At 71.8% G+C, this 47,299-nt stretch carries 48 protein-coding genes and 3 pseudogenes; 24 read left to right on the top strand and 27 right to left on the bottom strand.

The genetic code is table 11. The features are described 5' to 3' along the window. The 3 genes and pseudogenes from cysD to HTV45_RS30875 all read right to left on the bottom strand — a co-directional run. Positions 1-815 (bottom strand): annotated as a pseudogene (cysD, locus tag HTV45_RS30885) (sulfate adenylyltransferase subunit CysD); the annotation flags it as partial. After that, entirely contained in the window at positions 812-1,399 is a 588-nt protein-coding gene (cysC, locus tag HTV45_RS30880) for an adenylyl-sulfate kinase (RefSeq protein WP_215209212.1), read from the bottom strand. The gene cysC and the pseudogene cysD, both read right to left, overlap by 4 nt. A 46-nt stretch (positions 1,400-1,445) precedes the next feature. After that, positions 1,446-2,222: an alpha/beta fold hydrolase gene (locus HTV45_RS30875; RefSeq protein ID WP_215209211.1), complete on the bottom strand. Its 777-nt coding sequence runs from the start codon at positions 2,220-2,222 to the stop codon at positions 1,446-1,448. Positions 2,223-2,591: 369 nt separating this feature from the next. Between HTV45_RS30875 and HTV45_RS30870 the strand changes: the two genes are divergently transcribed. The 6 genes from HTV45_RS30870 (at position 2,592) to HTV45_RS30845 (ending at position 11,723) form a co-directional block, all read left to right on the top strand. Then, the gene (locus tag HTV45_RS30870) at positions 2,592-4,331 is read left to right on the top strand and encodes a condensation domain-containing protein (RefSeq protein WP_215209210.1); all 1,740 of its coding nucleotides are present in this window, start codon (positions 2,592-2,594) and stop codon (positions 4,329-4,331) included. A gap of 448 nt (positions 4,332-4,779) precedes the next feature. Next, positions 4,780-6,753: an FAD/NAD(P)-binding domain-containing protein gene (locus HTV45_RS30865; protein WP_215209209.1), complete on the top strand. Its 1,974-nt coding sequence runs from the start codon at positions 4,780-4,782 to the stop codon at positions 6,751-6,753. Continuing rightward, positions 6,750-8,240, top strand: coding sequence for a 3-carboxy-cis,cis-muconate cycloisomerase (gene pcaB, locus HTV45_RS30860; protein ID WP_215209208.1), 1,491 nt, complete (start codon positions 6,750-6,752; stop codon positions 8,238-8,240). The genes HTV45_RS30865 and pcaB overlap by 4 nt, the downstream gene beginning before the upstream one ends. A gap of 156 nt (positions 8,241-8,396) precedes the next feature. Further along, the gene (locus HTV45_RS30855) at positions 8,397-9,203 is read left to right on the top strand and encodes a thioesterase II family protein (protein ID WP_215209207.1); all 807 of its coding nucleotides are present in this window, start codon (positions 8,397-8,399) and stop codon (positions 9,201-9,203) included. A 10-nt stretch (positions 9,204-9,213) separates the two neighbouring features. After that, positions 9,214-10,479, top strand: coding sequence for a beta-ketoacyl synthase (locus HTV45_RS30850; RefSeq protein WP_215209206.1), 1,266 nt, complete (start codon positions 9,214-9,216; stop codon positions 10,477-10,479). Then, positions 10,476-11,723 (top strand): ketosynthase chain-length factor, encoded by a 1,248-nt coding sequence (locus HTV45_RS30845; protein WP_215209205.1) that lies wholly within the window; start codon positions 10,476-10,478, stop codon positions 11,721-11,723. Before HTV45_RS30850 ends, HTV45_RS30845 begins: the two co-directional genes overlap by 4 nt. A gap of 55 nt (positions 11,724-11,778) precedes the next feature. On the opposite strand, the gene HTV45_RS30840 is transcribed toward HTV45_RS30845, so the two are convergent. After that, complete coding sequence (locus HTV45_RS30840) at positions 11,779-12,213, bottom strand: hypothetical protein (RefSeq protein ID WP_215209204.1); 435 nt, start codon at positions 12,211-12,213, stop codon at positions 11,779-11,781. A 167-nt stretch (positions 12,214-12,380) separates the two neighbouring features. Between HTV45_RS30840 and HTV45_RS30835 the strand changes: the two genes are divergently transcribed. Next, a complete protein-coding gene (locus HTV45_RS30835; RefSeq protein WP_308309794.1) occupies positions 12,381-13,721 on the top strand; it encodes a tyrosine-type recombinase/integrase in 1,341 nt (446 codons plus the stop codon). Between the two features lie 28 nt (positions 13,722-13,749). Here HTV45_RS30835 and HTV45_RS30830 read toward each other — a convergent pair whose 3' ends face one another. Both HTV45_RS30830 and HTV45_RS30825 read right to left on the bottom strand, forming a co-directional pair. Next, complete coding sequence (locus HTV45_RS30830; RefSeq protein ID WP_215209203.1) at positions 13,750-14,730, bottom strand: zinc-binding dehydrogenase; 981 nt, start codon at positions 14,728-14,730, stop codon at positions 13,750-13,752. Positions 14,731-14,852: 122 nt separating this feature from the next. Then, complete coding sequence (locus tag HTV45_RS30825) at positions 14,853-15,725, bottom strand: SDR family oxidoreductase (RefSeq protein ID WP_308309793.1); 873 nt, start codon at positions 15,723-15,725, stop codon at positions 14,853-14,855. A gap of 51 nt (positions 15,726-15,776) precedes the next feature. On the opposite strand from HTV45_RS30825, the gene HTV45_RS30820 reads away from it, so the two are divergent. The 3 genes from HTV45_RS30820 (at position 15,777) to HTV45_RS30810 (ending at position 17,694) form a co-directional block, all read left to right on the top strand. Beyond that, positions 15,777-16,418: a TetR/AcrR family transcriptional regulator gene (locus HTV45_RS30820; protein ID WP_215209202.1), complete on the top strand. Its 642-nt coding sequence runs from the start codon at positions 15,777-15,779 to the stop codon at positions 16,416-16,418. Between the two features lie 242 nt (positions 16,419-16,660). After that, positions 16,661-17,026, top strand: coding sequence for a hypothetical protein (locus HTV45_RS30815; RefSeq protein ID WP_215209201.1), 366 nt, complete (start codon positions 16,661-16,663; stop codon positions 17,024-17,026). Beyond that, entirely contained in the window at positions 17,023-17,694 is a 672-nt protein-coding gene (locus HTV45_RS30810; protein WP_215209200.1) for a nucleotidyl transferase AbiEii/AbiGii toxin family protein, read from the top strand. The genes HTV45_RS30815 and HTV45_RS30810 overlap by 4 nt, the downstream gene beginning before the upstream one ends. Positions 17,695-17,884: 190 nt before the next feature. On the opposite strand, the gene HTV45_RS30805 is transcribed toward HTV45_RS30810, so the two are convergent. After that, positions 17,885-18,643 carry an SDR family NAD(P)-dependent oxidoreductase gene (locus tag HTV45_RS30805; protein WP_215209199.1) on the bottom strand — a complete coding sequence of 253 codons (759 nt, stop codon included), beginning with the start codon at positions 18,641-18,643 and terminating at the stop codon, positions 17,885-17,887. 147 nt (positions 18,644-18,790) lie between these two features. Between HTV45_RS30805 and HTV45_RS30800 the strand changes: the two genes are divergently transcribed. Continuing rightward, complete coding sequence (locus tag HTV45_RS30800; protein WP_215209198.1) at positions 18,791-19,426, top strand: TetR/AcrR family transcriptional regulator; 636 nt, start codon at positions 18,791-18,793, stop codon at positions 19,424-19,426. 127 nt (positions 19,427-19,553) lie between these two features. Here HTV45_RS30800 and HTV45_RS30795 read toward each other — a convergent pair whose 3' ends face one another. After that, positions 19,554-20,168, bottom strand: coding sequence for a YdeI family protein (locus HTV45_RS30795; RefSeq protein ID WP_215209216.1), 615 nt, complete (start codon positions 20,166-20,168; stop codon positions 19,554-19,556). A gap of 240 nt (positions 20,169-20,408) precedes the next feature. Between HTV45_RS30795 and HTV45_RS30790 the strand changes: the two genes are divergently transcribed. Beyond that, positions 20,409-21,566 carry a hypothetical protein gene (locus HTV45_RS30790; protein WP_215209197.1) on the top strand — a complete coding sequence of 386 codons (1,158 nt, stop codon included), beginning with the start codon at positions 20,409-20,411 and terminating at the stop codon, positions 21,564-21,566. Here the strand turns inward: HTV45_RS30790 and HTV45_RS30785 are convergent. Then, positions 21,563-22,069, bottom strand: a complete 507-nt coding sequence (locus HTV45_RS30785; protein ID WP_215209196.1) for a MarR family winged helix-turn-helix transcriptional regulator — start codon at positions 22,067-22,069, stop codon at positions 21,563-21,565. The two genes, HTV45_RS30790 and HTV45_RS30785, sit on opposite strands and share 4 nt — an antisense overlap. A gap of 80 nt (positions 22,070-22,149) precedes the next feature. On the opposite strand from HTV45_RS30785, the gene HTV45_RS30780 reads away from it, so the two are divergent. Continuing rightward, positions 22,150-22,710, top strand: a complete 561-nt coding sequence (locus HTV45_RS30780) for a hypothetical protein (RefSeq protein WP_251693145.1) — start codon at positions 22,150-22,152, stop codon at positions 22,708-22,710. Here HTV45_RS30780 and HTV45_RS30775 read toward each other — a convergent pair. Continuing rightward, a complete protein-coding gene (locus tag HTV45_RS30775; protein ID WP_308309792.1) occupies positions 22,622-23,164 on the bottom strand; it encodes a transposase in 543 nt (180 codons plus the stop codon). The two genes, HTV45_RS30780 and HTV45_RS30775, sit on opposite strands and share 89 nt — an antisense overlap. Between HTV45_RS30775 and HTV45_RS30770 the strand changes: the two are divergent. Next, positions 23,152-23,325 (top strand): annotated as a pseudogene (locus HTV45_RS30770) (metal-dependent transcriptional regulator); the annotation flags it as partial. The gene HTV45_RS30775 and the pseudogene HTV45_RS30770 overlap by 13 nt on opposite strands. Before the next feature lies 1 nt (position 23,326). Then, positions 23,327-23,608, top strand: coding sequence for a hypothetical protein (locus HTV45_RS30765; RefSeq protein ID WP_215209195.1), 282 nt, complete (start codon positions 23,327-23,329; stop codon positions 23,606-23,608). Between the two features lie 85 nt (positions 23,609-23,693). Here HTV45_RS30765 and HTV45_RS30760 read toward each other — a convergent pair whose 3' ends face one another. Then, positions 23,694-24,395 carry a restriction endonuclease gene (locus tag HTV45_RS30760; RefSeq protein ID WP_215209194.1) on the bottom strand — a complete coding sequence of 234 codons (702 nt, stop codon included), beginning with the start codon at positions 24,393-24,395 and terminating at the stop codon, positions 23,694-23,696. 530 nt (positions 24,396-24,925) lie between these two features. Continuing rightward, positions 24,926-25,561: a TetR/AcrR family transcriptional regulator gene (locus tag HTV45_RS30755; RefSeq protein WP_215209193.1), complete on the bottom strand. Its 636-nt coding sequence runs from the start codon at positions 25,559-25,561 to the stop codon at positions 24,926-24,928. A 62-nt stretch (positions 25,562-25,623) separates the two neighbouring features. On the opposite strand from HTV45_RS30755, the gene HTV45_RS30750 reads away from it, so the two are divergent. Further along, positions 25,624-26,496 carry a ketopantoate reductase family protein gene (locus HTV45_RS30750; protein WP_215209192.1) on the top strand — a complete coding sequence of 291 codons (873 nt, stop codon included), beginning with the start codon at positions 25,624-25,626 and terminating at the stop codon, positions 26,494-26,496. A 246-nt stretch (positions 26,497-26,742) separates the two neighbouring features. Here HTV45_RS30750 and HTV45_RS30745 read toward each other — a convergent pair whose 3' ends face one another. From HTV45_RS30745 to HTV45_RS30735, 3 genes are all read right to left on the bottom strand, one after another. Further along, positions 26,743-27,342 (bottom strand): peptidoglycan-binding protein, encoded by a 600-nt coding sequence (locus HTV45_RS30745; protein ID WP_215209191.1) that lies wholly within the window; start codon positions 27,340-27,342, stop codon positions 26,743-26,745. Between the two features lie 589 nt (positions 27,343-27,931). Further along, on the bottom strand, positions 27,932-28,648 hold the full coding sequence (locus HTV45_RS30740; RefSeq protein ID WP_215209190.1) for a cation transporter: 717 nt from the start codon (positions 28,646-28,648) through the stop codon (positions 27,932-27,934). Position 28,649: 1 nt separating this feature from the next. Continuing rightward, on the bottom strand, positions 28,650-28,985 hold the full coding sequence (locus HTV45_RS30735) for a helix-turn-helix transcriptional regulator (RefSeq protein WP_215209189.1): 336 nt from the start codon (positions 28,983-28,985) through the stop codon (positions 28,650-28,652). A 138-nt stretch (positions 28,986-29,123) separates the two neighbouring features. On the opposite strand from HTV45_RS30735, the gene HTV45_RS30730 reads away from it, so the two are divergent. The 3 genes from HTV45_RS30730 to HTV45_RS35240 all read left to right on the top strand — a co-directional run bounded on the left by HTV45_RS30730 (position 29,124) and on the right by HTV45_RS35240 (position 31,423). Then, entirely contained in the window at positions 29,124-29,615 is a 492-nt protein-coding gene (locus HTV45_RS30730) for a hypothetical protein (RefSeq protein WP_215209188.1), read from the top strand. 434 nt (positions 29,616-30,049) lie between these two features. Then, positions 30,050-31,048 carry an RNA polymerase subunit sigma-70 gene (locus HTV45_RS30725; protein ID WP_215209187.1) on the top strand — a complete coding sequence of 333 codons (999 nt, stop codon included), beginning with the start codon at positions 30,050-30,052 and terminating at the stop codon, positions 31,046-31,048. A gap of 153 nt (positions 31,049-31,201) precedes the next feature. Next, entirely contained in the window at positions 31,202-31,423 is a 222-nt protein-coding gene (locus HTV45_RS35240; protein WP_368860946.1) for a DUF6069 family protein, read from the top strand. A 79-nt stretch (positions 31,424-31,502) separates the two neighbouring features. On the opposite strand, the gene HTV45_RS30715 is transcribed toward HTV45_RS35240, so the two are convergent. From HTV45_RS30715 to HTV45_RS30680, 8 genes and pseudogenes are all read right to left on the bottom strand, one after another. Further along, positions 31,503-32,141 (bottom strand): dihydrofolate reductase family protein, encoded by a 639-nt coding sequence (locus tag HTV45_RS30715; protein ID WP_215209185.1) that lies wholly within the window; start codon positions 32,139-32,141, stop codon positions 31,503-31,505. Between the two features lie 31 nt (positions 32,142-32,172). After that, positions 32,173-33,165: a S9 family peptidase gene (locus HTV45_RS30710; RefSeq protein ID WP_215209184.1), complete on the bottom strand. Its 993-nt coding sequence runs from the start codon at positions 33,163-33,165 to the stop codon at positions 32,173-32,175. Between the two features lie 76 nt (positions 33,166-33,241). Then, complete coding sequence (locus HTV45_RS30705; RefSeq protein WP_215209183.1) at positions 33,242-33,982, bottom strand: TetR/AcrR family transcriptional regulator; 741 nt, start codon at positions 33,980-33,982, stop codon at positions 33,242-33,244. A 181-nt stretch (positions 33,983-34,163) separates the two neighbouring features. Then, positions 34,164-34,889 (bottom strand): bifunctional 2-polyprenyl-6-hydroxyphenol methylase/3-demethylubiquinol 3-O-methyltransferase UbiG, encoded by a 726-nt coding sequence (locus HTV45_RS30700; RefSeq protein ID WP_215209182.1) that lies wholly within the window; start codon positions 34,887-34,889, stop codon positions 34,164-34,166. Positions 34,890-35,511: 622 nt separating this feature from the next. Next, the gene (locus HTV45_RS30695; RefSeq protein WP_215209214.1) at positions 35,512-36,705 is read right to left on the bottom strand and encodes a serine hydrolase; all 1,194 of its coding nucleotides are present in this window, start codon (positions 36,703-36,705) and stop codon (positions 35,512-35,514) included. Between the two features lie 243 nt (positions 36,706-36,948). Continuing rightward, a complete protein-coding gene (locus HTV45_RS30690) occupies positions 36,949-37,794 on the bottom strand; it encodes a hypothetical protein (protein WP_215209181.1) in 846 nt (281 codons plus the stop codon). Between the two features lie 297 nt (positions 37,795-38,091). After that, positions 38,092-38,486: pseudogene (locus tag HTV45_RS30685) on the bottom strand (MFS transporter); the annotation flags it as partial. Beyond that, a complete protein-coding gene (locus HTV45_RS30680) occupies positions 38,449-39,852 on the bottom strand; it encodes an NAD(P)-binding domain-containing protein (RefSeq protein ID WP_215209180.1) in 1,404 nt (467 codons plus the stop codon). The pseudogene HTV45_RS30685 and the gene HTV45_RS30680, both read right to left, overlap by 38 nt. 108 nt (positions 39,853-39,960) lie before the next feature. Here HTV45_RS30680 and HTV45_RS30675 point away from each other — a divergent pair, with 108 nt between their 5' ends. Further along, the gene (locus HTV45_RS30675) at positions 39,961-41,025 is read left to right on the top strand and encodes an NAD(P)/FAD-dependent oxidoreductase (RefSeq protein WP_215209179.1); all 1,065 of its coding nucleotides are present in this window, start codon (positions 39,961-39,963) and stop codon (positions 41,023-41,025) included. Between the two features lie 42 nt (positions 41,026-41,067). Beyond that, positions 41,068-41,442, top strand: coding sequence for a metalloregulator ArsR/SmtB family transcription factor (locus tag HTV45_RS30670; RefSeq protein ID WP_215209178.1), 375 nt, complete (start codon positions 41,068-41,070; stop codon positions 41,440-41,442). 31 nt (positions 41,443-41,473) lie between these two features. Here the strand turns inward: HTV45_RS30670 and HTV45_RS30665 are convergent, their stop codons facing one another. The 3 genes from HTV45_RS30665 to HTV45_RS30655 are packed head-to-tail and all read right to left on the bottom strand — an operon-like array spanning position 41,474 to position 43,952. After that, a complete protein-coding gene (locus HTV45_RS30665; RefSeq protein ID WP_215209177.1) occupies positions 41,474-42,538 on the bottom strand; it encodes an ArsO family NAD(P)H-dependent flavin-containing monooxygenase in 1,065 nt (354 codons plus the stop codon). Beyond that, complete coding sequence (arsB, locus tag HTV45_RS30660; RefSeq protein WP_215209176.1) at positions 42,535-43,647, bottom strand: ACR3 family arsenite efflux transporter; 1,113 nt, start codon at positions 43,645-43,647, stop codon at positions 42,535-42,537. The genes HTV45_RS30665 and arsB overlap by 4 nt, the downstream gene beginning before the upstream one ends. After that, entirely contained in the window at positions 43,644-43,952 is a 309-nt protein-coding gene (locus HTV45_RS30655; protein ID WP_215209175.1) for a helix-turn-helix transcriptional regulator, read from the bottom strand. Before HTV45_RS30655 ends, arsB begins: the two co-directional genes overlap by 4 nt. Positions 43,953-44,047: 95 nt before the next feature. Between HTV45_RS30655 and HTV45_RS30650 the strand changes: the two genes are divergently transcribed. Together HTV45_RS30650 and HTV45_RS34605 are read left to right on the top strand one after the other, a co-directional pair. Further along, positions 44,048-44,470, top strand: a complete 423-nt coding sequence (locus HTV45_RS30650; protein ID WP_215209174.1) for an arsenate reductase ArsC — start codon at positions 44,048-44,050, stop codon at positions 44,468-44,470. A 157-nt stretch (positions 44,471-44,627) separates the two neighbouring features. After that, the gene (locus HTV45_RS34605) at positions 44,628-45,404 is read left to right on the top strand and encodes an ABC transporter permease (RefSeq protein WP_308309791.1); all 777 of its coding nucleotides are present in this window, start codon (positions 44,628-44,630) and stop codon (positions 45,402-45,404) included. A 227-nt stretch (positions 45,405-45,631) separates the two neighbouring features. Here HTV45_RS34605 and HTV45_RS30640 read toward each other — a convergent pair whose 3' ends face one another. Next, the gene (locus HTV45_RS30640; RefSeq protein ID WP_215209173.1) at positions 45,632-46,249 is read right to left on the bottom strand and encodes a TetR/AcrR family transcriptional regulator; all 618 of its coding nucleotides are present in this window, start codon (positions 46,247-46,249) and stop codon (positions 45,632-45,634) included. 79 nt (positions 46,250-46,328) lie between these two features. Between HTV45_RS30640 and HTV45_RS30635 the strand changes: the two genes are divergently transcribed. After that, positions 46,329-47,027: an alpha/beta fold hydrolase gene (locus HTV45_RS30635; RefSeq protein WP_215209172.1), complete on the top strand. Its 699-nt coding sequence runs from the start codon at positions 46,329-46,331 to the stop codon at positions 47,025-47,027. Positions 47,028-47,299 lie beyond the last annotated feature (272 nt).

Below are 47,299 nucleotides of genomic sequence, written 5' to 3'. Positions count from 1 at the left end.
CGACCGCGCCGGTGCAGGACATGTCACCGACGGTGCGGTAGCGCACCCGCCGCTTCTCGACGCTCTCGCCGTCCCTGGGGCCGCCCCACTCACCGGCGGTCAGCCACATGCCACCGCGGGCGAACACCTCACGCTCGTGCGCGTAGTAGATGCGGGGCAGTTCGATGTCCTCGCGGGCGATGTACTGCCACACGTCCAGCTCGGTCCAGTTCGACAGCGGGAACACGCGGACGTGCTCACCGGGGGCGTGCCGGCCGTTGTAGAGGTTCCACAGCTCGGGGCGCTGGCGGCGCGGGTCCCACTGGGAGAACTCGTCCCGCAGCGAGAACACCCGCTCCTTCGCCCGCGCCTTCTCCTCGTCCCGCCGCCCGCCGCCGAACACGGCGTCGAACCCCTCGCNCGAACCCCTCGCTCTGGATCTTCTCGGTGAGCGGCACGGTCTGCAGCGGGTTACGGGTGCCGTCCGGGCGCTCCCGGAGCTCCCCGCGGTCGATGTAGTCCTGCACGGAGGCGACATGCAGCCGCAGCCCGTGCCGGGCGACGGTGCGGTCCCGGTAGGCGAGGACCTCGGGGAAGTTGTGCCCGGTGTCCACGTGCAGCAGCGAGAACGGCACCGGCGCGGGCGTAAACGCCTTCAGCGCCAGGTGCAGCATCAGGATGGAGTCCTTGCCGCCGGAGAACAGGATCACCGGCTTCTCGAACTCCCCCGCCACCTCACGGAAGATGTGCACCGCCTCGGACTCCAGGCCGTCGAGGTGCGGGACGGCCGCGGTGTGTCCGGGGATCCTCGTCGGAGGTTGCGCCACGACCGTCATGCCAGGCCCCTCGCGGTCAGAAAGGTGTGCAGTTCGGCGGCGGTGTCGGCCACCGTCCGGCCCTGTGTCGGGACCCGCAGCTCCGGTTCCTCCGGAACCTCGTAGGGGTCGTCCACACCGGTGAGCCCGGTGAGCTCACCCGCGGCCTGCTTGGCGTACAGGCCCTTCACGTCACGCACGGAGCACACCTCGACCGGGGTCGCCACATGCACCTCGACGTACGCCGTGCCGTTCGCCGCGTGCCGCTCGCGCACCGCGCTGCGGCTGTCGGCGTACGGGGCGATCACCGGGACCAGCGCGGTGACACCGTTGCGGGCGAGCAGTTCGGCGACGAAGCCGATGCGCTGCACGTTGGTGTGCCGGTCCTCGCGGGTGAAGCCGAGGCCCGCCGAGAGGAACTCGCGGATCTCGTCGCCGTCGAGCACCTCGACCCTGCGGCCGGTGACGCGCAGCCGCCGGGCGACGGCGCGGGCGAGGGTGGACTTGCCCGCGCTCGGCAGCCCGGTCAGCCACACGGTGGCGCCGCCCTCGCGGGCGGCGGTTCCGGCGACGACCCCGGTGGCCGGGGCGTGAGCTGTGGTCAAGGTGATGCCCTCCTGTATGGGGGATGGCGTGCCGGAGCGGCGGTTCTCAGGCGGTGGCGAACTCGGCGAGGGTCCGGCCGAGCACGTCCATGTCGATCCGGTGCCAGGAGCCGGGCAGTTCCAGCGACCGTCCGCCCGGCAGGGCCGCCGCGGTCGCCCGCGCCGCCGCCCGCAGCCACTCGCTGGTGCCGGTGCTGTTGAGGACGAGGGTCTGCGTGGTGTACCCGGCGAGCCGCTCGGCGGGGACGGTGCAGTCGCCGCAGATCGCCACGTCGTAGGCGAGGGTGTGGGCGTTCGCCTCGTTGACCGCCCAGATCGGTCCTTGGCGCCACTGCGCGACCGTGTCCGGGGTCAGCCCCAGGAAACTGCCCAGGTAGTACTCGACCGCCTCTTCACGCCGGTCCTCTTCCATGAGGACACGGAGCGTCTTGGCGACGTTCCACGGCGGCTTCGGGAACCCCTCGACACGGTAGAACGGCTCGTGCAGCGCCAGTTTCGAGATCGGGGCGCCGGCGAGCGCCGCCTCGATCGCCAGGTTCGCGCCCGACGATCCGGCGAACACCACCGCCGACCCGCCCGCCTCCTGGATCACCGCCCCGAGATCCTCGATCTCGCGCTCGACGGCGTACTCGGCGGAGTCGCCGCTCTCGCCGCGGCCGCGACGGTCGTAGACGTAGGTGGTGCAGTGCGGCGTCAGCTCGGGGACGAGCGCGTCGAAGATGGTGTGGTCGCGGAAGGATCCGTTGAGGAGCACGATCGGCGGCCCGTCGCCGGCCTTCTCGTAAGCGATCGTCGTGCCGTCCCGGGAAACGACCTTGCGCATCACGCACTCCTCACGCCGAACGGAGGTGCTCTCACCTCCCCGCCTGGCGGCATCCTCGGGCGCTGCGCTGGACCACGGGTCGAGAACGGGTCGTGAGTCCCCCGGGCCGCGGTCGTCCGCCGACGGCGGCGCCCCGGCCCTGCCGCCTGCCCCTTCCCGTCCCACCCCCTGCCGCCTCCTCGTTCCCGCCCGCGCACCAGCCGCCCGCGAGCCTCGCAACAGCGGGAGTCGACCCGCCGGCCGTGTCATGACAGTGGCGAAGTGAGGCGCGGTGACAGCCGGCAGCGGAGCGTCAGACCTCTGGCAGCGCCGACGACGGCGGTCCGGGCCCGTCGCCCGTCCTGCCGCCGAACACCGGGGAGAACCGACATGAGTGACCGGGTCGTACTCGGCCAGGTGCACGCCCTCCTCATGTCACTGCCCGGAGTGCGGAACGCGGCCGTCCACCTGGTCCGGTACGGGCCCGGCGACCGGCGGATCGTCGCGCACCTGGTGACGCGCACCCCGACGGACGAGCTGCGGGCCGCCCTGGAGTCGAGGCTCCCCTCCCACCTGGTCCCCGCCCGCCTCCACCGGGTGCCGCACATCCCCCTGCTCCCCGACGGCAGCACCGACCTGCGAGCCCTGGCGGAACTGACCCCGCCGGATCCGGAGCCGGAGAAGGCGTCGGTGCCGGAGCAGGCGCGGGCACCCGACACCGGCACGCCCCGGGGGCCGACGACCGTGCCGGTCACCCCGAAGCAGCACGCCCTGCTCCTCGACGAGCTCGTCCACCGCGACCCCGGCCGGCACGTGGAACAGCTGCACTGGCGCTGGCGCGGTCCGCTGGACACCGACCGGTTCACCGCCGCCTGGCAGGCGGTGGCCGACCGGGAGACCGTCCTGCGCGCCGCCTTCGACCGGGAGACCGGACCACGCCTGGTGCTGCACACGCACGCCGGCGTCGACGTCGTCCGGCACCCGGCCGGCTCCGTCGGCTTCCGCACCCTGAGGGAACGGGACCGGCGGCGCGGCTTCGACCTGACCCGTCCGGGCCTGCTGCGGCTGAACCTCCTCGACGAGAGAGCCCCCGCGGGCGGCGGCCCTCCGTGCGTCCGGGTGCTGCTCACCTTCCACCACGCCGTGCTGGACGGCTGGAGCGTGTGGGTCCTGCTCCAGGAGTTCTACCGCGCCTATCTCGCGGGCGGCCGGCTGCCGGGCGGCGAACGGCGCCCCGACATCGGCGACTACGCGCGCTGGATCGCCGGCCAGGACACCGCCCCGGCCCGTGACTTCTGGTCCTCGGCCCTGCTGCCCGGCGCCGCCCTGGTACTGCCCGCGGCGCCCGGACCGGCCACCGGACTGAGCGGCACCGGCCGCGCCGGGGTCCGCCTCGGCCCCGTACAGGCCGATCGGCTGCGCACCTGGGCGGCGGCCTGCGCGGCGACGGAGTCCGGCGCGCTCCAGGCGGCGTGGGCGCTGCTGCTGTACCGGGCGGCGGACACCACCGGGCCCGCCGCCGTGGGCTTCGGCGTCACCGTTCCCGGCCGCGGCATCGCCCTCGACTCCGTCGAGCGGCTGCCCGGACCGCTCATGAACACGCTGCCCATGACCGTCACGGTCGATCCCGCCGCGGCCGTCACCCGGCTGCTGGCCGAACTGCGCGACCGGGCCCTGGACATGGGGTCCTACGAGTGGGTCTCGTTCGGGCAGGCCCGCCGGTGGAGCGGGCGCCGCGCGGACGAGAAGCTCGCGGAGAGCCTCATCGTCCTCGAGAACCGGCGACGCGGCTCCGACGAACTGCGCTCCGCCCTCGCCGCCCAGGGCATCAGCGTCGGACGGCCCCGTGCGACCGGCGCCCGGACCCTGTTCCCGGTCACCCTGTCCGCCCACCGGGACGCCGACGACGGCCTCGTCCTGACCGCCGTGCACGACCGCTCCCGGCTCGCCGACGGCGACGCGTCGCGTCTGGTCGCCCAGTGCGCCCGGCTGCTGCGCGAACTGCCCGGCCTGAAGGGCGGCACGGCGACCGTGGCCGACGCGCTCGCCGCCCTCGCCGAGGAGCCGCGGGTGCGGATGGCCGGGGCGCCCGCCACCAGTGAACCGACCCGAGGAGACCCCCGGCCATGACCACCCACCGCCGGCACACCACCCCGGCCGGCACCCTCCACGGGCCCGGCGTCCGCCATCGCCGTGGCGGCCTTCGCGGGCCTGGCGTCCGCCTTCGGCCTGGCACCCTCCACGGGCCTGGCGGCCTTCACCGGCCTGGTGTCCGGACGTCCGTACCCGCGCCTTGCGGCTTCCACGGGCCTGGCGGCCTTCGCCGCTCCGGCGGCTTCCACGGGCCTGGCGGCCTTCACGGGCCCGGCACCCTTCACGAGGCCGGCGGCCTTCACCGCTCCGGCGGCTTCCACGGGCCCGCCACCCTGCACACGCCTGGCGGCCTCCTCCGCTCCGGCGCCGTTCACGGGCCCGCCACCCTCCACCGCCCCGCCGGCCGGACGTCCGTACCCGCGCCCGTTCCCGCGCCCGTTCCTGCGCCCGTACCCGCGCCGGCGCCCGCGACGAAGGACGCCTGATGGACACCGAGCACCTGCGGATCGGCGTCGTCGGAGCCGGACCCCGCGGCCTGTCCGTGCTGGAACGGATCTGCGCCAACGAACGGGTCAGCCCCTCGCCCCGCCGGGTCACGGTCCATCTCGTGGACCCCTGCCGGCCCGGCGCCGGACGGGTCTGGCGCGCGGATCAGTCGCGGCTGCTGCTGATGAACACCGTCGCTTCCCAGGTGACGGTGTTCACCGACGACACGGTGACGATGGAGGGGCCGGTGGACCCCGGCCCCGACCTGTACACCTGGGCCCGCTCCGTGGTCCCGGCCGCTTCCGGCGGCCGGTTCGGGGACGCCACCCTGGCCGAGGCACGGGCCCTGCGGCCGGACGCCTACCCCACGCGCGCCTTCTACGGCAGCTACCTCGAGGACGCCTACCGGCGCGTCAGGGAACGGGCGCCCGCCCACTGCCGGATCGTCGAGCACCGCACCCACGCCGTGGCGCTGCGCGACCAGGGCGACGAACCCGGCGGCCCCCAGGTCCTCACCCTCGCGGACGGGACCCGGCTGCGCGGCCTCGACGCCGTGGTCCTCGCCCAGGGGCACCTGCCGCGCCGCCCCTCCGCCGAGGAGTCCGCCTGGACCCGCGCCGCCGCCCGGCACGGCCTCACCTACGTCACCCCGGCCAACCCCGCCGACCTGGACCTCGGCACCGTCCCACCGGGCCGGACGGTGCTGATGCGCGGGCTGGGGCTCAACTTCTTCGACGGGATGGCGCTGCTCACCCTCGGCCGGGGCGGCCGGTTCGTCCGCCGCTCGGGACGTACCGTCTACCTCCCCTCCGGACGGGAGCCGCACATCTGCGCCGGCTCCCGGCGGGGCGTCCCCCACCACGCGCGCGGCGAGAACGAGAAGGGCCCGTCCGGCCGTCACGAGCCGCGTCTGCTCACCGCCGCCGCCATCGACCGGCTGCGGCGCCGGCGGCTGGACGGGGAACCGGTCCGCTTCGGCACCGACCTGTGGCCGCTGATCTCCGCGGAGGTGGAGAGCGTCTACTACGAGACGCTGCTGCGCACACGCGGCCGTACCCGGGAGGCGTCGGAGTTCGTACCGGCCCACCTCGGGGCCGCCACGGCGGAGGACCGCGCACGCGTCCTGGACTCCTACGGCGTCGAGCGCGCCGTACGGTGGGACTGGGACCTGATCCAGCGGCCCACCCGGGGGCGGCGCTTCGCCGGCCGGGACGACTTCCAGCACTGGCTCCTCAACCACCTGGCCGAGGACATACGCCAGGCACGCGCCGGCAACGTCGGCGGACCGCTGAAGGCGGCACTCGACGTCCTGCGCGACCTGCGCAACGAGGTGCGCCTCGCCGTCGACCACGGGGGCCTGGACGGCGCGTCGTACCGGGACGAGCTGACCGGCTGGTACACCCCGCTCAACGCCTACCTCTCCATAGGCCCCCCGGTCTCCCGCATCGAGGAGCTGAGCGCGCTGATCGAGGCCGGGACCGTCCGGCTGCTGGGACCCGGTACCCGGATCTCCCTGAGCACGCGCGGCGGCCGGGCCGCGTTCGAGGCCACGGCCGACGACGTCGCGGGAGAGCCCGTCCGGGCGCCGGCACTGATCGAGGCCCGGCTGCCGGAACCCGACCTGCGGCAGACCGCTGACCCGCTGCTGCGGGACCTCCTGACGACCGGTCAGGCGGCGCCCTACCGGATCGAGGCGGCCGGCGGGGCCTACGAGTCGGGAGGCCTCGCGGTCACCGGGCGCCCGTACCACACCGTGGACGCACGCGGCCGCGCCCACCCGCGGCGCTTCGCCTACGGGGTCCCCACCGAGTCCGTGCACTGGGTGACGGCGGCCGGTATCCGTCCGGGCGTCGACTCCGTCATCCTCGGCGACGCCGACGCCATCGCCCGCCACGTGCTGCGCCTCACCCCGGCGAGGCCCGCCGTCCCGCTGCCCGGCCGCCCGGCGGACCTGCTGGAGGTGACGGCATGACACGGCGGACGACCCCCTTCGACGGCGGCCCGGACGCCGGACTGTTCTCCCCCGTACGGGCCGGGACCCCCGTGGAGGAGGCCGTCGGTGAGACGGCGTGGCTCCAGGCCATGCTGGACGCCGAGGCGGCACTCGCGCGCGCCCAGGCGGCCCTGGGTACCGTCCCGGACTTCGCGGCCCGCGCCATCACCCGCGCCGCCCGTGCCGAACGGTTCGACCCGCGCGCCCTCGCCCTGCAGGCCCGGGAGACCGCCAACCCCGTCGTGGGTCTCGTCCGCGCCCTGACCGAAGCGGTGGCGGCCGAGGACCGCCGGGCCGCCGAGTACGTGCACCGCGGCTCCACCAGCCAGGACGTCCTGGACACCGGCACGATGCTGATGTGCCGGCGGGCGCTGGACCTGATCCTCGGGGACCTGGACCGCACGGCCACCGCGCTGGCCGGGCTCGCGGACCGGCACCGGGAGACCGTCATGGCCGGCCGCACCCTCACCCTGCACGCGGTCCCCACCACGTTCGGGCTGAAGGCGGCGGGCTGGCACCGGCTGGTCCTGGACGCCGTCGACCGGATCCGGGCCGCACGCCGCGGCCTGCCGGTCTCCCTCGGCGGAGCGGCCGGCACCCTCGCCGGATACCTGGAGTTCGCCGGCCCGCAGGCCGGGACGCGGGGGCCGGACGCCTACCAGGAACGGCTCGTCGACGCGTTCGCCGCCGAGACCGGGCTGGCCCGGCCCGTCCTGCCCTGGCACGCGCTGCGCACCCCGGTCGCGGACACCGCGAGCGCCCTCGCCCTCACCACCGGCGCCCTCGGTAAACTCGCCGTCGACGTCCAGGTCATGGCCCGCACCGAGATCGCCGAGGTCGCCGAGCCCGCCGTCGCGGGACGCGGCGGTTCGTCCGCCATGCCGCACAAACGCAACCCCGTCCTGTCCACCCTGATCCGCAGCGCGGCCCTTCAGGTGCCCCTGCTGACCGCGGGGCTCACCCAGTGCCTGGTGGCCGAGGACGAGCGCTCGGCGGGAGTGTGGCACGCCGAGTGGCTGCTGCTGCGCGAGGCACTGCGGCTGGCCGGCGGAGCCGCGTGGACGGCCGCGGAGCTGGCCGGGGGACTCACCCCGGACCCCCGGCGGATGCTGAGCAACCTGCGTCTGACCGGCAGCCAGGTGGTCAGCGAACGTCTGGCCGCCCTGCTCGCCCCCGAGCTCGGCAGGGCCCGCGCGAAGGACCTGCTGACCCGCGCCTCGCTCACCGCCGACCAGCAGCGGCGCCCCCTGCTGGACGTACTGGCCACCCTGCCGGACGTCACCGCGCACCACACCGTGGAAGAACTCGAACGGCTCCTCGACCCCACCGCCTACGTGGGCGGCGCGCCGGCCCTGACCGCGAGCGCGCTCGCCCGGCCCGCGCCGGGAACCGCCCCGCCCCCCGACTCCGTCCCGCCCCCCGACTCCGTCCCGCCCCCCGACCCCGTCCCGGCGCCCGCGGTGTGAGACCGGCGGCGGACGGCGGGGCCCGGTCGGCACACCGGCGGCCTCGCGGCACCGCGTGCGCACGTGGCCGATTCGAGTCGTTCTCCAGGTACGTCGGCGAGGCTCGGAAGCAGCCGATGCGCTCCACCCACGGCGGACGAGGAGGTGCGACACACCATGCGGGACGGTCCACCGTGCACGCTCTACTGTTTCGCACACGCCGGCGCGGGCGTGTCCGGGTTCACGCACTGGCGCACCGGCACCGGCCCCGGTGTCACCACCGTCCCCGTGCTGCTGCCCGGACGGGGCGCCCGGCGCCGCGAGGCCCGGGCGACCTCGCGCGAGGCACTGCTCACCGCACTCCTGGGCCCGCTGGCCCACCAGGTCGCCGACGGCCGCCCGTACGTGCTGTACGGGCACAGCCTGGGCGGCATCGTCGCCCACACCCTCGCCCGGGCGCTCATCGACCGCGGGCTGCCCGCACCCGCCCTCCTCGCCGTCGGCGCCGGCCCCCCGCCCCAGACGGCGGCGCTGCGCCACGACGACATCACCGATCTCCCGGGCCGCACCGGCCTTCCCGGCATCACCGAGGAACGGCTGCTGCGGTTCGCGACCGACCTCGGCGCCGCACCCGGCGGCGTGCTCGCCGCCCCCGGCAGCCTCTGGTACCGCTCCGTGCTGCCCGTACTGCGGGACGACCTCCTGCTCGCCGACGCCCTGCGCGCCGCCGCGCTCGCCGACGAGGCGCACGGCCCCCTCCCGGTACCCGTCCTGGCCGTCGGCGGCCGGGACGACCCCGTCGTCGGCGCGGTCGCACTGGACGGCTGGGCACGCTGGACCACCGGCCCGTTCGTCCGGCGCACCGTCCCCGGCGACCACTTCTTCGTCCGCGGCCCGCACGCACCCCGACTGATCGGGCGCGCCTGCCGCGTGGTGCGGCGCACCCGGCGCGTACCTGGGCTCATATCTGGAGGACAACTGTGAGGGACAACCGATGAGGCGGGTCGTCATCACCGGCATCGGGGTCGTGGCCCCGGGCGGCGTGGGCACCCGCGCGTTCTGGAGCACGCTGACCGCGGGCCGTACCGCCACGCGCGGCATCACACTGTTCGACGCGAGCACGTTCCGGTCGCGTATCGCCGCCGAGGCCGACTTCGATCCCGCCGCCCACGGATTCGAGCCCGCCGAGGCCGCCCGCCTCGACCGCGCCGCCCAGTTCGCCCTGGTCAGCGCGGCGGAGGCGGTCGAGGACAGCGGACTGACCGGCGCCCTGGACCCGTTGCGCACGGGCGTCACCCTCGGCAGTGCCGTCGGCTGCACCACCGGCCTCGACAACGAGTACGGCGTGGTCAGCGAGAACGGCAGCGCCTGGGAGGTCGACCACACCCGGGCCGTCGCCCATCTCTTCGACTACTTCGTACCCAGCTCCATGGCCGCCGAGGTGGCCGGCGCGGTCGGCGCCCAGGGCCCCGTCTCGCTGGTCTCCACCGGCTGCACCTCCGGCATCGACTCCGTCTGCCACGCCGTCGACCTGATCCGCGAGGGCAGCGCCGACGTGATGGTGACCGGCGCGACCGAGGCGCCGATCTCACCGATCACGGTGGCCTGCTTCGACGCCATCAAGGCGACCAGCCCGCGCAACGACGAGCCGGAGACGGCCTCGCGCCCCTTCGACCGCTCCCGCAACGGCTTCGTCCTCGGCGAGGGGTCGGCCGTCCTGGTCCTGGAGGAGTTCGAGCACGCCCGCCGGCGCGGCGCCCATGTCTACGCGGAGATCGCGGGGTTCGCCGGCCGCAGCAACGCGTACCACATGACCGGACTGAAGTCCGACGGCGCCGAGATGGCCGAGGCGATCCGCGCGGCGCTCGACGAGGCCCGCCTGGACGCCACCGCCGTCGACTACGTCAACGCCCACGGCTCCGGCACCAAGCAGAACGACCGGCACGAGACCGCCGCGTTCAAGCGCAGCCTGGGAGCGCACGCGCACCGGGTCCCGGTCAGCTCCATCAAATCCATGATCGGCCACTCGCTCGGCGCGATCGGCTCGCTCGAGGTGGCCGCCAGCGCCCTGGCCATCGAGCACAACACCGTGCCGCCGACGGCCAATCTGCACGAGCCCGACCCGGCCTGCGACCTCGACTACACCCCGCTGACCGCGCGCGAGCAGCGCACGGACACCGTCCTCAGCGTCGGCAGCGGTTTCGGCGGCTTCCAGAGCGCCATCGTCCTGACCCGGCCGCGACTTCAGGAGACGGCATGACCACGGCCACACTGGACCGTCCCGCCGTGCGGCGGGGCGCACCCGCCACCACCGGCTCCGTCGTCACCGGCATCGGTGTCACCGCCCCCAACGGGCTGGGCACCGAGGTCTGGTGGGCGGCGACCCTGCGCGGGGAGAGCGGCATCCGGCCGGTGACCCGTTTCGACGCCTCGCGCTATCCGGTGCGCATCGCCGGCGAGGTCCCCGGCTTCGTCGACGAGGAGCACCTGCCCGGCCGGCTGCTGCCGCAGACCGACCGGGTCACCCGGCTGTCGCTGACCGCGGCCAAGGAGGCCCTCGACGACTCCGGCACCGATCCCTCGGCACTGCCCGAGTACGGCGCGGGCGTGGTCACCGCCTCCTCCGCGGGCGGTTTCGAGTTCGGGCAGCGCGAACTGCAGGCCCTGTGGTCCAAGGGCGGCCAGCACGTCAGCGCCTACCAGTCCTTCGCCTGGTTCTACGCCGTGAACACCGGTCAGATCTCCATCCGGCACGGTCTGCGCGGCTCCAGCGGCGTCGTCGTCGCCGAGCAGGCCGGCGGCCTCGACGCGATCGCCCACGCACGGCGCCAGATCCGCAAGGGCGCCCGGCTGATGGTGACCGGCGGCGTCGACTCCGCGCTGTGCCCGTGGGGCTGGGCCGCCCACCTCGCCGCCGGCGAACTCAGCCACGTGGCCGACCCCGCCCGCGCCTACCTGCCCTTCGACCCGGAGGCCGGCGGTCACGTGGTCGGCGAGGGCGGCGCGCTGTTCGTCCTGGAGAACGCCGTGGCCGCCCGCGAGCGCGACGCCCGCGTCTACGGCGCGTTCACCGGGTACGCGGCCACCTTCGACGGCCCCGGCACCCCGCGCCTGGGCGACGCCGCCCGGCTGGCCCTCACCGACGCGGGGGTACGCCCCGACGAGATCGACGTGGTCTTCGCGGACGCGGCCGGCGCACGCGCCGCGGACCGTGCCGAAGCGGAGGCGCTGGCCGCCCTGTTCGGCCCGCGGGGCGTACCCGTCACCGCGCCCAAGTCGATGACCGGACGGCTGCTGGCAGGCGGCGCCGGTCTCGACGTGGCCGCCGCCCTGCTGTCCCTGCGCGACCAGGTCATCCCGCCGACGACCGGCACCACCGGGCCCGCCCCCGACTGCCCCGTCGACCTCGTCACCACCGCCCGGGAGACCGGCGTCCGTCACGCCCTCGTGCTGGCCCGCGGCCGTGGCGGCTTCAACTCGGCGGCCGTCCTGAGCGCCCTCTGACCGGACCTGCCGCCGGAACGACCATCCCCCGCGTTCCGGCGGCAGGCCCTGATACTCAGCGTTCCGGTGCCGGTGCCGGTGCCGGTGCTCTGGCGACGGCGAGGGTGAAGAAGTCCCGTACGTCGTCCCGGAGTTGGTAGCCCACCACCGGGCCGTAACCGGGACCGTGGTAGATCAGCGGCTGCTCGATACCCTGCGGCAGCCAGCCCTCCCTCACCCCCTTGAGAAGCGTGGTCGTCAGCGGACCGGAATGCCCGCGGAGAGCCTTGCCGTCCTCGCGGAGGGCGTCGGCCGGCACGTATCCGCCGCGCTGCGCGGCCTCGCGGATGATGCGGGCGGCGCGGGGCGGCAGCGCCCGGTAGTAGCGCTCGGCCCGTCCGGGCGTCCAGCCGGCGTCGATCTCGACGGCGGCCGCGTGCCGGCTGAGCAGTTCCATCAGTTCGCTTCGGAACGCGTCGGTCGGTTCCTCGACCGTGACGGTGATCTTCATGGAGCTTCCGTTACAACAGACATGGACAGAGGTCGATCAGACGTGAGGGCCCACAGTAGCGCGATCGGACTCGCCTGTTCCCGGCGGCGGGGTCAGGCTGTCCTTACCTCCTATTCCTGGCAGAATACGAGGTAGTGAGGAACAGTCAGGACGGACGGAGGACGCGCGTGACGACGACAGCCACGGAGGCGACCGAACCGGACGAGGACGACGCCCACGACGCCGACGGCACCGAGGTCGTCTACGACGCCGAGATCGTCGCCGAGGAGGAGCGGCCGGAGGAACGGCCGGAGGAACGGCTCCTGCCCGCGGCCCGCGCCGACTCCTCTGCCCCGCCCCTGTATCGCGTCACCCGGCACACGATCCTCACCGAGGGCGAGCTGCCCCCGCGCACCGACGACCAACCCGCCTTCACCGCCGCCGACTTCATCGTCCCCGACCGTGTGAGGAGACGCATCGCCGAACGCGGCGCCCGCAACACCCGCGTCAACCGCGACTCCACGCGTACGCGGTTCGAGCAGTGGTGCGTGAACGAAGGCCGGACCGCCCGTCCCACGACCACCACGGCGAACGTCGCCGCGTACTTCGGCCACCTCATGGAGACGGGCAGACCGGACGGCGGCACGTACAGTCCGGACACCCTGCTCGCCTACTGCTCCCGGATCGTCTCCTGGTACCCGAAGGGGGAGCGGCCGGACGCCTCCCTCGTCCGCGAGCTGATCGAGGACTACCGCCTCGAGGAGTTCCTCCCGGCCGGAGGGGAGAAGGAGCAGTCCGCCGGACTCACCCTGAAGTACCTGGTCAAGGTGCTCGCGCAGATCGACGAGAGCACCCGGATCGGGCGCCGCGACGCGGCCATGCTCGTCCTGCAGTACGGCATGCTCTACCGCTCCGTCGAGGTCACCAACCTGCTGGTCAAGCAGATCCGCGTGGACACCGACGGCGTGTGGGTGTGGACCGCGATGAGCAAGACCCGGCGCAAGGGCAAGGGCCGCTGGCGGTTCGTCCGCGACCGCGCCGACCTGCGGACCGTCGCCCGGGTACGGGCCTGGCTCGCCGATCTCCGTGAGCTGCGGGAACCCACCGCGCACCAGCAGAACCCGCCGGGCGGGGAGCCCGCGTACCAGCCGGCCAAGCCGCTCTTCCGCGCCCTGACCACCGGGGGCAACCTGAAGCGGCGGGACAACGCGACCGTACGGGGACTCTTCCTCACCGGCCGGGCCGTCAACGAGATGGTCAAGGCCCGCGCGAAGGCCGCGGGCGTGTCCCTGATCAACGGCCTCAAGGTCACCTCCCACAGCCTGCGGGCGGGACCGAACACCGACATGGCCGAGGCCCTGGTCCCGCTCTCCGAGCGCAACACGGCCGGTGACTGGACGGCGGACTCCACCCTCGCCGACGACGTCTACAACCGGCCCGACGGCACCATCGACATCAGCAAGGACGACCCCCTCGACGCCGTCCCCCTCTGGGGCCGCCCCGAGCACCGGGAGGCACCGGGCCGGTGAGGAGGCCCGCTGACACCACCCCGCACACTCACTGGTGCACGGCGACGACGATCTTGCCGCGTGGGCGGCTGCGGCCCTCGACGGAGCCGCCCTCCAGCAGGGTGTGCGCCTGCGCGATGTCGGCCAGCGGTACCACGGCGCCGACCACCGGGCGGAGTTTGCCCCGGTCGACCAGCCGGCCGAGTGCCTCGAGCTTCGCCCGGCCCGGGCTGGCGAAGAGGAAGTGGTAGGTCGCGTTCACGCCCCACGCGGCGAGCAGGTTCTGAGGTTCGGGGATGTCCACGATGGACACCACGCGGCCTCGGTCGGCGAGGACCTCCGGGCTGCGGGCGAGGGTGTCCCGGCCCACCGTGTCCAGGACGACGTCCACTCCGCCCAGCTCGCGGACCTGCGGCACGTAGTCACCGGTCGAGAAGTCGATCGCGACGTCGGCTCCCAGCCCGGTGACGAACTCGTGATCCTTCGCCCGTGCCGTGGTCACCACCTCGGCTCCCAGCGCGCCGGCGAGCTGGACGGCGACCGAGCCGACCCCGCCCGCTCCGCCGTGCACCAGGACCCGTTCCCCGACCCGCGTCCCGGCGCGTTCGACCAGCGCCTCCCAGACCGTCACGCCCACGAGGGCGAGACCGGCGGCCTCGACATGCGACAACGCCGCGGGTTTGCGGGCGACCAGGGCCTGGTCGACCACGTGGAACTCGGCGTAGGTTCCCTGCCCGGCGAAGATCGGCGCCAGGTACCAGACCTCGTCGCCCGTCTGGAAGTCGCCTGCCCCGGGTCCGGTCTCGACCACCACGCCGGACACGTCGTTGCCGATCACCGCGGGCAGCGCCACCTGGTCACGGTAGTCGCCGCGCCGGGTCTGCAGGTCGAGAGGGTTCACGGACGTGGCCTCCACGCGCACCAGCACCTGGCCGGGTCCGGGAGTGGGTCTCGGCAGCTCTCGGGTGGCGAACGCGGTGTCCGCGTCACCGAAGCGGACGAGTTCCATCACACGCATCGAAGTCGGCATGTGGTCACTTTAGATCGTAATACCGTGAATCGGTCACTCGGTCAGGGCGTGGGTCGTGCCTCGAGGGCCGTGTCTTCCCACCGGTGGCCGCACCAGGGGACGGAGCCGTTCGTGGAACCTCGTCAGCCGACGGCTTCCTTCGGGTGGTGGCGGCGCAGGTTGGCGGCGAGGACGCGGTCGAGTGTGCGGTCGGGCAGGATCCGGACCAGGCGGGTGATCAGGGCGGCGTCCCGGCCGGCGGTGTAGCGGGTGCGCGGCTTGCGGGTTGTCACGGCCTTCGCGATGACCTGGGCGGCGGCGTCGGCGGTCAGGCCCGATGCGGTGCCCGTGACCATCAGTCTGTTGTTCGCCTTGACCAGGCTGCCGTAGCGCTCGTCCTGCTCCGGCGTCATCCGGACGGCCAGATCGTTCGCCGCCTCGACCCCGCGGGCGGCCAGCTCCGTACGGACGCCGCCGGGCTGGATCACGACCACCTGTACGCCCAGCGGGGCGACCTCGCGGCGGAGCGAGTCGCTGACCGCCTCCAGGGCGAACTTCGCGCCCGCGTAGGCACCGTATGTGGCCATGGCGGCCGTGCCGCCGACCGAGCTGATGTTGATCACGCGGCCCTTGCTGCGCAGCAGTGCGGGGAGGAGTGCCTGGGTGACGGCGATGTGGCCGAACAGGTTGACTTCGAAGACCCGCCGCCACTCCGTCATCGGCAGGGTTTCGACCGGGGCGTTCACCTGGACGCCGGCGTTGTTGACGAGCGCGTGCAGCGCGCGCGGGTTGTCCGCGACCCGCGCGGCGAGTGCCTCCACCTGCTCGGACTTGGTGATGTCGAGGATGACCGGCTCGATGCCGGTCGACCGGATGGCGTCGGCGTCACGGTCGCGTCGCACGCCGGCCAGGACGTGGAATCCCCGGCGCGCCAGTTCGCGGGCGGCCGACGCGCCCATGCCCGTGGAGGCTCCGGTCACGACGATCAGCTTCTGGGTTTCAGATGACGTTGTCACCTTGGCTACTGTACTGGTTCAGATGACGCCGTCAACTGTAGGGTGAGTGCCATGACCACACGTGCGGAGTCCGCAGCCGCCACCCGCCGTGCTCTGCTCGACGCGGCCGCCGAGCTCCTCGACCTCGGCGGCCCCGAAGCGGTCACCTTGCGCGAGGTGGGCGCGCGGGCAGGCGTGACCCGGGGAGCGCCGTACCGGCACTTCACGGGCAAGGACAGCCTGCTGACCTCCGTCGCGGCCGAAGGCTGGGAACGGATCGGCGACCAGGTGCACGCCCTGCGGACCGACCCGGCCCTGTCCGCCTCCGAGAAGCTGCGCGGCGCTCTGCACGCCCTCATCGACGTCGGCCGGGACCAACCGCACCTGTACCAGGTGTTGTTCAGGCGGCGCGCGAACCTTCCCGGGCAACTCGGTGACGGGATGGACCGCATCCGGCGTCAGCTGTGCGGGCCGGAAGGCGACCCGGCCGTGGCCGACCGCGCGGCCGAACGCTTCCAGGACGAGTTCCTGGACATCGTCGCCGCCCTCGTGGGAGAGCGGAACGCACGGCCCTACGGAGCCCTGCTGCTGACCAGCGCCCACGGCATCGCGGGCATGGAGCTCAGCGGCCACCTCGACACGGACAAGTGGCACACCACCGCCGGCGAACTCGTCGACACCCTCGTCCGCCTGGTCACGGCGCCGGCGAAGTGACATAGCAACGCCCACGCTCCCTCGACACGCCCCGCCGCCCACCGCCGCCCGCCGCGTCGCTCGCGACGGAGCACACACCACCGCGCCCGGAGCCGGGCTCATGGCCCCGGACCTGAGCAACCGACCGACAGACGCGGAACGCGGTCACGCGCCGAAGTGCCCCGGGCCGGCGGAGCCGGAGTCCGGTTCCGGTTCCCGCCCGGTCTTCGACGGACACGTACAGCCGGGGGATAATGCGGGGTATGGATCCGCAGCACTCCCGCTCGCTCGAACCCTCCGCCGCAGACGTGCTGCGCGCCCGGTACGCGAGCCGTCTGCCTGATGGCCTGGACGAGCTGACCGGACCGGCGCACGGGCAGGTCGAGCTCCCGCTCCATGTCGCCTGGTCCGGCCTGCGCGCGTACGACCTCGACCGGCCGCGCCAGCGGATGAGCCTCTACCGGACCGTCCTGGCCGAGGGCCGGCGCCAGGACCTCCTCGCCTTCCTGAACCGGGACCTGCTCGCATCCCAGTGGCCCGCGCTGCGCACCCTGGTCAGCAGGCACATCCGCGACGTGTGGGAGGATGCCTTCCCCGAGCTCGCCCACGAGGCGTCCGCCGCCGCGTGAACCTCAGCGACCTGCACCGCCGCCTCCTGTCGGACGTCCTCACCATCGGCACGCCCTACCCGCTGGTCATCACCGGCGGCTACGCCGTCCAGGCACACGGGCTGGTGAACCGGCTCAGTCAGGACCTCGACGTCGCCACGGAGAACCCCGCCCCCATGGCGGACATCGCCGAGCATCTGCGCCGGGCCCTGACGGAGCGGGGCTGGCGCGTGACGGTGATCGGCGTCGACCCGCTGTCCGCCCGCCTCCTCGCGGCCGACCCGGACACCGGCGAGGACTGCGCGGTGGACGTCCTCAAGGAGAACCTGTGGGCCGCACCGCTCACCACCGCCTACGGCCCGGTCCTCGCCCTCGACGACGTGATCGGCACCAAGGTCCGCGCCCTCGCCGACCGCGGCGCGGTCCGCGACCTGATCGACGTCCACGCCGCCTCCGCCCACCACACGGCCACCGAACTCGAGCGGCTGGGCGAACGGCACGGCCGCGACGAGTTCCGCCGCGAGGACCTGCGTGACCGCCTGGCCGGCGCCGAGTGGTACGACGACGAGGAGTTCGCCGCCTACCACCTCACCGGGGAGCAGATCACGCAGCTCAGGACATGGGCCCGCCAGTGGACGAACGACCTCGACCAACGCCTCGGCGAGGACGAGGACTTCCAGGACACCTGAAGGCGGGCACGGGGGTGCCTACTCGGCCGCTACAGCTTCACCGCCGGCGCCCCGGCGCCCCGGCCGCCGGCCGCCTGCGCCCTGCGCCCGCTGCGCAACCCGGACGCGTCGGAGCTGGATGAAGCGAGACCGGCGGGGAATGAATCCGGCGCGCCGTTGCCTGTGACCCGAGACGGACTCGCCCGGTCGGTCACAGGAGGGCGCCGCCGGAGACCTCGATGCGCTGGGCGGTCATCCAGCGCAGGCCGTCGGACGCCAGCGTGGCGATGGCGTCGCCGATCTCCTCGGGTTCGCCGACGCGGCCGAGCGCGGTCTGCCCGGCCAGACCCTGGCGCATACCGGCGTCATCCCGCATGGCACCGCCGTTGAAGTCGGTGGCGGTCGGCCCCGGGGCGATGGAGTTGACCCGGATACCTCGGGGGCCGAGTTCTGCGGCCAGAGTGCGGCTCAGGGCCTCGACGGCGGCCTTCGAGGCGGAGTAGACCGAGGTCGCGGGGCTGGTGTGGCGAGTCAACGACGACGAGACGTTGATGACGCGGGCGCCTTTCGCCAGCAGCGGCACGAGCGACTGGATGAGGAAGAACGTGCCCCGCACGTTCGTGCCGAACACCGTGTCGAAGTCGTCGGTCGTGACAGCTTCCAGTGGGCCGAAGACACCCACCCCCGCGTTGTTGACCACGATATCGAGCCGCGAAGCCCCCCAGCGCTCGAGCAGTCCGCTCAGCTCGGAAGTGAAGGCTCCGAAAGAGGAGACGTCGCTGATGTCGAGACGCACGACAGCGGCGGTCCCACCCGCAGCGTGCACTTGCTGCTCCGTCTCCCCGGCCCCGGCCACATCACCGCGATGAGTGACCACGACCCGCACCCCGCGCGCCGCCAGCGCGAGAGCCGTACTCCGGCCCAGGCCACGGTTCGCACCGGTCACCAAAGCGATCCTGTCGGCTGTCATCAGCCACTCCCTCATCACGCGGCACCGGAGGGACATCGGGTACCGCCATCCGAGGCGAGTCGCTTGACTCGCCTTTTCATCGCAGCGTAGACAGCCCCAAAGAGGCGAGTCAAGTGACTCGCCTCGGATCTGGGGCATACTGCACGCATGGCAGCAGAGCTCTCCGCACACCACCGCCGTCTCGCCCAGCAGAAGCGTGAGGCGATCATCTCCGCGGCCACGGACCTCTTCCTGAACCATGGCTACGACGGCACGTCCCTCGCGCGCATTGCCGAAGGGGCGGCAGTCTCGAAGTCCACCTTGTTCAAGCAGTTCCCCACCAAGGCAGCCCTCTTCGAGGCCATCGTCACCGAGTCATGGCAGCGTGACGCCACCGGCGCCGTCGTGCCACCGCAGGCCGGAGATCTGCGTTCCGGCCTGACCTCCATCGGCCACCGCTACGCCGACCTGATCGGCCGGCCCGGCATGACAGCCCTGTTCCGCATCGTCATCGCCGAGCTGCCCCGCTTCCCCGAACTGGGACGGATGCAGTTCCAGCTCGGCAAGCTGCCCTACTTCACCTCTGTCCAGCGCTACCTGGAGGCGGAGCACGAGGCCGGCAACGCCGACGTTCCGGACGCCGAGAGCGCCGCCAACCAGTTCCTCGGGATGATCGCCAACTACGTCCTGTGGCCCCGCATGCTGCTGACCGACTGGAACCCCACAGCCTCCGACATCCGCTACGCCGTCGAGCAAGCGGTGGAGACCACGCTCGCCCGCTATGCCTCCGATCGACCAGCCTGATCCGAAGCTGGAATTCTGGACGGCCGCACCCGGCGGAGACCTTCACGCTTCTCGAAGCGGACGAGACGGAGTTCCGAGGACATCTCCGCTCAACAGCGTGGGTTCGTCCGTCCTGGCGGACGCCCGGTCACGACGTCGGCGGGTCCGCCGGCCTGGCTCGCTGCGGGTGGACCGTCTCGTGCCGGGCCAGCATCGCCACGCACTCGGCGATCTTCCGGGTGCGCGTCTCGGCCCGCTTGACGGCGTTGACCCGGTTGATGAGGGCGAAGCGGTTGGTTCTGGTGAGGACCTCGAACATCGCCTGCGCCGCCGGGTCGGCGGCGATCGCGGCCCGCAGGTCGGCCGGCACCTCCGCTTCCGATGACGGCGCATAGGCGGCCGTCCACCGCCCGTCGGCCTTCGCGGCGTCCACCGCGGCGCGGCCGGCGGGCAGCATCAGCCCGGCCGCCTCCAACCGGGCCACGTTGGCGACGTTGCGCTGGGACCAGACGCTGCGGGGCCGGCGCGGGGTGAACCGCCTCCAGGAACTCTCCTCGTCGCGCTTGCGGGCCTGCCCGTCGATCCAGCCGAAGCACAGGGCCTCGTCGACCGCCCGCTGCCAGGTCAGCGTAGTGACGGAGCCGCCCTTCCTGGTCAGGGCGAGCCACACGCCGGGAGAGGCGGTGTGGTTGTCCAGCAGCCACGCGCGCAGCGCCGCACCGTCGGCAACGATCAGCTCATCCAGCTCGGTTCCGGTCACCAGCGCAGGTTAGTGCCGCGACCCGGTGCTGCGACATGTGAGGGGTCTCGTTGAGCCCGCAGCGTCGGTGTCGGCCTGGCTCGCCCTCACCGCGCCGACAAGGAATGACACCCCGGTGATGGTTCGTCAGCGGCACAGGAAGCTGACGACCCTTCTCACCGAACTCGGGCTTCGCCTGGGGAGCTCCGAGGTACTCCGAGGTAGCTGCGAGCGTTGTCAGACCGGGTTGGCAGGATCGCAGCCATGAACAGCCCCCCGACCACCCCACCGCGGCCGTTCGACGTCACCGCGGTCTTCCCTCAGCTGGCGCCGCTGGCGCGCACGGCGACTCGGTTGCACCCCCGTCCCGGGTCTCCGTCGCCGCAGGACAGTTCCATCGGCGGACCGCTGCTCTGGCCCGCCGACGAGCCGTGGCCGCACTGTGACGGGCCCCATGTGGCGGACGGAGTGAACGAGGCTCTGTCCCCGGCGGACCTCAGGCTGGAACGGCAGATCCGTGCCGCCTCGCGCGGCAGGGACCTGACCCCGCAGGAGCGAGAGGCCCTGGAGCGCATCCGCCCTCCTCGGAAGTTGCCGCTGAGGTCGGCCGTCGCATCGTACGAGGGGTCCATAGCGATGCTGCCGGTCGCCCAGTTGTACCTGCGGGACGTGCCCGATCTGCGCGCCCCTGAAGGAGCAGACCTGCTCCAAGTCCTGTGGTGTCCCTTCGATCACCCGATCATGCCCAGGACCGCGCTGTTCTGGCGGTCGGCAGCCACGGTCACCGACATTCTCACCACGCCCCCCGAGCCGCCCGCGGTGCAGTTCGACGGCTACCTGCCCGAGCCGTGTCTGCTCAACCCGGAGCAGGTCACCGAATATCCCGACCACCTGGAGTTGAGCGAGGAGTTCCAGGAGCGGCTCGAGGCCTGGAGCGAATGGCAGGCAGCCGTCACGGATGTGGACGACTACGCGTCGTCTCCGGAGGAGTTCTACGACCGTGAGTTGGCCGGCGCACCCGGCTGGAAAGTCGGCGGCTGGCCCCGCTGGGGTGCCACCGACCCCACCCCCCGGCTCTGCCCCGCCTGCGGCAGCGACATGGATGCCCTGCTCACCATCGCCACGTTCGAGGACAACGACAGCAGCTGGCTCCCGAACGACGTGTGCGAAGACCGGGAACACACCGATCCGCCCTCCCGCCACACCGGGCCCGGGGGTCAGGCCGTGATCGGCTTCTTCCGTGCCCAAGGCATTGAGGTGCACGACCGCGGTCGCGTCCCCGGCGATGCCCACGTCGGGTCCCGCGGCACCAACCCCGCTCCAAGGCGACCGACCGCCGTCCAGATCGGCAGCGGCTACGACCAGCAGCTCTACGTCTGTCCGGCAGCGCCGGAGCACCCTCACTCCGAGCTGATGCACTAGGGCGTGTTGTGAGAGTCCTGATCGCTGGGCACAGCGGGGCTGTTGTGGTTGGTGCGGATCATTGTCGTGGCCTCGCGGAGGGCCGTGACGGTTCCAATGAGCCATCGGCTGACCGTCTCGCGTTCGGACTCGGTGAGCTCACTGGTGACGTGAGCCATGCCATCGAGCAGCGGTGCCATCACGCCGGTCATGGACCGCCGATGCTCCGGGGTCGCGAAGAGGGCGAACTTCCTGCCGTCAGAAGGGTCGCGCTCCCTGCGGACGTAGCCGAGCTCAACCAGGCGATTAGTGATCTTTGTGATGGCCGCATGGCTCAGTTCCGTCTCCTGGGCGAGTTGGGTAGGGCTGACGCCGGGATGGCGGCCGATGAGGTCGAGGACCTTGTGTTCGGTTGCGTTGACGCCCAAGTGGGCGGCGACGGCGTCATGGAAGAGCACCACCCACAGGCTCAGCTCATGCCCCAGTGAAGCCCCGTCCATCGGGGGCTCTTCCTCGGCGTTCATGCGGACGAGGCTACGCCACTCTTTTACTTGAGTGAAAAAAGTGCTTCACCAAAGTAAAAGAGTGTGCTTGACTCGATGGCATGGACACCGCTTATGCCCGCCACCTTGACGTGATGCCGCCAGTTGGGGTCCTGGGCCGCGTCTACGCGGCCAGCCTCGTGGTCAACCTCCCGATCTTGGCCCTGCTGCTGACGCCGCAGATCCGCAGCCGTGTCGGCTCGGAGGCGACCATGGCGATCAGCGTCGTCACCCTGCTCGGCCTGGTCGTCGCGGCCGTGGTGCTCGCGCCGGAGGTCAGCGCCCGCGTCGCCCCGGCAGGCGCGCGATGGCGCTTCGGCAGCGCACGCGCCCAGGTCCGGGCCCTGATCCGGCGGGACCGCCGCGCCTACGCCTGGCGCCTGGGTGAGTTCACGGTGCTGTACATCGCCGCCCAGGGCCTCGGGGGAGTGATCGCCTGGATGATGCCCCACATCTGGAGCAACCCCGACTTCGGCAGCGACCCGGCCGCGGGGCAGTGGGAGTTCCACTACCCGAACTTCGCCGTCCAGGCGGTCACCATCTACTTGGTGATCTGTCTCGCCAGCAGCTGGTACGCCTGCCGCCTGCGTCAACTGGCTCTGGCCAGACCGGATGACCGCTGACGAAGCGCGCCTCATAGCGGACGGTGAGTTTGTCGTACCTCATGGCCACCGCACGGTGCCTTTTGAGACGATTGATGCCGCACTCGACCGCGTGCCGAGCCTTGTAGTCCTCCGGGTCGAACTTCGGCGGACGGCCGCCACGGAAGTCGCGTTTCCTTCGGTTGCGAGCCTGGTCGGCCTTGTCCGGGATGGTGCAGCGAGTGCTACGTCTGCGCAGGTAGGCGCGGTTCTCACGGGAGGCGTACGCCTTGTCGGCGCACACCCGCCGCGGCCGGGCGCGCGGTCTGCCGGACCCCAGCCGGGGCACCCTGATGCGGCCCAGGGCGGCCTCGAACTGCGGGGAGTCCCCGCGCTGCCCGGCGGTGATCACGATGGACACGGGCTTCTGCCCCTGCTCGACGGCGAGGTGCAACTCGGTAGTCAGGCCGCCGTGCGAGCGCCCGACTGGCCACACGCGTGATGCGTAAGCACCGGCTCGCCGAGTGCCTGCTCATCGACGTGATCGGACTGGAGTGGGAGCAGGCCCACGCCGAAGCCTGCCGCTGGGAGCACGTGATGAGCGAGGCCGTCGAACGCCGCGTCCTTGAACTGCTGCGGCACCCGACCGAGTCGCCTGTTGATCGCGGCTGCCGCGGCCACGGACCCGGAGATCGCCGCGCAGTGGCCCGCCGGCCCCGACCCGCGCTATACCGTTCAGCACGCCGCAGCGAAGGCACTGACCTCCAAGCCTGACGCCCGCCCCGATGTCGACACCGCCCACGCCGCCGACCTGCTGTACGGGCTTCTCAGCCCGGAGCTGTACCTGGTCTTCGTCCGCGACCGGGGCTGGTCCCCCGACGCCTGGGAGGAGTGGGCCCGCGCGGCCCTGATGGCCCACCTCTGCACTGACCACGAGTAGGCCACGAGTAGGCCCCCGGCCGTTCGGCGGGAGTCGCCGAAGCGGAACCCGGGGCCGGCCGCAGGCCCGTACGGACCCGACCTCTTCAGCTCAGAGGGGTCGGGCGACGCGGGGGCGGAACCGCCCGCAGCAGCTCCCACAGTGGGCGCGAGCCCGACGCCCACACGGCCAGCGTCTGACGGTCGACGACGTGCAGCCGCTGCTGCCTGGCGAACGTCACCGCCGGACCGGTCACCCGGCCGTTCGTGACGATCACCGCGACGTCCGCCCCGTGCACCTGCCGGGCCGTGCCGTTGAGCACCTGCAGATCAGGTGTCCCCACCGCCGAACCCCGGACGCCGTCACGGCGGTGCTTGCACTGGATCACCCAGCGCCGCCCGAACGGATCGGTGGCCTTCACGTCCGCGCCCAGGTCCCCACGGCCCCCGACCCGCCGCGCGTCCCGGCAGCCGTCGCGCCGCATCAGCTCCCGTACCGCGTCCTCGAACCGCGTGTGGTGCAGCGCGTCCAGCTGAGGAAGCCCGTAGCGCAGGCCCTGCGCCCGCACCGCCTCCCACCGCACCCGTTGCTGCCGGCTGTACAGCCAACCCGCACCCGCCAGCCCGGCGAGCACCAGGGCCACGACGAGCACCCACCAGTGCGCCAGCAGCCAGTTGACCACCATCACCACCAGGCCGATGGCAGCAGCCGCCACCACGGCGAAGACCAGCAACTGCGCGTCCCGCTGCTGCTGCCGCCGGCTCGGTCGCCTCGTACGCCGCCGAGCCTGCGGCCGCCGCCGGGTCACCGCTCCCACCGGATGGGGTACGACACCGACGGACGGGGCTCCGGTGCCCGCGCCGCAGGGGCGTGGTCGAACCGGATCGGATACCGCACCGTCGACTCCCTCGGCGGAGCCCCGCCCTCTCCGGCAGAGACGGTGCCGTTGCCCAGCCCGACCACGGCCAACGCCACGAAACCGAAGATCATCGTCTCCCGTCTGGCGCCCGGAGCCCACCGCGCATGACCGCGAACCGGTGTCCCGTCCGAGCGCACGTACGACCGTACCCAAGGCATACAAGCCTCCCCCTCGTCACAACTCCCCGCACAACAGCACATGCTGACAGAAGCCACTGACAACGCGTCAGGACATCGACACCCGGAGCGATCAAGGGGCCGCCCGTGCCGTCCGTGGCACGGCACTCCCGCGGCACTGTCTCGCCGAGGTCGAAGCGTGCCGTGCCGGCGGGGAAGTCCGCGCTGCGGCTGGACCGGAGTCGCCGGACGGGAGGCGGTGAGCGAGCCGCCCCGGGCCTATCGCCGGGCCTATCGCCGGGCCTATCGCCGGGCCCGGGTCGGTGGTGCGCTCATTGCCGCCGTCAGGAACGTGATCGCCCAGTGCCGGGCCTCCTCGCCTTCCGTCGCCGTCGGACAGGCAGGGGAGGGCTGGTTGTAGACCTCGACGCGGTCCACGGCCATCACGGCGAGGATCCCCCGCATCCGGAACAGCAGCTCCTGTGGGGCAAGTCCGGGCAGTGCGCGCGCGAAAGCCGCCAGGTAGCGCTCGCCGACCGTGTTCTCGTCCGGGCCGGTCCAGTTGCGCGCCTCCTCGGCCGGGTCGCTGAGGATCGTCACGATCAGCCGGGACGTCCGGGCTCCGCTCTCATCGCCGGCGAGCATCCCGTCGAAGAGCGGCCCTGCGAACGCTTCCACCAGTTCGGCGACCGCCGGGTCCGGAGTCCGGGCGAGCAGTGTGTCGAGCCCGGCGCTCTGGGCGGCGGTGATGGGCCTGGTCACGCGGCGGGCGACCGCGGCCAGGAGTTCCGCCTTCGAGCCGAAGTGATACCCGACGGCGGCCAGGTTCGCTCCGGCGAGGTCGGTGATCGCGCGGACCGAGGTGCCGCGGTAGCCGTGTTCGGCGAAGAGGTGCTCTGCGGCGTCGAGAATCCTGGTCCGGGTATCGGGTAGCGCCATGTGCTCTACTATACAGACGTTCGATTAAAACGAACGTTTGATTCATGCGGGGAGAGGTAGTCATGAAACTGCTCGTGTACGGCGCCGGGGTCTGCGGCAGCCTGTTCGCCGCCCGCTTGCATGAGGCAGGGCTCGACGTCTCGCTCCTCGCCCGGGGCGAGCGTCTGGCCTCCCTGCGCCGGCACGGCGTGCGGCTCGCCGAAGTGGACAGCCCTGCCGTCAGGCGGGTGCCCGTACCGGTGGTCGAGCACCCGGCCGGCGGGTACGACCTGACCGCCGTCCTCGTCCGCACCCATCAAGTCGACGCGGTGCTGGAGTCGCTCGCCGGCCTCGAAGGCGATGTGCTGTTCCTGCACAGCTGGGCGGCCGGCCCGGAGCCGCTGGGCGCGGCGGTCGGCCACGAGCGAGTACTGCTCGGTTTCCCCGCACTGGGCGGCACGATGGACGGCGACGTAGTCCGCCACCGCGCGACCGGCTTCATGACCAGCCGGGTCCCGATGCCGATCGGCGAACCCGATGGCCGAACCACCCCGCGCCTGGAACGGATCGTCCGGGAGTTCCGCACCGCCGGGGTCAAGGCCAAGGCCGAGCCACGGATGGAAGCCTGGCTCAGGACACACGCCGCGTTCGAGGTACCCCTGGGGCAGGCGGCGCACGCGGCGGGCGGCCCGGTGGCGCTGGCCGACGATCCCGACGCGGTCCGCGGCATGCTCCACCTCATGCGGCAGAACCTGGCCGCCCTGCCGACCCCGCCGGTCCCCCGCGCGTTCGCCGCACTGCAGACCCTGCCGGAAGGGCTTCTCGTGGCCCTGCTGCGGCGCTTCCTGCGCAGCCCAACGGCCGTACACAGCGGGCTCAGCGACCTCTCCCCCGCGACGGCGGCCGAACTGGGGCGGCTGGCAGCACAGATACGTGCCCACGCGAAGGTCCGGTAGGGGTCACCCGGGCCGACGAAGGCGTGGTGGTTCGGGATGACGGCCTTGCGTTACACCTCGTCCACAGTGCGACCGGGGAACGCGCCCCGTACGAGATGCTCGACCTGCGCCTGGCCGAGGGCACGCGCGAGTCGGACTCGCACGGGGAGGGTGCTGGAGCACCCCATCTCGCACGGGAGAGACGCTGGTCGGTCCGCGCGACAAGCGGGTGCATCCCGCCGGCTGAGGCCGGCGGCCGGCAGGCCGTCAGCAGTCGTTGCGGTTGTAGGCGACCGTTCGGTGGGTTCCGGTGCGCAGGTTCTCGAAGAGCCAGCGGCCGGATGCGCCACGGGTCAGGGAGAAGCTGTGGTCCTTGCCGTGGTACCTGGCGACGATCGCGTCGTTGCCGGGGGTGTTGGTCCGGAGGTACTGCAGCTTCCCGGTCCACACGCCGCCGTCGACGTCCGGGAGATAGGTCCGCTTGGCGTCCAGTTTGCCGAAGGTGTTCCCACCCACGAGACCATCGGCCGTGAGACCCCAGCGATACTGCAACGTCCTGGTGGCGAAGCGGGTGTTGGGGCCGAACTGGCCGTCGATGTCGCTCTTGTCGAACTTGCTGTCGTCGGACTCGCGGGCGCCCTCGGCGTAGAGGACGTTCTGCCAGAAGCAGGCCAGGGTCGAATGCGAGTACGAGGACACGGACAGCGTGCCTTCGTCGCCGAAGTCGTCGTAGATGGAACCCGCACCGCTGAGGTATCCGCTGGAAGCGGACGCCGAGGCCGGCGATGTTCCGACGGCCAGGGCGCCGACGGCCACGGCGCCGATCGCCGCTGCGGCCCAACGCCTGCTCTGTGTACGTGCCTTCATGGTGTTTCCTCCCCGTTTGTTGCGATGTCCAGTACTCGGAGCGTGGCGGCCATGAGCGTGACCGCGTTACGTCCTCGCATACGCAACCGGCTCCCCCACCGTGAGTCGATGTTCCGGCGGTTGAGTATCTGTGGGTGAACGGCCCGAGTCCGAGGAGCCTATGGTCGAGACCGAGGTCGGGGTAGATGCAGCTGTGCACAACTCGCCCTGAACACACCTCACTTGTGCACGGATCGGCCGCCTCTCGGGGGGCCCGGACGCGGGTCCGGCACGTCGCGCCGCTCGACCGTCCACTGCGTCCCGTCCAGCACCAGCCCGGCGCCGGGGGAAAGGTCCCGTACCGCCACCGCGGTCGCCGGCCCGTCTCCCCGGCCCGCTTCACGACCGAGCGGTCCTGAAGCGGGCCGGCCAGGTCGACCCCGGCTGCCGGGACCACGGCAGGTGCGGCCGAACCTGAAGTACTTCGGGCGCCGGGGCGGCGCAACGTGGCTGGACATGATCAACGATCAGGCCGCGGGACCGGGCGGGAAGGTCGTGGCCGGCACCCCGTGGCCGCTGTGGCCACCCGCCCCCTCCAAGGTCTTGTAGTTCAGCAGCAGTCGCAGCCGGGGCGGCAGCCGCACGTGTCCGTCTTCTGTCGCTGGGCGGGGATCGCGGCGGCTGGGGTGGCGCAGCAGCCCTTGCCCTGCCAGGCGTCGCGGCCTTCCTTGACGGCGATGGCGGCGATGAGCAGGGCGGCGATCGGGTCGGCCCAGGACCAGCCGAGGGTGGCGTTGAGGACCAGGCCCACCAGGAGGACGGCGGAGAGGTAGGTGCACAGCAGGGTCTGCTTGGAGTCGGCGACCGCGCTGGCGGAGCCCAGTTCGCGGCCGGCCTTGCGCTGGGCGGCGGACAGGAACGGCATCATGGCCAGGGACAGGGCGGCGATGACGATGCCGGGGATGGAGCGTTCGGCCTCGCCGGTGCCGGCCAGCGCGCGTGCGGCGTCGATGCCGACGAACGCGGCGAGAGCGAAGAACGACACGGCGATGATCCGCAGCGTGTGCTTCTCCCGTGGCTCGCGCACGGCGTGGTCGCGGGCGGAGAACTGCCAGGCCACGGCGGCGGCGGAGGAGACCTCGATGACCGAGTCCAGGCCGAAGCCGATCAGCGCGGTGGAGGAGGCGATCGTTCCGGCGGTGATCGCGACGACCGCCTCGATGACGTTGTAGGTGATGGTGGCTGTGACCAGCAGCCGTATCCGCTGGGCGAGGACGTCACGGCGGGCTGGGGAGGGGCTTGTGCCGATGGATATCTCGGCGGTCATCTCAGCAGCAGCCTTTCTCGTCCGCCTCGGCACAGGTCTTGTCGGCCTCGACGGCGACCACGGCGGTGCGCAGCTCGTCCAGCGCGTGTCCAAGGCGATCGTCGGCGAGTTCGTAGCGGGTGCGCCGGCCCACCGGCACCGCGACGACCAGGCCGCAGTCGCGCAGGCACGCCAGGTGGTTCGACAGCCGGGTCCGGGAGATCTCCAAGGTGTCGGCGAGGTCGGCGGGGTGGGCCGGGGCCTCGCGCAGGGCGAGGAGGATCCGACAGCGGATCGGGTCGGCGAGGGCGCGGCCGAACCGCGCCAGCACCTCGATGTCAGCAGCGAGAGTCAGCACACCAAAGACAGTACACGGATGGCTGAATTCACGTAATCCTGAACTGCCGTTCTTCGGTGCCCCGGCCGCGCTCGCGCTGGCCAAGTACGCCGACGTCGACGGCAAGACGCGCTTCTGCGACGCCGCGACGCGGTGCCGATGGACGGCGTCGTACGCAAGGACTGGCGTGAGGCGGTCGTCGACGGCAAGGGCAAGGTCGAGCGCATCCCGTACGAGCTGTGCGTGCTGGTGGCGCGGCGGGACGCGATCCGGCGCCGGGAGATCTACGTCGAGGGCGGGAGGCGGTGGGGCGACCCGGAGGACGGACGACCTGCCTGGCGACTTCGAGTCGGCCCGCACCGAGCACTACGCCGCGCTCTGCCGGCCCGAGAACCCCAAGGAGTTCGTCACCGGCCTGAAACGGCGGATGACCGACGGCTCGGACCGGCTGTCGGCGGCGCTCGCGGACGGCTCGGCGGGCGGGGCGAAGGCCACCAGCCGCAAGGGCGAGCCGTGGATCACCGCGCCGAAGCCGGAGCCGCTGGCCGAGCCCACGGGCCTTGGCTGGGCTGGTACCGGCCCGCCCGCGCGGTCGCCGGTGTGCGCAGCCTGCACTACGGCGCGGCCGTCGACGCGGACGGACAGGAATGACCAGGCACACCGCGAATGCCAACGAGACGCAACTGAATCGGGAACTCAGGCTCTGGGATTGACTTCTGACCTCACCTGATACCCCTCGCGCCTGTGCTACTGGTATGAGGGGTATCAGGCGTGTGGGACCTCTCACGTGTGCGAGGCACAGCGATCCGCCTGTCTGACGGATACGGGGCGGGCGACGTCGCCCGCCACCCCGGGACCATGATCAGTCTCCTACTTTGCACCGTGGGTCAGAGATAGGACACCGGGGCCGCGTCGGCGCACCACCGTCTGCAGGCACTCCGGAGTCGGGTGGCGGGCAGACGTCGTCGGCCCGGACGGCGGGGCATGCCGGCTGCTCAGCCATGCCGACCGGTCCTGGTGATGAGTTTTCGCGACCACACCCGTCACATGTATGACCGGACAGGGTGAGACGGAAGGACGACGTGATGAGCGCGGACACCGTGCTGGAGGAGCTGGGTATGAGCGGGCTGGGCGAGGCCGACGAGTCGGAGTTTTCGGGGCTGGCCGAGCGGCACCGGCGGGAGCTGCACGTGCACTGCTACCGGATGCTCGGGTCGTTCGAGGACGCCGAGGACACCGTGCAGGAGACGTTCCTACGTGCCTGGCGGCGGCGGGAGACCTTCCAGGGGCGGTCGACGCTCCGGGCCTGGCTGTACCGGATCGCCACCAACGCCTGCCTGGACCTGCTCGCCAAGCGCCGCCCCGAACCCGCGACCGGCGGCGAGGCGCGGTGGCTGCAGCCCTACCCGGACCGGCTGCTCGACGAACTGCCCGCGGGTGACGCGGACGAGCCGGAGACCGTCGCCGTCGCGCGGGAGACGATCGAACTGGCGTACCTGGTCGCGGTCCAGCACCTCGCGCCGCGCCCGCGGGCCGTGCTGATCCTGCGGGACGTGCTCGGCTGGCCGGCGAAGGACGTCGCGGAACTCCTCGGCGACTCCGTCAACTCCGTGAACAGCGCGCTGCAGCGCGCCCGCGCCGGGATGAGGGAGCACCTGCCCGCAGAGCGGCAGGACTGGACCGGCGGAGAGGAGGACGCCACCATGCGTGAGCTGGTGCGCCGCTACACCGAGGCCAGCGTGGCCACGGACGTCAAGGCGCTCGCCTCGATGCTGCGGGACGACGTCCGCTTCTCGATGCCGCCCACGCCCGGCCTGTACGTCGGCCGCGACGCGGTGGTCAACTTCATGACCGAGAGCTGCTTCGAGGGCATGACCGGCCTGCGCGCCGTTCCCACCTCGGTGAACCGGCAGCCCGCCCTGGCCTTCTACCTCTGGCAGCCGTCCGAGGGCGCGTACCTGCCGCTGACGATCGACGTCCTGCGCGTCACCGGCGGGACGATCACCGAGATCACCACGTTCCACGACGACCAGTTCCCGCGGCTCGGACTGCCGGAGCGCCTGCCGGCCGACGGCACCGAGTAACCCGGTGCGAACGCTCGCGCTGCGCTCCGGCGCACGCATCGCCGTGATCGCGGAGGACTGGCACAACGCGTTCTGCGTCGTCACCCGTGGCCGGGTGCAGCTGGAACTACGTGACGGCGAGCCGGGTCCGGTCCTCGGACACGACGCCGCGTTCTGGCTCCGCGGCACCGGCGTCCGCGCCCTGCACAACCCCGGCCGTCGCACGGCCAGGGTGCGCGTCATCACTCCGCCCGGAAGCCGGGCTTCTCGCTGGTCCCGCCCCTTCTCTCCGGGGCGACCACGGCCACCACCACCGCCCTCCTCGGGCTGCACCTCGTCCCCGCAGCGGTGATGATCCCGACCCTGACGCGGAGTCTGGACACCCGAGCGGGCTGACGGTCTCTGACGCTGCGCGGCACGACGAACCACCGAGGCGGGTGGGACAGCGCCCCCCGGCGAACCCTGCCCCCGCGCGTCAGCGGCGGACCAGCACCGCGTGCGTGACCGTTGACGAGCCGACCAGCTCGGACACCCGGTAGCCGTCGATCCCGTCGCCCAGATTGTCGAGCAGCCGCTCCCCGCGTCCGATGAGCACCGGCGCGATCACCAGGTGGAGCTCGTCGATCAGCCTGGCCCGCAGATACTGCTGGATGACCGCCGCGCCGCCGCCGATCCGGACGTCTTTGCCGCCCGCGGCGTCGTACGCGCGCCGCAACACCGTCTCCAACGGCTCGTCGGTGAAGTGGAAGGTCGTTCCGCCTGCCATCTCCAGCGTCGGGCGCACGTGGTGGGTGTGCACGAAAACGTCGTGGTGGTAGGGCGGGTTGTCGCCCCACCAGCCCTGCCAGGACTCGTCCTCCCACGGCCCGCGCTGCGGCCCGAACATGTTCCGCCCCATGATCGTGGCGCCGATATTCTGATCGCCACGGGTGAAGTAGTCGACGTCGATTCCGGTCTTGCCCGCGGCGGAGTCCTCCGTCGCGGAGACGAACCAACTGTGCAGATCGTCACCCCAGCCGACACCGTCGCCGAACGGGGCGTCGAGTCGCTGGTTCGGGCCGGCCACGAAGCCGTCGAGGGAGATCGTGACGTTGTGTACGCGGACCTTGGGCATGGCCTTCGCCTCTCGTGTTGATGGCCTTCTCTCACCCCTGCGTCGAACAGAGCCTGCCTGGATCGACACCCCCGCGCACGTTCAAGTGGGTGGCGAACCAGTCCAGCATCTCCTTGGGCTCGCGCTGGAAGTGCAGGTAGCCGTCCCAGCGGGCGGTGGTTCCGTGGACCCAGACGAGCTTCTTGTCCTCGATCGGGATGTTGTCGAACATCGCCTGGACGTCGTCGGGGCGAGTCAGCAGGTCGTCGTGAACCTGGTAGAGGAAGGTGGGGATGGTGACGCTCTTGGCGGCCTCGACCGGCGTCATCTCGGAGAAGGGGAAGCTGACGATCAGGCGGACCTTTTGCTCCAGCTCGGCGATGCGCTCGGGCAGGCCCAGCATCTCCAGAGTGCGCTGCATGGTGACGCCGACCGACAGTGGCTGCGGGGAAACGATGCAGCGCACGCCTTCGAAGTGCTCGGGGTACATCTGCATGGCGAACATGGTCGCGTTCGAGCCCTGGCAACGGCTGAACAGGCCGATGGTCATGTCCTTGAGGTCTTCGCAGGCGCGCACGTACTGCAGAGAGCCGACGACGTCGCGGGCTTCGAAGCGGCCGCCGCTGCCGATGCCGCCGTTGCCGGTTCCGCTGTGGCCGAGGTTGCGCATGTCGTAGGTGAGGACGTTGTACCCGGCCTCGTGCAGGATGCGGTAGTCGGGCACGAAGTCGACCTCGAAGTCGTTGCCGGTGCTTGCCCCGATCGACTTCCAGGGCTCCAGATGGGCGGGGAAACCGTAGCGGTTGAACCACAGGGGGTGGTTAGCGATGATCAGCTTGTCTGATCCATCGCAGGGGATGTACCAGGCTTCCAGCGGCACGCCGTCCATGGAGGGGAAAGAGACCTCCTGGTAGGCCAGGCCGTAGTCGTCCGGGGTCTTGAGGATCGGCGAGCGCATGGGGTGGCCGAAGCCTTGCGCGATGCCGTCCAGGATGCCCTGGATCTCCTCTTCACTGTGGGTCTGTTCCTGGTGGATGGCGCTCATGACCTTCTCTTTCCTGTCGAGTCTGCGGGTCGAGGGGACCTGCCGGTTGTGTGGCCAGTCGTGCTGGAGCGCTCCATCAGGACGGGTCGCCGCCTGCCGCGCGGCCAGGCGCCGAGAGTTGCGCCAGCCATTCGCGCAGCAGTGTGGTTTCCGAAGCGCGAAGCGTGCCGACGGGGCCGTGCGGCATCTCTGCTTCCAGTTGCGCGGCAGCTCGCACAAGCTGCGGCGTCACCGAAGGCGCTCCAGGGACGACCGGCGGGCTGATGACGGCCGCGGTGACGGCGTCACGCACGATGGCTGACAGGGGGTCATCAGCCGCCGCACGGGTGCGGATCAGATGCAAAGTGACCCCTACCGCGGCCGAAGCCACCACATCCGCGGCCGTCTCGCTCGGCATGCGCAGCCGACCGGCTCTCTCCAGGTCGCGCATCATCGTCACGAGAACAGCGTGGGCGTGATCCGCCGGGGCTGTACGGCCGTCCATCGGGCGGCCGTACATGATGGTGTAGAGCGCGGGGTTGGTCACCCCGAACTCCACGTGCATTCCCCAGCCGCGGAGAAAGTCCTCGACCGGATCCCCAGTCGTCTCCAGGGCCTGCTTGCCGGTCAGATAGCGGCTGAACCTGTCCGCCGCCACCTCTCGCAGCAGTCCGTCCTTGTCGCCGAAGTGGTGGTACAGGGTCGGCGCTGAAACGCCGGCCGCGTCACACACCTCGCGGGTCGAGAACTCCCCACTGGCCGATGCCGCCAGAAGATCAGCGGCTGCGTCGATGATCAGCGTGCGGGTTTGCTGGGCCGGTGAAGCTTTCTTCGTCACGTAGCAACGTTATACAAAAATCTTCCCGAAAGGCAACCTTCCAATATCGGCGCTATAGTGGATCCAAGATCCAGCAGCCTCATCTGTCCGTCCCAGTGCTTGTGAGGGTTCCTGCGGGATCTGCTCGGCGAAGTGATCGAGTCCCCATCAATCTGCGCGGCGAGGTCTCTCGTGGGCTGAGCTACGGACGTCCCGCGACGAAGACGAACTCCTTGCCCGGCCTGTCGGGCGCGTCGCGTACGTCCTCCACCACGTACCCCTGCGCGATCAGCTCCGTCTCGACCTCCTGCCGCTCGCGGAAGCGCAGGGTGGAGTCCGACGTCATTACCTCCCCGTCGGCAGCGAACACATAGGTCCAGCGGAACGTCACCAGCGGCTCGCTCACCTCGATCACTTGGACCCAGCTTTCGACTGGGCCGACATCCGGGATCTCCGTCACGCGATATGAGGCTTCGCGGTTCCACTCCTCCCAGGCGCGTCTGGCTGGGTCCCGGGTCTCGAACACCAGACGGCCACCAGGCTGTAGTGCTTCGTACGCGCCACGCAGGGTCTCGCGCCAGGCCTGCGGATCAAGGATCTGCTGGGCGGCGTTCGCGGTCATGGCTGCCAGGTCGACCCGCATCGGCGGAAGTGTCGCGGCATTGCCACAGATCCAGCGCACTCGCTCGCCGCCCCTCTTGGCTCGGGCCACGTCGATGGACGCTTGAGCGGGATCGACACCCACAACTTCGATCCCGCGTTCAGCCAGCAGAAGCGCGAACACGCCTGTTCCACAGCCGATGTCCAGCACTTGACGTGCCCCGAACTCCTCCGTCATCTGGACGTACGCGTCGAGATCGCCGCGATCGGGGTCGAGTGGGTCGTAGATCGCGGCGAGCCGTGGATGTCCAGAACATTCGTCTGTCATGCGGCCGAACGTAGGGGTCGCTGAGCTCGGACACCTACTCAATGTCGCCGTGCGCCAGCGGCGTTGGCCTTCCTGCTGCGAGAGATCTTCAGCCGATCACTCGGATGGGGGATTTGATCCTATTTCTGCCAGCAACATCCCTGGCTACACCGGTTCGAACACGACCCGCCGGGGAGGGGGCCGAGGTCGAGGCCGTCTGGACGCTCGCGGAAGTGGACGACCTGTTGCAGGAATGGATCGTGGCCTGCTGGCAGCAGCGGCCACACGAAGGACTGCGCAGCCTATGCAGGTGCTCCAGCACGCAGAACGTGTACCGGCTCGTCCGTCCACTCGCGCGGCAGATACAGCTGCCAGTTCAACGGGCATGAGGCGGCCCCGCCGAGATCGACACCTCCCTGCTGGATGGCTCGTGGCGGCGCCCGGTGCTGTCGGCGCCGCACCTGGAGCCGGGCACGGAACGAACGCGGCCTGGACCAGTACGAGGTCCGCCGCTACACGGGCTGGCACCGGCCACATCACCCTGGCCATGCTCGCGCACGCCTTCCCGTCCGCTACGGCACACCAGCTCTCGGAAAAGGAGGGCGGAACTCAAGCGGTGTCCTCTGCGGGTGTGCGCCCCTGGTCACCCGCGCTTCCGGTCGCCGCACACCGCCCGGTCCAGCAGGCGGACCGCGGCATCCGCCTGCTCGAGGAAGCGCTTCTGGTCACCGAAGCGCGTGGTGAAGACAGCGGCCGCGGCCGACACCCGGCCGTCGGACGTGACGGCGGTCTCGGAGGCGGTGCCGAAGGACGTGCCGCCGTGGTGCCAGATCCCGTCCTCGCAGCCCTCGGCCGGGCGCCAGGCGAGGCCGAGCCCGTAGCGGGCCTTGCCGTCGGTGGTGTAGTCCGGCGCCGGGACGGTGGCGCGCATCTGCTCCAGCTGCTCCGGCGGCAGTAGCCGGCCGCCCATCAGGGCGCGCAGGAAGGTGTTCATGTCGCGGGTGGTGCTGATGATGCCGCCGTCCGCGCCGCCGCCCACGGCCAGCGTGGTGTCGGTGAGGTCGTCCCGGCCGGGGAACTGCGTGTACCCGGCGGCCGTCGGCATCGGCACGTACGGCGAGGTGTCCGGGATCAGCGTGCGGCGCAGCCCCAGCGGCTCGATGATCCGGTCGTGCACCTCCTGAGCCCAGGGGTTGCCAGTGGCCTTCTCGATGACCATCCCGAGCAGCACGTAGTTGGTGTTGGAGTACGCCCACTGCGTCTCGGCGCCCGGATCGTCCGCGTCCGGCAGCCAGCCGGGGGCGCGCTCCATCGCCACGGCGACCTGCTCCTCGGAGGTCTGCGAGCGGAACCGCTGTGCGTGGAAGCGCTCGGGCGTCAGCTCCGCCGGGTCCTCGAAGAGGATGTCCGTGTAATTGGCCAGGCCGCTGGTGTGCTGGAGCAGGTTGCGCAGGGTGATGCGGCTGCCGTCGTTGCCGTTGCCGGTGACCACACCGGGCAGCCACTGCTCGACGGTGTCGTCCAGGCTCAGCGTGCCCTCGCCGACGAGCTGGAGCGCGGCCACGGCCGTGAAGGTCTTGGTGTCGCTGCCGATGCGGTAGTAGGCGTCGAAGGGCACCCGGCCCCCGTCCTTCAGGCTCGCGGTGCCGGACCGGGCCTGCGTCTCGCGCCCGGCCGCGTTTCGGGCGAGCACCGTCAGCCCGGTGGCTCCCGTGTCCCGTACCGCGTCCGCGTCCCGCTGCAGCCGCGACCGCGTGTCCCCGCCGGCGCCCATGGCCTCGGCCGTGGTGCCCGGCCCGAGAAGCGATGCGGTCCCGACTGCGGCGACCCCGGCCATGGCCAGCCCCGCACGCCACCGTCCGGACCGGCCCCACCGCGCACTCTTCGTGATGTCCATGGCCGGAACGCTACGGAGGGCCGGCGGCGCGGACCATCCGGCTGGCTGCCCGGACGGGGGTGGTGCTGGCCCCCTACCACCCGGCGGCCACCGCCCTCCTTGCCGCACCGGCGCCTCCCCTGCTGATCGTGCCGGTGAGAAGCAGCAACGCGTGATGGTGAGAGGCATGCTGGTCTGCCAGTCTCAACCCCCAGGCAGGAGGGCGTTCGGGCGCAGGGGGGTTCCGATCACCTGGAGGACGAGGGTGCGGTGTGCGGAGTGCAGGGTGCGTACGGCGGCCCGGGTGAGGCCGGGTTTGGGCGGCTGGACGCCGGCGCGTTCGCGGCCGGGTTTGGTGGGGATCCACAGGTAGCCGGGGTCGCTGCCTTCGAGTGCCTTGGTGATGCCGGCGCGGATGTCGAGCCAGCGGCGCATGATGTCCACGGTGTGTTTGTCGAGTGGGTGGTGGAGGTCGTCGATCGTCACGACGGCGACGGGGCGGTGTTCCAGGTCGAGGTCGGTGACGTCGAGTCCGTGGAGCCGGGGGACGGTGTGGCCGGTGGCGACGACGAGGGCTGCCACGGCGGCGGTGCGGATGGCGGTGGCGGCGTTCGCGCCGTTGGGCCGGCGTACGGCGAGGGTGCGCAGCAGTTGGTGGGCCTGTTCCGGTTCCAGGTGGTCGCTGTGTCCCGCGTGTGGGTAGGGCCGGCGCAGGGCGGGCAGTCCGAGGTGGTCGACGAAGGCGTTGTACGTCTGGATGCGGGCGCGTTGGGAGTCGTGGGCCGCGGCGGTGTCCGGGCCGGTGAGGGTGTTGCGCCGGCGGGTCCGGCCGGCGTGGGCCGCGGTGAGCCAGGAGTCGGCGCGTTCGCTCTGGACGGCTTCTTCGGCGGTGAGGGAGGAGGCTTTCTCCTCGGTGAGGACGTGCTCGAGGTATTCGGTGAGCAGCACGCCGCGCAGCCGGACGGTGCCGGGGGCGTATCCGGCGTTCCGCTGTGCCCTCACGAAGGCGCCGATCGCGGCGAGGGCGTCGGCCTTGAGCGGGTTCGGCATACGGGAGAGCGTACGGAATCCAGCCTCGTGATGCGAGATAACAGCAAGAAGCAGGGGCACTCCCCTCCCCGTATGCTGAGGGTCTCGTCCCGGTCCGTGTCGGACCAAAACGGTCCGTGCAGGCCCGGTACGGTCCTTGTCCGACCCTCCCGCGACCGGGACGGCGGGGCCGTCGGCCCCGCGGGGGTAGGCCCTGCTTCTTGCTGTTATCTCTCTCGTGATTGATCCTGCTCACGCAAAGGGATCCCTGTTCGTGAGAGTTCCTCAGCGGCGTTCAGCGGCGCCTGTCCATGGCGCGGTGAGGGCGGCGAACGCGGGCTGGTAGAAGGTGGTGGCCATGGCGAGCCCGGCCAGCGCCCAGCCGGCGAAGAAGGCAGGCAGGTTCGCCGCCGTGGCTACGATCAGCAGACTGACGACGCCGAGCACCGAGCCGACGGTCATGACGGTGCGGGGGCCGCGCTGGTCGAGGATGCGCCCGACGCGGATCCCGGCGAAGGCGGAGACGAGGAGAGCGAGGGAGAACGCCGCGGTGGTCGCCCCGGCCGGCCAGCCGGTCGCGGCGGTGATCCGGGGGTTGAGGACGGGGAAGGCGTAGTAGACGATGTCTGCGTGGCGCAGAGGGCAGGCAGCGCGGCGCGGGGATGCCCAGGCTGGTCACGAGCCGCAGCAGCCGCCCGCCGAGGCCTGCTCAGCCCCCGCCCCGGCCGGGGCGGGGGCACCGATCCGGACGAGCTGCGGCGCGGGCGCGCAGCAACCGCCGCCATCGGCCTCCTGGGCGCCTGGGGCGTCGAAGAGGCCGGCGCCGCCGCAGACTCCGGTCTCGGGCAGGGTCAGTTCCACGCGGTCGGCCGCGTCGAGGTCGCCGGCGATCGCCGCGGCGACGGAGCGGACCTGCTCGTACCCGGTCATCGCGAGGAAGGTCGGGGCACGGCCGTAGGACTTCATCCCGACCAGGTACACCCCCGGCTCCGGGTGGGACAGCTCGCGGTGGCCGTGCGGGTAGACCGTGCCGCAGGAGTGCTGGTTGGGGTCGATCAGCGGAGCCAGCTCAACCGGGGCCTGCAGGCGCTCGTCGAGGCCCAGGCGCAGCTCGTCCAGGAAGGACAGGTCCGGGCGGAAGCCGGTCAGCACGATGAGTTCGTCGACGGCGTCCAGGCGGCGCCCGTCTTCGCCGGCCAGGACCAGGCGGCCGTCGGCGTCGCGTTCGACCGCCTCGGTTCGGAAGCCGGTGACCGCGTCCGCGTGCCCCTCGTCGACGGCGGCCTTGGCCGCCAGGCCCAGGGCACCGCGCGCGGGGAGCTGGTCGGCTTCGCCACCGCCGAAGGTGGAGCCCGAGATGCCCCGTCGCAGGATCCACACGCCCTTCGTTCCCGCGCCGTTGTCGGACCTGGCGAGGTCGGCCAGGTAGGCGAGGGCGGTGAAGGCGGAGGCGCCGGAGCCGATCACAGCGGTGCGCTTGCCCGCGTACCGGGCACGGACGACGGGGTCCTTCAGGTCGGGGACGCGGTAGGTGACCCGGTCCGCGGCCGCCTTCTCCCCCAGGGCCGGGAGGCCGCTGCCGCCGGCCGGGCCGGGCGTGGTCCAGGTGCCGGAGGCGTCGATGACGGAGCGGGCGAAGAGGCGCTCCTCACGGCCGTCGGCGTATGCGACGTGCACGACGAACGGCTGCGCCTCGCGGTCGGCGTCGACGATGCGGTCCCGGCCGGTGCGCGAGACGCCGGTGACGGTGGCGCCGGTGCGGACCCGATCGCCGAGGACGTCGGCGATCGGCTGGAGGTACTGCTCGGCCCAGTCGCCCCCGGAGGGGTAGGTGGCCGGGTCGGGTCGGGTCCAGCCGGTGGGTGCGAGGAGCTTTTCGGCGGCCGGGTCGACGACCTCGCCCCAGGTGGAGAACAGGCGCACGTGCGACCACTCGCGCACCGCAGCGCCGGCCGTGGGGCCGGCTTCGAGGACCAGGGGCTCGATGCCGTGGTCGAGAAGGTGGGCGGCGGCGGCCAGGCCGACGGGTCCGGCTCCGATCACGACGACGGGCAGCTCGGTGGTGGGGGGCGCGTTCACGGCGACTCCTTGCGTGTTTCGACGTCTGTCGATGGCTTGCGCGGCCCAGCATGGCACCTGTATTGATGAGCGTCAACATAGACATTCGTCGAAACCGGGGGATCGCCCATGGAGTACGTCGACGTCGACGTCGCCGTCATCGGTGGCGGCCAGTCCGGTCTCGCCACCGCCCACGCGCTGCTGCGCCGTGGGCTGCGGCCGGTGGTACTGGAGGCGTCCGACCGTGCGGCCGGGTCGTGGCCGCGCTACTACGACAGCCTCACGCTGTTCTCGCCCGCCCGGTACAGCTCCCTGCCCGGGATGCCGTTCCCCGGCGCCGACCGCGCCCGCTACCCGCACCGCGACGAGGTCGTCGCCTACCTCACCGCCTACTCCGGCCGCCTGGACGCCGAGATCCGCACGGGCTGCCGTGTCACCGGGGTCCACCGCACCGACGGCGGCTTCGAGGTGGAACTGGAGGACGGCCGGCTGTCCGCGCGGGCGGTCGTGGCGGCCTCCGGGACGTTCGGGCGCCCGCACCGGCCGGCGCTACCGGGCCTTGAGGCGTTCGCCGGGCGGGTGGTACACGCCGCCGACTACCACAGCCCGGCCTCCTTCTCCGGCGGCCGAGTGGTCGTGGTCGGGGCCGGCAACTCCGCGGTACAGATCGCCGCAGAACTCGCCGAGACGACACGGGTCACGCTCGCCACCCGCGGGCCGGTGAAGTTCGCAGCCCAGCGCGTCCTCGGCCGCGACTTGCACTTCTGGACGGTCCGCACAGGTCTGGACGCCGCACCTCTCGGCCGGCTCCTGCCGCGCCCGCCGGCGCAGCCGGTCCTCGACGACGGCCGCTACCGGGCCGCCCTCGCCGCCGGGCAACCCGACCGGCGGCCGCTGTTCGACGGCGCCGACGGGACCAAGCTCGTCTGGTCGGACGGGCAGCGGGAGGAGGCCGATGCGATCGTTCTCGCCACCGGCTACCGCCCCGACCTGCCCTACCTCGCCGGCCTCGACGGCGCTCTCGACGCCGATCGGAACCCCCGGCACCGCGAAGGTCTCGCCACCGGTGTACCGGGCCTGGCGTTCGTCGGGCTGGAATGGCAGCGCAGCCTGTCGTCGAACTCGCTGCGCGGGGTGGGCCGGGACGCGGAGCGGATCGCCCGACGCCTGGCCGCCCGCCTCGCACGCCGGTGACAGCCCTCCCCGCATTGGTTCGATGTATGTCAACATAGACGTATGTCGAATGCGCAGGTGCTGCCGCTGCTCGAGCCCGCCGATGGTCAGGGTGTGGCGCCGTGCTGCCCGCCGCTGACCGAGCGCCCCATGACCGCCGAGGAGGCCGGTACCGCGGCGCGGATGTTCAAGGCGCTCGGCGACCCGGTCCGGCTGCGGCTGTTCTCCGCCGTGGCCTCGCACGAGGGCGGGGAGGCGTGCGTGTGCGACATCTCCGACGTCGGCGTCTCCCAGCCCACGGTGTCCCATCACCTGAAGAAGTTGAAGGAGGCCGGATTGCTGACCTCCGAGCGGCGCGGCACCTGGGTGTACTACCGGGTCGAGCCCTCGGTGCTCGCGGCGATGGGCAAGCTGCTGGCCTTGCCGGCCGCGGCCTGAGAGACGGACGGACAGAGCCTGTGCGCGCCGGTCAGCCGCTCACTGCCTGCGCGATGTCCCGGGCCGCGTCACGGGCCGGACGGCCTACCCCGATCAGGGTGGCGGAGGCCGGGCCCGTCCAGTCTCCGTAGCCGAGCAGATGCAGCCGCGGTTCGCCCGGGGCGCGGGTGCCATCGGTGGGGATGTGCCCGCGCGGGCCGCGCAGGTTCAGCGGGGCGAGGTGGGACAGGGCCGGGCGGAAGCCGGTGCACCAGATGACCGCGTCCGCGCCGGCGCGGCTGCCGTCGGCCCACCGGACGCCATGGGCGGTGAGCTGGGAGAACATCGGTTTCGCGGTGAGGAGTCCGGCGTCGCGGGCGGCGCGCACGGGCGGCACGGCGACGATGTCACCGAGCGAGGCGACCCCGCCGGTGTCGGTGCGGCCGGCGTCGAGGGCGCGGCGGCGGGCGGTGGCGACGTCGAAGAGGGCGCGGCCGTCGATGTCGTCGGGCAGGAAGCGCGGTGGGCGCTGGGTCACCCACGTCACGCGGATGCTGCCGTCCAGGGCGAGGTCGGCGGCGATCTGGGCGCCGGAGTTCCCCCCGCCGACCACGATCACGTGCCGGCCGGCGAAGTCGGCCGGAGAGCGGTGGTTCGCCGTGTGGAGCTGTCGGCCGGTGAAGAGGCCGCGGCCGGGGACGGCGGGGAGGAAGGGCCGCGTCCAGGTGCCGGTGGCGCTGATGACGGCGCGGGCTCGCCAGGTGCCCGAGCCGGCCTCGACCAGGAGCCTCTCGCCGTCGCGGCGTACGGCGTCCACGCGGGCGCCGTGCTGGACCGGCAGGTCGTAGCGCTTCTCGTAGTCGGTGAGGTAGTCCACCACGTGCCCGGCGTCCGGGTACGTCTCGCCCGGCTGGGTGGGCATGAGCCGCCCGGACAGCGAGGCATAGGCGGCCGGGGAGAACAGGCGCAGGGAGTCCCACATGTGCTGCCAGGAGCCGCCGGGCGACGCGTCGGCGTCCAGGATCACGAAGTCGAGGCCGCACCGGCGCAGGTGGTAGCCGGCGGCGAGCCCTGCCTGGCCGCCCCCGACCACCACCACATCCGTGCGTTGTGTCACGGGGCGGTCGTCACCGCGCCGGGGGCGAACCTCCTGCGCCAGGCGAGCGCGACGTGGACCAGGCCGATGAGGACCGGGACTTCGATGAGCGGTCCGACGACTCCGGAGAGGGCCTGGCCGGAGGTGACGCCGAAGGTGGCGATGGCGACCGCGATGGCCAGTTCGAAGTTGTTGCCCGCCGCGGTGAACGCCAGGGTGGTGGTGCGGTCGTAGGCCAGGCCGAGGCCCTTGCCGAGCAGGAAGGTGCCGAAGAACATGACCGCGAAGTACACCAGCAGCGGCAGCGCGATCCGGGCGACGTCCCAGGGCTGCGAGGTGATGGTCCTGCCCTGCAGGGCGAAGAGGATGACGATCGTGAACAGCAGACCGTAGAGAGCCCAGGGAGCGATTTTCGGCAGGAACTTCGCCTCGTAGTTGTCGCGGCCCATCTTCCGCTCGCCGATGCGGCGGGTGAGGAACCCGGCCAGCAGCGGGATGCCGAGGAAGATGACGACGTTCAGTGCGATGTGCCAGACGGACACGTCCAGGCCCTGGCCGTCGCCGAGGTTCATCCAGCGCGGCAGCAGGTCGAGGTAGAACCAGCCCAGCAGGCCGAACGCCAGGACCTGGAACACCGAGTTGAGCGCGACGAGCACGGCCGCGGCCTCGCGGTCGCCGCAGGCGAGGTCGTTCCAGATGATCACCATGGCGATGCAGCGGGCCAGGCCGACGATGATCAGGCCGGTGCGGTACTCGGGCAGGTCCGGCAGGAAGGTCCACGCCAGGGCGAACATCACCGCGGGTCCGAGGATCCAGTTGATGACCAGGGAGGAGATCAGCAGCTTGCGGTCGCCGGTCACGCGGTCGAGCCGGTCGTAGCGGACCTTCGCCAGCACCGGGTACATCATCACGAGCAGGCCGAGCGCGATCGGCAGGGAGATCCCGCCGATCTCGATCTTCGCCAGTGCGTCGTTCATCCCCGGGATCAGCCGTCCGAGTCCCAGGCCGACGGCCATGGCGAGCAGGATCCAGACCGCGAGGTAGCGGTCGAGAGTGGAGAGCTTCCCGACGATCGAGTCGTCCCCGGTCCCGGCCTGAGCGGAGGCGGTGATGGGCTCGGTGGAGGTCACGGACAGGCCCTCTTGTTCTCGGCGGCGGTGCGGGCGGAGGCGGCGAGTTCGGCGAACCGCTCGGACAGGCCGGCCAGGACCTCGGGCTTGAGCTTGTAGTAGGTGAAGCGGCCACAGGGCTCGGTCTCCACGATCCCGGCCTCGCGCAGCACCTTCATATGGTTGGAGAGGTTGGTCTGCCTGGCTCCGGTCTCCTGGACCAGATGCGTCGTGCAGAGCGTCTCGCGCGCCAGCAGGGTCACGATCCGAAGGCGGAGCGGATCACCCAGCACCCGGATCACATCAGCATCGACTGAAGTCAGCATGCGCTGATACTTTCACATCATCACTCGCTGATACCAGCGGGGGCTGACGTCATGAGCGGCCGGGTTCCGCCATGCGACGAGAAAGAATGATCACCATGGCCGACAAGCCGTCCGTCCTGTTCGTCTGCGTCCACAACGCCGGCCGCTCCCAGATGGCCGCCGCCTGGCTCACCCACCTGGCCGGCGACCGCGTCGAGGTCCGCTCCGCCGGCTCCAACCCCGGCGACCGGGTCAACCCGGCCGCCGTCGAGGCCATGGCCGAGGCCGGCATCGACATCTCCGCCGAGACGCCGAAGATCCTCACCGCCGACGCGGTCCGCGCGTCGGACGTCTGCATCACCATGGGCTGCGGCGACACCTGCCCCGTCTTCCCCGGCAAGCGCTACCTGGACTGGAAGCTGGACGACCCGGCCGGCCAGGGCGTCGAGGCTGTCCGCCCCATCCGCGACGAGATCAGGACCCTGGTCGAGGACCTGATCGCCGAGATCGCCCCGGTGCAGCCCGAGGCAACGGCGTGAGCGAGATACCCGAGGTCGTCGTGCCGTTACCCGTGGGACGACTTCAAGCCGGCCCTGCCGCCGACGGCTTACCGGTCACCCATCAGGGCCGACGAGGGCCTGGCCCACGATCCGACACCGATGTGTCTCAGACCCCGACACCGCCGCCGGCCGGCTCGTGAACTACCTCACCCTCAAGCAGGCCTTCTCCGCGCTGGCCGACTCCTACCTCCCGTTCATGACCCTCTTCGGCGTCCTCGGCCTGCTGGTCTCCACCCTGATCGTCGGCAACGTGGTCAGCGGGGCGGTCGTCTCCGGGTACCGGCACATCGGGGTGCTCAAAGCCCTGGGCTTCACCCCGAACCAGGTCGTTGCCGTCTACCTGACGATGCTCTCCGTACCGGCCGTGGTGGGCTGTGTGCTGGCGTCGCTCGGTGTCTTCAACACCGTCCTCCTGAACACCCGTGAGCGGCGCCGGGACCTGGGCATGCTCAAGTCGATCGGGATGACCCCCCGACAGGTGGTGGTGATGACGGTGGCCTCGGTTGCCGGGCTGGGCGCGGTCGGCGGGCTGCTCGGCATCCCGCTCGGGATCGTGGCGCACCGCCTGGTCGTGGATAACGTCGGGGTGGTCGATTTCCCCTCGTATATGAAGAACGTGTGGCACGCGCCGCAGCTGGCCGCGATGTTCCTGGCGGGTGTCACGATCGCAGTCCTCGGCGCCCTGGTCCCGGCCCGGTCGGCGGCCCGGATGACCATCGCCTCGGTGTTGCACACCGAGGCGATCACCCGTCAGCACCAGCCTCTGGAACCGGCGCCCAAGACGGCGGTCAGTCGCCGGTTCCCACGGCTGACTGCTGGCACGGGCTACAGAGCGGTTCCGGGCTCGTCCGTGGCCACCACCCGCAAGGGCCTGTGCCCACGTTCGTCGAGTCGGGCGAGCTCGCGTTCGTAGTCGACGGTGATGGAGCCGTAGCAGTTGACCGCCTGGCTGCGGGCCGGGAGATGTGTGCCAGTGCCTCGCGTTCACCTCGCGACCGCCGAGTACTACTGGGCCCCCTCGGCGCACGGTGATGACCAGCTCACCGGCCGGGAGGGACGGCACCCTCGCCCGCGACCGTCGTGAGGATGCTGCGCGAGCACGACGGACAAGCCGCCGGGCCGGCGAGCACGCGATGACGGTCACGAGGTCCCAGGACCTGCTGTGCGGCTGGTGTCCGGGCCAGGACTCCCGGGCGCGGAGTCCGGGGTGGTGAGGGGAGCGAGTGCGGCCAGGAAGTCGTCGAAGGCCTGATCGGCTCGCGCCGTATCGCCTGTGGCCTCGATGTCCATGATGAGACCGCGGACGACCGCGAGCACGAGGGTGCCGAGTTCGGGACGGCCGATGCTGCGCATGCCGTCCTCGAGCGGTCGCAGCCAGTCCGTGGTGGACTCGCGGCGGAAGCCCGGCCACAACTGTTGCCCGGCGTTCTCCCGGAGCTTTCCGAACATGCTGAGGTACGGGCGGCCGGCCGGGCCCGTCATGACCTGCCAAGCCCGTCGCAGAGTGCTCAGATAGGGCTCGTCCGGACGCGGGGACACCAGTTCACCGAAGAAGTCGCGCTGGCGCCGCCGCGCCCGTCCCAGGGTTTCCCGCAGCAGCGCGTCCCGGGTCCCGAAGTGGTAGATCAGCATCCGGGTCGAGGTGCCGGACGCCGTCGCGAACGGCTCGAGGCGGTCGGGCAGCCCGTGCGCGAGCGCGTGGTCGACGCAGGCGTCGAGTATGCGCTCGCGGATCTCGGGCTGCTTGTGCCGTCCCATCGCCGCACTTTTTCACGTAACTGGCGGTACGTCTACCGTTGATCCAAGTGGTCGGGACACCTGGAGCAAGGAGGAAGAGATGCGTGTGGTGTTCGTGCACGGGGCGTGTGTTCGTGACGGATCGTGGTGGTGGCACCCGGCCGCCGCGGCCCTGCGGGAGCGCGGCATCGGCAGCGTCGCCCCGGCGCTGCCGAGCTGCGGCGAAGGCGACCGGCCGGCCGGACCGCAGGGTCCCGGGCTGCCCGAGGACGTCGCCGCGGTGCGCGCTGTCCTGACCGAGGGGGACGAGCCGACCGTGGTCGTGGCGCACAGCTACGGCGGCATGGTCGCCGCCGAGGCGGCGGTGGGCGTCGAGACGGTGCGGCACCTGGTGTTCGTGTCGAGCTACCTGCCCGAGCCCGGCGAGTCGCTGTCGACGTTCGGTGCCGAGGTGCCGCCGCCGTTCCTGGACTTCGACCCCGACGGCGGCACGTTCAGCGCCAGGCCCGAGCTGTTCGCCGAGACGTTCGCCCAGGACTGCCCGCCGGACATCGCCCGCGATGCGGTGGCCCTTCTGGTCCGGCAGACGCTGGCCGTGATCCACCAGCCCGTACGGGCGGTGGCGTGGCACGACCTGCCCACGACGTACGTGGTGTGCACGGAGGACCGAGGCACCCCCGCGGCGGCGCAACGCGAGTTCTCCCGCCGCGCGGACAAGGTCGTCGAGGTGAAGGCGGGCCACCACCCGTTCCTGTCGCAGCCGCAGACCGTCGCCGACATCATCGCGAGCCTGTCGTGACCGCGACAGTCGCGCACTGCCCCGTGCCCGCCGGCGCCCTCGCCGGACGGCCGAGTCACCGGAGCGGCCCATCGTGCGCGTGGCCAGCGGGCTGACGGTGGCCGGCCAGGGCGTCGGGGTCCACGACGGTGGCTCTCGACGGGCCAGGGCATTGGCGGCATCGGTACTGTCCAGCGCGGTCAGAACAGTCTCGAGACGCGTTCGTCCCCGGCGTGAACACCGGGGGCGCCGCCACGTTGTGCAGCCGCTCGTACCGGCGTTGCGGGGGGGGG

The organism is Streptomyces sp. CHD11, assembly GCF_018638295.1.
Classification (GTDB): Bacteria; Actinomycetota; Actinomycetes; order Streptomycetales; family Streptomycetaceae; genus Streptomyces.
Note: the sequence above shows the minus strand (reverse complement) of the source record. Positions and strands in the feature narration are given on the sequence as shown.

Bases quoted from the DNA above. Each gene is read 5' to 3' on its own strand.
- HTV45_RS30875 (WP_215209211.1), bottom strand. From the start codon at position 2,222: ATGCGCAAGGTCGTTTCCCGGGACGGCACGACGATCGCTTACGAGAAG.
- HTV45_RS30870 (WP_215209210.1), top strand. From the start codon at position 2,592: ATGAGTGACCGGGTCGTACTCGGCCAGGTGCACGCCCTCCTCATGTCA.
- HTV45_RS30865 (WP_215209209.1), top strand. From the start codon at position 4,780: ATGGACACCGAGCACCTGCGGATCGGCGTCGTCGGAGCCGGACCCCGC.
- pcaB (WP_215209208.1), top strand. From the start codon at position 6,750: ATGACACGGCGGACGACCCCCTTCGACGGCGGCCCGGACGCCGGACTG.
- HTV45_RS30855 (WP_215209207.1), top strand. From the start codon at position 8,397: ATGCGGGACGGTCCACCGTGCACGCTCTACTGTTTCGCACACGCCGGC.
- HTV45_RS30850 (WP_215209206.1), top strand. From the start codon at position 9,214: ATGAGGCGGGTCGTCATCACCGGCATCGGGGTCGTGGCCCCGGGCGGC.
- HTV45_RS30845 (WP_215209205.1), top strand. From the start codon at position 10,476: ATGACCACGGCCACACTGGACCGTCCCGCCGTGCGGCGGGGCGCACCC.
- HTV45_RS30840 (WP_215209204.1), bottom strand. From the start codon at position 12,213: ATGAAGATCACCGTCACGGTCGAGGAACCGACCGACGCGTTCCGAAGC.
- HTV45_RS30830 (WP_215209203.1), bottom strand. From the start codon at position 14,730: ATGCCGACTTCGATGCGTGTGATGGAACTCGTCCGCTTCGGTGACGCG.
- HTV45_RS30820 (WP_215209202.1), top strand. From the start codon at position 15,777: ATGACCACACGTGCGGAGTCCGCAGCCGCCACCCGCCGTGCTCTGCTC.
- HTV45_RS30815 (WP_215209201.1), top strand. From the start codon at position 16,661: ATGGATCCGCAGCACTCCCGCTCGCTCGAACCCTCCGCCGCAGACGTG.
- HTV45_RS30805 (WP_215209199.1), bottom strand. From the start codon at position 18,643: ATGACAGCCGACAGGATCGCTTTGGTGACCGGTGCGAACCGTGGCCTG.
- HTV45_RS30800 (WP_215209198.1), top strand. From the start codon at position 18,791: ATGGCAGCAGAGCTCTCCGCACACCACCGCCGTCTCGCCCAGCAGAAG.
- HTV45_RS30790 (WP_215209197.1), top strand. From the start codon at position 20,409: ATGAACAGCCCCCCGACCACCCCACCGCGGCCGTTCGACGTCACCGCG.
- HTV45_RS30785 (WP_215209196.1), bottom strand. From the start codon at position 22,069: ATGAACGCCGAGGAAGAGCCCCCGATGGACGGGGCTTCACTGGGGCAT.
- HTV45_RS30780 (WP_251693145.1), top strand. From the start codon at position 22,150: ATGGACACCGCTTATGCCCGCCACCTTGACGTGATGCCGCCAGTTGGG.
- HTV45_RS30755 (WP_215209193.1), bottom strand. From the start codon at position 25,561: ATGGCGCTACCCGATACCCGGACCAGGATTCTCGACGCCGCAGAGCAC.
- HTV45_RS30750 (WP_215209192.1), top strand. From the start codon at position 25,624: ATGAAACTGCTCGTGTACGGCGCCGGGGTCTGCGGCAGCCTGTTCGCC.
- HTV45_RS30745 (WP_215209191.1), bottom strand. From the start codon at position 27,342: ATGAAGGCACGTACACAGAGCAGGCGTTGGGCCGCAGCGGCGATCGGC.
- HTV45_RS30740 (WP_215209190.1), bottom strand. From the start codon at position 28,648: ATGACCGCCGAGATATCCATCGGCACAAGCCCCTCCCCAGCCCGCCGT.
- HTV45_RS30730 (WP_215209188.1), top strand. From the start codon at position 29,124: ATGGACGGCGTCGTACGCAAGGACTGGCGTGAGGCGGTCGTCGACGGC.
- HTV45_RS30725 (WP_215209187.1), top strand. From the start codon at position 30,050: ATGAGCGCGGACACCGTGCTGGAGGAGCTGGGTATGAGCGGGCTGGGC.
- HTV45_RS30715 (WP_215209185.1), bottom strand. From the start codon at position 32,141: ATGCCCAAGGTCCGCGTACACAACGTCACGATCTCCCTCGACGGCTTC.
- HTV45_RS30710 (WP_215209184.1), bottom strand. From the start codon at position 33,165: ATGAGCGCCATCCACCAGGAACAGACCCACAGTGAAGAGGAGATCCAG.
- HTV45_RS30700 (WP_215209182.1), bottom strand. From the start codon at position 34,889: ATGACAGACGAATGTTCTGGACATCCACGGCTCGCCGCGATCTACGAC.
- HTV45_RS30695 (WP_215209214.1), bottom strand. From the start codon at position 36,705: ATGGCCGGGGTCGCCGCAGTCGGGACCGCATCGCTTCTCGGGCCGGGC.
- HTV45_RS30690 (WP_215209181.1), bottom strand. From the start codon at position 37,794: ATGCCGAACCCGCTCAAGGCCGACGCCCTCGCCGCGATCGGCGCCTTC.
- HTV45_RS30675 (WP_215209179.1), top strand. From the start codon at position 39,961: ATGGAGTACGTCGACGTCGACGTCGCCGTCATCGGTGGCGGCCAGTCC.
- HTV45_RS30670 (WP_215209178.1), top strand. From the start codon at position 41,068: ATGTCGAATGCGCAGGTGCTGCCGCTGCTCGAGCCCGCCGATGGTCAG.
- HTV45_RS30655 (WP_215209175.1), bottom strand. From the start codon at position 43,952: ATGCTGACTTCAGTCGATGCTGATGTGATCCGGGTGCTGGGTGATCCG.
- HTV45_RS30650 (WP_215209174.1), top strand. From the start codon at position 44,048: ATGGCCGACAAGCCGTCCGTCCTGTTCGTCTGCGTCCACAACGCCGGC.
- HTV45_RS30640 (WP_215209173.1), bottom strand. From the start codon at position 46,249: ATGGGACGGCACAAGCAGCCCGAGATCCGCGAGCGCATACTCGACGCC.
- HTV45_RS30635 (WP_215209172.1), top strand. From the start codon at position 46,329: ATGCGTGTGGTGTTCGTGCACGGGGCGTGTGTTCGTGACGGATCGTGG.